52 protein-coding genes and 1 pseudogene (1 of these 53 running past the window's edge) are annotated in these 55,456 nt (G+C 71.2%); 16 read left to right on the top strand and 37 right to left on the bottom strand.

Features of this window, described 5'->3' with window-relative positions; all coding sequences use genetic code 11:
- On the bottom strand, positions 1-1,149 hold the 5' portion of the coding sequence (locus tag ABZ725_RS32875; RefSeq protein ID WP_351909863.1) for a hypothetical protein. Its footprint begins 354 nt before the window's first position; the window shows 1,149 of its 1,503 coding nt (coding positions 1-1,149); its start codon is at positions 1,147-1,149; the stop codon falls past the left edge of the window.
- Between the two features lie 232 nt (positions 1,150-1,381).
- Here ABZ725_RS32875 and ABZ725_RS32870 point away from each other — a divergent pair, with 232 nt between their 5' ends.
- Positions 1,382-2,521 (top strand): aminoglycoside phosphotransferase family protein, encoded by a 1,140-nt coding sequence (locus ABZ725_RS32870; RefSeq protein WP_351909865.1) that lies wholly within the window; start codon positions 1,382-1,384, stop codon positions 2,519-2,521.
- Positions 2,522-2,699: 178 nt separating this feature from the next.
- The gene (locus tag ABZ725_RS32865) at positions 2,700-4,667 is read left to right on the top strand and encodes an N-acetylmuramoyl-L-alanine amidase (RefSeq protein ID WP_358806127.1); all 1,968 of its coding nucleotides are present in this window, start codon (positions 2,700-2,702) and stop codon (positions 4,665-4,667) included.
- A 7-nt stretch (positions 4,668-4,674) separates the two neighbouring features.
- On the opposite strand, the gene ABZ725_RS32860 is transcribed toward ABZ725_RS32865, so the two are convergent.
- From ABZ725_RS32860 to ABZ725_RS32830, 7 genes are all read right to left on the bottom strand, one after another.
- Complete coding sequence (locus ABZ725_RS32860) at positions 4,675-5,172, bottom strand: hypothetical protein (RefSeq protein ID WP_351909869.1); 498 nt, start codon at positions 5,170-5,172, stop codon at positions 4,675-4,677.
- Between the two features lie 324 nt (positions 5,173-5,496).
- On the bottom strand, positions 5,497-6,396 hold the full coding sequence (locus ABZ725_RS32855) for a universal stress protein (RefSeq protein WP_358806126.1): 900 nt from the start codon (positions 6,394-6,396) through the stop codon (positions 5,497-5,499).
- 126 nt (positions 6,397-6,522) lie between these two features.
- Positions 6,523-6,765, bottom strand: coding sequence for a DUF397 domain-containing protein (locus tag ABZ725_RS32850; RefSeq protein WP_079657699.1), 243 nt, complete (start codon positions 6,763-6,765; stop codon positions 6,523-6,525).
- Between the two features lie 83 nt (positions 6,766-6,848).
- Complete coding sequence (locus ABZ725_RS32845; RefSeq protein WP_358806125.1) at positions 6,849-8,015, bottom strand: thiolase domain-containing protein; 1,167 nt, start codon at positions 8,013-8,015, stop codon at positions 6,849-6,851.
- The gene (locus ABZ725_RS32840) at positions 8,012-9,082 is read right to left on the bottom strand and encodes a thiolase domain-containing protein (RefSeq protein ID WP_358806124.1); all 1,071 of its coding nucleotides are present in this window, start codon (positions 9,080-9,082) and stop codon (positions 8,012-8,014) included. The genes ABZ725_RS32845 and ABZ725_RS32840 overlap by 4 nt, the downstream gene beginning before the upstream one ends.
- Entirely contained in the window at positions 9,079-10,026 is a 948-nt protein-coding gene (locus ABZ725_RS32835) for an OB-fold domain-containing protein (RefSeq protein ID WP_358806123.1), read from the bottom strand. The genes ABZ725_RS32840 and ABZ725_RS32835 overlap by 4 nt, the downstream gene beginning before the upstream one ends.
- A gap of 111 nt (positions 10,027-10,137) precedes the next feature.
- A complete protein-coding gene (locus ABZ725_RS32830; RefSeq protein WP_358806122.1) occupies positions 10,138-10,938 on the bottom strand; it encodes a crotonase/enoyl-CoA hydratase family protein in 801 nt (266 codons plus the stop codon).
- Positions 10,939-11,114: 176 nt separating this feature from the next.
- Here ABZ725_RS32830 and ABZ725_RS32825 point away from each other — a divergent pair, with 176 nt between their 5' ends.
- The gene (locus ABZ725_RS32825; protein ID WP_358806121.1) at positions 11,115-12,719 is read left to right on the top strand and encodes an acyl-CoA synthetase; all 1,605 of its coding nucleotides are present in this window, start codon (positions 11,115-11,117) and stop codon (positions 12,717-12,719) included.
- On the opposite strand, the gene ABZ725_RS32820 is transcribed toward ABZ725_RS32825, so the two are convergent.
- Positions 12,677-13,558 (bottom strand): alpha/beta hydrolase, encoded by an 882-nt coding sequence (locus ABZ725_RS32820; RefSeq protein ID WP_358806120.1) that lies wholly within the window; start codon positions 13,556-13,558, stop codon positions 12,677-12,679. The genes ABZ725_RS32825 and ABZ725_RS32820 overlap by 43 nt on opposite strands.
- Positions 13,559-13,709: 151 nt before the next feature.
- Between ABZ725_RS32820 and paaK the strand changes: the two genes are divergently transcribed.
- Positions 13,710-15,008, top strand: a complete 1,299-nt coding sequence (gene paaK / locus ABZ725_RS32815; protein WP_358806119.1) for a phenylacetate--CoA ligase PaaK — start codon at positions 13,710-13,712, stop codon at positions 15,006-15,008.
- 33 nt (positions 15,009-15,041) lie between these two features.
- Here the strand turns inward: paaK and ABZ725_RS32810 are convergent, their stop codons facing one another.
- Positions 15,042-16,541 carry an acyl-CoA synthetase gene (locus ABZ725_RS32810; protein ID WP_358806118.1) on the bottom strand — a complete coding sequence of 500 codons (1,500 nt, stop codon included), beginning with the start codon at positions 16,539-16,541 and terminating at the stop codon, positions 15,042-15,044.
- Positions 16,542-16,600: 59 nt separating this feature from the next.
- Entirely contained in the window at positions 16,601-16,984 is a 384-nt protein-coding gene (locus tag ABZ725_RS32805; protein WP_358806117.1) for a hypothetical protein, read from the bottom strand.
- Positions 16,985-17,103: 119 nt separating this feature from the next.
- On the opposite strand from ABZ725_RS32805, the gene ABZ725_RS32800 reads away from it, so the two are divergent.
- Positions 17,104-17,568 carry a MarR family transcriptional regulator gene (locus ABZ725_RS32800; RefSeq protein WP_358806222.1) on the top strand — a complete coding sequence of 155 codons (465 nt, stop codon included), beginning with the start codon at positions 17,104-17,106 and terminating at the stop codon, positions 17,566-17,568.
- Here the strand turns inward: ABZ725_RS32800 and ABZ725_RS32795 are convergent.
- From ABZ725_RS32795 to ABZ725_RS32770, 6 genes are all read right to left on the bottom strand, one after another.
- On the bottom strand, positions 17,535-18,464 hold the full coding sequence (locus ABZ725_RS32795) for a hypothetical protein (RefSeq protein WP_358806116.1): 930 nt from the start codon (positions 18,462-18,464) through the stop codon (positions 17,535-17,537). The genes ABZ725_RS32800 and ABZ725_RS32795 overlap by 34 nt on opposite strands.
- Before the next feature lie 118 nt (positions 18,465-18,582).
- Positions 18,583-19,242, bottom strand: a complete 660-nt coding sequence (locus ABZ725_RS32790; protein WP_358806115.1) for a response regulator transcription factor — start codon at positions 19,240-19,242, stop codon at positions 18,583-18,585.
- Entirely contained in the window at positions 19,239-20,453 is a 1,215-nt protein-coding gene (locus ABZ725_RS32785; RefSeq protein WP_358806114.1) for a histidine kinase, read from the bottom strand. Before ABZ725_RS32785 ends, ABZ725_RS32790 begins: the two co-directional genes overlap by 4 nt.
- Positions 20,454-20,504: 51 nt before the next feature.
- The gene (locus tag ABZ725_RS32780; RefSeq protein ID WP_358806113.1) at positions 20,505-22,064 is read right to left on the bottom strand and encodes an acyl-CoA synthetase; all 1,560 of its coding nucleotides are present in this window, start codon (positions 22,062-22,064) and stop codon (positions 20,505-20,507) included.
- Positions 22,061-23,170: a nitronate monooxygenase gene (locus ABZ725_RS32775; protein WP_358806112.1), complete on the bottom strand. Its 1,110-nt coding sequence runs from the start codon at positions 23,168-23,170 to the stop codon at positions 22,061-22,063. The genes ABZ725_RS32780 and ABZ725_RS32775 overlap by 4 nt, the downstream gene beginning before the upstream one ends.
- A gap of 54 nt (positions 23,171-23,224) precedes the next feature.
- The gene (locus ABZ725_RS32770; RefSeq protein ID WP_358806111.1) at positions 23,225-24,100 is read right to left on the bottom strand and encodes a helix-turn-helix transcriptional regulator; all 876 of its coding nucleotides are present in this window, start codon (positions 24,098-24,100) and stop codon (positions 23,225-23,227) included.
- Between the two features lie 87 nt (positions 24,101-24,187).
- Here ABZ725_RS32770 and ABZ725_RS32765 point away from each other — a divergent pair, with 87 nt between their 5' ends.
- Positions 24,188-24,970 carry a glucose 1-dehydrogenase gene (locus ABZ725_RS32765; RefSeq protein WP_358806110.1) on the top strand — a complete coding sequence of 261 codons (783 nt, stop codon included), beginning with the start codon at positions 24,188-24,190 and terminating at the stop codon, positions 24,968-24,970.
- 26 nt (positions 24,971-24,996) lie between these two features.
- Here ABZ725_RS32765 and ABZ725_RS32760 read toward each other — a convergent pair whose 3' ends face one another.
- Positions 24,997-26,583 carry an NAD(P)/FAD-dependent oxidoreductase gene (locus ABZ725_RS32760; RefSeq protein WP_358806109.1) on the bottom strand — a complete coding sequence of 529 codons (1,587 nt, stop codon included), beginning with the start codon at positions 26,581-26,583 and terminating at the stop codon, positions 24,997-24,999.
- 123 nt (positions 26,584-26,706) lie between these two features.
- Here ABZ725_RS32760 and ABZ725_RS32755 point away from each other — a divergent pair, with 123 nt between their 5' ends.
- Positions 26,707-27,582: an NUDIX domain-containing protein gene (locus tag ABZ725_RS32755; protein WP_358806108.1), complete on the top strand. Its 876-nt coding sequence runs from the start codon at positions 26,707-26,709 to the stop codon at positions 27,580-27,582.
- Between the two features lie 19 nt (positions 27,583-27,601).
- On the opposite strand, the gene ABZ725_RS32750 is transcribed toward ABZ725_RS32755, so the two are convergent.
- From ABZ725_RS32750 to ABZ725_RS32695, 12 genes are all read right to left on the bottom strand, one after another.
- Complete coding sequence (locus tag ABZ725_RS32750) at positions 27,602-29,836, bottom strand: serine/threonine-protein kinase (RefSeq protein ID WP_358806107.1); 2,235 nt, start codon at positions 29,834-29,836, stop codon at positions 27,602-27,604.
- Positions 29,837-29,895: 59 nt separating this feature from the next.
- Positions 29,896-30,741, bottom strand: coding sequence for an oxygenase MpaB family protein (locus tag ABZ725_RS32745; protein ID WP_358806106.1), 846 nt, complete (start codon positions 30,739-30,741; stop codon positions 29,896-29,898).
- The gene (locus ABZ725_RS32740; RefSeq protein ID WP_358806105.1) at positions 30,738-31,028 is read right to left on the bottom strand and encodes a hypothetical protein; all 291 of its coding nucleotides are present in this window, start codon (positions 31,026-31,028) and stop codon (positions 30,738-30,740) included. Before ABZ725_RS32740 ends, ABZ725_RS32745 begins: the two co-directional genes overlap by 4 nt.
- Before the next feature lie 41 nt (positions 31,029-31,069).
- Entirely contained in the window at positions 31,070-32,005 is a 936-nt protein-coding gene (locus ABZ725_RS32735) for a hydroxymethylglutaryl-CoA lyase (RefSeq protein WP_358806104.1), read from the bottom strand.
- 23 nt (positions 32,006-32,028) lie between these two features.
- Positions 32,029-33,282, bottom strand: a complete 1,254-nt coding sequence (locus ABZ725_RS32730) for a CaiB/BaiF CoA-transferase family protein (protein ID WP_358806103.1) — start codon at positions 33,280-33,282, stop codon at positions 32,029-32,031.
- Between the two features lie 112 nt (positions 33,283-33,394).
- A complete protein-coding gene (locus tag ABZ725_RS32725) occupies positions 33,395-33,805 on the bottom strand; it encodes a heme-binding protein (protein ID WP_358806102.1) in 411 nt (136 codons plus the stop codon).
- A gap of 64 nt (positions 33,806-33,869) precedes the next feature.
- Positions 33,870-35,576, bottom strand: a complete 1,707-nt coding sequence (locus ABZ725_RS32720; protein WP_358806101.1) for an AMP-binding protein — start codon at positions 35,574-35,576, stop codon at positions 33,870-33,872.
- Positions 35,573-36,856, bottom strand: a complete 1,284-nt coding sequence (locus tag ABZ725_RS32715; protein ID WP_358806100.1) for a hypothetical protein — start codon at positions 36,854-36,856, stop codon at positions 35,573-35,575. The genes ABZ725_RS32720 and ABZ725_RS32715 overlap by 4 nt, the downstream gene beginning before the upstream one ends.
- Positions 36,853-37,701, bottom strand: a complete 849-nt coding sequence (locus tag ABZ725_RS32710) for a VOC family protein (RefSeq protein WP_358806099.1) — start codon at positions 37,699-37,701, stop codon at positions 36,853-36,855. The genes ABZ725_RS32715 and ABZ725_RS32710 overlap by 4 nt, the downstream gene beginning before the upstream one ends.
- A gap of 8 nt (positions 37,702-37,709) precedes the next feature.
- Complete coding sequence (locus ABZ725_RS32705; protein WP_358806098.1) at positions 37,710-38,204, bottom strand: thioesterase family protein; 495 nt, start codon at positions 38,202-38,204, stop codon at positions 37,710-37,712.
- The gene (locus ABZ725_RS32700) at positions 38,201-39,754 is read right to left on the bottom strand and encodes an FAD-dependent monooxygenase (protein ID WP_358806097.1); all 1,554 of its coding nucleotides are present in this window, start codon (positions 39,752-39,754) and stop codon (positions 38,201-38,203) included. Before ABZ725_RS32700 ends, ABZ725_RS32705 begins: the two co-directional genes overlap by 4 nt.
- Positions 39,755-39,900: 146 nt before the next feature.
- Entirely contained in the window at positions 39,901-42,246 is a 2,346-nt protein-coding gene (locus ABZ725_RS32695) for a pyruvate dehydrogenase (RefSeq protein ID WP_358806096.1), read from the bottom strand.
- Positions 42,247-42,629: 383 nt separating this feature from the next.
- Between ABZ725_RS32695 and ABZ725_RS32690 the strand changes: the two genes are divergently transcribed.
- The 3 genes from ABZ725_RS32690 to ABZ725_RS32680 all read left to right on the top strand — a co-directional run bounded on the left by ABZ725_RS32690 (position 42,630) and on the right by ABZ725_RS32680 (position 44,679).
- Complete coding sequence (locus ABZ725_RS32690) at positions 42,630-43,625, top strand: fumarylacetoacetate hydrolase family protein (protein ID WP_358806095.1); 996 nt, start codon at positions 42,630-42,632, stop codon at positions 43,623-43,625.
- A 45-nt stretch (positions 43,626-43,670) separates the two neighbouring features.
- The gene (locus tag ABZ725_RS32685) at positions 43,671-44,186 is read left to right on the top strand and encodes a chromate resistance protein ChrB domain-containing protein (protein ID WP_358806094.1); all 516 of its coding nucleotides are present in this window, start codon (positions 43,671-43,673) and stop codon (positions 44,184-44,186) included.
- A 280-nt stretch (positions 44,187-44,466) separates the two neighbouring features.
- Positions 44,467-44,679 carry a hypothetical protein gene (locus tag ABZ725_RS32680; RefSeq protein ID WP_358806093.1) on the top strand — a complete coding sequence of 71 codons (213 nt, stop codon included), beginning with the start codon at positions 44,467-44,469 and terminating at the stop codon, positions 44,677-44,679.
- Positions 44,680-44,697: 18 nt separating this feature from the next.
- On the opposite strand, the gene ABZ725_RS32675 is transcribed toward ABZ725_RS32680, so the two are convergent.
- The 3 genes from ABZ725_RS32675 to ABZ725_RS32665 are packed head-to-tail and all read right to left on the bottom strand — an operon-like array spanning position 44,698 to position 46,834.
- Complete coding sequence (locus tag ABZ725_RS32675; RefSeq protein WP_358806092.1) at positions 44,698-45,894, bottom strand: FAD-dependent oxidoreductase; 1,197 nt, start codon at positions 45,892-45,894, stop codon at positions 44,698-44,700.
- Between the two features lie 13 nt (positions 45,895-45,907).
- Positions 45,908-46,477 carry a VOC family protein gene (locus tag ABZ725_RS32670; RefSeq protein ID WP_358806091.1) on the bottom strand — a complete coding sequence of 190 codons (570 nt, stop codon included), beginning with the start codon at positions 46,475-46,477 and terminating at the stop codon, positions 45,908-45,910.
- Positions 46,478-46,525: 48 nt separating this feature from the next.
- A complete protein-coding gene (locus ABZ725_RS32665) occupies positions 46,526-46,834 on the bottom strand; it encodes a 2Fe-2S iron-sulfur cluster-binding protein (protein ID WP_358806090.1) in 309 nt (102 codons plus the stop codon).
- 279 nt (positions 46,835-47,113) lie between these two features.
- Here ABZ725_RS32665 and ABZ725_RS32660 point away from each other — a divergent pair, with 279 nt between their 5' ends.
- Together ABZ725_RS32660 and ABZ725_RS32655 are read left to right on the top strand one after the other, a co-directional pair.
- Positions 47,114-47,863 carry an SDR family NAD(P)-dependent oxidoreductase gene (locus ABZ725_RS32660; RefSeq protein ID WP_358806089.1) on the top strand — a complete coding sequence of 250 codons (750 nt, stop codon included), beginning with the start codon at positions 47,114-47,116 and terminating at the stop codon, positions 47,861-47,863.
- Positions 47,864-47,897: 34 nt separating this feature from the next.
- A complete protein-coding gene (locus ABZ725_RS32655) occupies positions 47,898-48,275 on the top strand; it encodes a nuclear transport factor 2 family protein (protein ID WP_358806088.1) in 378 nt (125 codons plus the stop codon).
- A gap of 490 nt (positions 48,276-48,765) precedes the next feature.
- Here ABZ725_RS32655 and ABZ725_RS32650 read toward each other — a convergent pair whose 3' ends face one another.
- Both ABZ725_RS32650 and ABZ725_RS32645 read right to left on the bottom strand, forming a co-directional pair.
- Entirely contained in the window at positions 48,766-49,623 is an 858-nt protein-coding gene (locus ABZ725_RS32650) for an alpha/beta hydrolase family protein (protein ID WP_358806087.1), read from the bottom strand.
- A gap of 1 nt (position 49,624) precedes the next feature.
- Positions 49,625-50,326 (bottom strand): alpha/beta hydrolase, encoded by a 702-nt coding sequence (locus ABZ725_RS32645; RefSeq protein ID WP_358806086.1) that lies wholly within the window; start codon positions 50,324-50,326, stop codon positions 49,625-49,627.
- Between the two features lie 176 nt (positions 50,327-50,502).
- On the opposite strand from ABZ725_RS32645, the gene ABZ725_RS32640 reads away from it, so the two are divergent.
- Together ABZ725_RS32640 and ABZ725_RS32635 are read left to right on the top strand one after the other, a co-directional pair.
- The gene (locus tag ABZ725_RS32640) at positions 50,503-51,342 is read left to right on the top strand and encodes a helix-turn-helix transcriptional regulator (RefSeq protein ID WP_358806085.1); all 840 of its coding nucleotides are present in this window, start codon (positions 50,503-50,505) and stop codon (positions 51,340-51,342) included.
- 141 nt (positions 51,343-51,483) lie between these two features.
- A complete protein-coding gene (locus ABZ725_RS32635; protein ID WP_358806084.1) occupies positions 51,484-52,083 on the top strand; it encodes a helix-turn-helix domain-containing protein in 600 nt (199 codons plus the stop codon).
- 78 nt (positions 52,084-52,161) lie between these two features.
- Here ABZ725_RS32635 and ABZ725_RS32630 read toward each other — a convergent pair.
- Positions 52,162-52,281, bottom strand: a pseudogene (locus tag ABZ725_RS32630) (winged helix-turn-helix transcriptional regulator); the annotation flags it as partial.
- A 22-nt stretch (positions 52,282-52,303) separates the two neighbouring features.
- Complete coding sequence (locus ABZ725_RS32625; RefSeq protein WP_358806083.1) at positions 52,304-53,452, bottom strand: acetyl-CoA C-acyltransferase; 1,149 nt, start codon at positions 53,450-53,452, stop codon at positions 52,304-52,306.
- A 109-nt stretch (positions 53,453-53,561) separates the two neighbouring features.
- On the opposite strand from ABZ725_RS32625, the gene ABZ725_RS32620 reads away from it, so the two are divergent.
- Complete coding sequence (locus ABZ725_RS32620; RefSeq protein ID WP_358806082.1) at positions 53,562-53,705, top strand: hypothetical protein; 144 nt, start codon at positions 53,562-53,564, stop codon at positions 53,703-53,705.
- 246 nt (positions 53,706-53,951) lie between these two features.
- A complete protein-coding gene (locus ABZ725_RS32615) occupies positions 53,952-55,370 on the top strand; it encodes an FAD-binding oxidoreductase (protein WP_358806081.1) in 1,419 nt (472 codons plus the stop codon).
- The last annotated feature ends 86 nt before the right edge of the window (positions 55,371-55,456 follow it).

Here is a 55,456-nt window from a genome sequence, read left to right as displayed (position 1 = left end):
GTAGGCCAGGGCCTGCATGCCGTACAGATCCTCGTCCCGGAAGGTCTGCATCCAGGACGGCGGTGTCACATCGCCCTTGTCGGAGACGAAGAGGTCCTCCGCCCGGCCGAGGGTGCGGCGCATGGCCTGTCCCTTGCCCATCGACGCCTGCGCCCAGGCCTCGATGGTGTGGAACATCGCCCGGGTGCGCGGCAGCACCTCGCCGCCGGCCCCGGACTGGGCCAGATTCATCAGGTCGAGGGCGTCGTCCGGCCGGCCGAGGTGGACCATCTGACGGGCCGCCCGGGAGAGCGCCTCGCCGGCCCGCGGCCGGTCACCGCCCTCGCGCGCGGCGTGGGCGGCGATGACGAAGTACTTCTGGGCCGTGGGCTCCAGACCGATGTCGTGCGACATCCAGCCCGCGAGAACGGCGAGGTTGGCCGCGACGCCCCACAGGCGCCGCTGGAGATGGGTGGGGTGGTGGTAGGCGAGGATGCCGCCCACCTCGTTGAGCTGTCCCACGACGGCCTTGCGTTGCAGCCCGCCCCCGCGGGCCGCGTCCCAGGCTCGGAACACCTCGACCGAGCGCTCGAGTTCGTCGACCTCCTCCGTTCCGATGGGGGCCGCCTCGTAGCGGTCGAACCCAGCGGGGTCGGCATGGTGGAGGTGGGGATGGTCGATGACGGTAGCGTCGGCGGAGAGGGTGGGGTCGGTGTGGAGCCACTCGTACATGGCACTGCTGAGAGCTGATCCCGCGGCGAGCGCTGCACCCGCGCCCACCAAGCCGCGTCGGTTGAGCATGAGGTCCATTCCCGTGAATTCGGTGAGGACCGCAGCAGTCCGTTCGGGCGCCCACGGCACACCGTCGGGATGTTCGACACTCCCGCCGCCGGGCCGTTTCCCTGTACGCCCGTGCCGGACCAGACCGAGGTCCTCGATGGTCACGACACGGCCGAGACGCTCGGTGAACAGAGCCGCCAGCACCCGCGGCACCGGATCGCGCGGGATCTCTCCCGTGTCGATCCACCGCCGCACCCGGGAGGTGTCGGTCGACAGTTGGGGGTGGCCCATGGCCGCCGCCTGCCGGTTGACCAGCCTCGCGAGTTCACCCTTGGACCAGCCGGCCAGGCCGAACAGATCCGAGAGACGGGTGTTGGGTTGTCCGCTCACGTCAAGCCCCCAGGTTCTCGGCTGAGTTGACAGTAGCCCCGGGAAAGTTGCCGGGCGACTATTCGCCAGGGTTCGCCAGGGTTCGCCAGATGGTGTGCCACTGGGCGACGGGTGTCAGGTAGGAAAGCGCCACCCCGACCCGGTCGCCGAGGGACACTCCCCAGGGTGCACCCGGGTGGACCGGTCGGGGCAGCGTTCTGACGTCCGGCACACGAAGGGATCTGTTTCTCCCATGTACGCAGCATCGTCCTCCGTGTCCGCCCCGCCCCGGTCGCTGCACTCCCGCCCGGGCGGCGGCGGCCCCTACCTCGACCCTGCGCGGTCGGCGGGCCCCGCGCTCGGCGCGGGTCTGACCCGGCGCCCCGCGGGGATCGGCACGCAACCGCTCAGCGGAAGACTCGACCTGTCCGGCCCTCAGGGCGCCCAGCTGCGCACGGCGATCGCGTCGGTGCACCGGATCTGCCCGGAGTTCGCCCCGGTCCAGGTGCTGCGCCGCAGCGGCCGCTCGGTGCTCCTGGTCGGCACGACAGGACGCAGTACGGCCGTCGCCAAGTGTTTACTGGACCACTCCCCCGTGTGGGCGGAGCGGATCCGACACGAAATAGCCGCGTACCGCACGTTCGTCCGGCACCGCCCCCCGGTGCGGGCGCCGAGACTGATCGCGGCGGACCCGGACAACTGCACACTGGTGATCGAGCGGATGCCGGGGCGCGTGGCGGCACTTCAGCGGCATCCCACCGAGGCCCCACCGCGGGCGGACGTGCGGGCGGCGCTCGGCGCGATCTGCCGGCTCAACGCCTGGCGGCCGCCGGCGGGGACGTTCGACGCACCGCTCGACTACGCCGCCCGGATCTCCCGCTACCACGAACTGGGTCTGCTCACCGACCGGGACCTGGGCGACCTCCAGAAGCTGCTGCACGGCATCGCGGCCACCGCGGGCCGGCAGGGCATGGGCCAGTTCTGTCACGGCGACGCCCTCCTGTCGAACATCCTTCTCTCACCGGCCGGTCCAGTGCTGGTGGATTGGGAGCACGCAGGCTGGTATCTGCCGGGCTACGACCTGGCGACACTGTGGTCGGCGCTGGGCGACGCACCGGTGGCGCGCCGTCAGATCAGTCAGATCGCCCAGTCGGCGGGCCCGGCCTCGCGGGACGCCTTCCTGGTGAACCTGATGCTGGTCCTCACCCGCGAGATCCGTACCTACGAGACGGCCGTGCAGCGTTCGATGCACGACACGACCCCGACGGCCCCGGGGGCGGCCCACCCGGGTGCCGCGCCGTCCGGCGAGGAACAGCGCCTGCTGCTGCGGCGGCTGCACGACGACTGCCAGCTCGCCCGACGGGCGGTGCGCGCGGCGGTCGGCACTCGCTGAGGGGCGAAGGTCCGCGGTTCGTCCGAACAGGGCGTACCGCGGACCTTCGTATGTGCGGACCTTCGTATGTTCGAAGGTTTCATATGTTCGTAAGAGGTGTCTTGACGAGGTAAATCGCCCGTATATGAGCATGATTGACGGGTTATCGTTCCCCGTCGGCTCGTCCCAGGAGACCGTCTTGCGAAAACCCGTCATTCCCCCCGGACCCCCCGGACGTGTCCGTAGAGCCGCAGGCGCCCTGGCGTCGGCGGCTCTGCTGCTCCCGCTGCTCGGTGCGGCGTCGCCGGCCGACGCGACCGAGTCCACTGCCCCGGCGACCGGCCTGCAGCGGGCCTTCGCCGCCGCGGCCGCCGAGTACCACGTGCCGCAGAGCGTGCTCCTGGGCGTCTCCTACCTCCAGTCCCGCTGGGACACGCACGGCGGAGCGCCGAGCGTGATCGGCGGCTACGGCCCGATGCACCTCACCGACGCCCGGACCGCGCTGACCGGCGCCGCGCACCACAGCAAGGGCGCGCAGAACGCCCGAGGCGGCTCCGCGCGCCCGGCCCCGCATCCACCCGCGGGCCTCGGACCTCCGTCCAGCGACAAGCTCCCGGCCCGCCTCAGGACCCTGCCGCGTGCGGCGGAACTGACCGGCCTGAGCGCCGCCGACCTGCGCACGGACCCCGCCGCCAACATCGCGGGCGGCGCCGCGCTCCTCGCCGCCGCCCAGCAGCAGCTGGGCGAGCCCCTGAGCGCCGACCCGGCGGACTGGTACGGCGCGGTCGCCGACTTCCCGGGCGCGGACGACAGCGCGACGGCCGCCGCCTACGCCGACGACGTCTTCGAGGTGCTCCGCACCGGCGAGCGGCGCACCACGGACTCCGGTGAGACGGTCGCCCTGGCCGCGCAGCCGGACCTGGTGCCGCGCCGCGCCCAGCTGCGCAAGGCCGGTCTGCGCACGGTCTCCGCGGCGGGCACCGAGTGCCCGACGACGGTGTCCTGCGAGTGGATCGCGGCGCCGTACGAGGAGTTCGGCGACAACGACTACGGCAACCACGACGTCGCCGACCGGCCGACCTCGCCGGGCATCAAGTACATCGTCGTCCACGACACCGAGGGCGGCTGGGCCGGGGTGCTCAACATGGTCCAGGACCCCACCTACGTGTCCTGGAACTACTCGCTGCGCTCCACCGACGGCCATGTCGCCCAGCATGTGAAGGCGAAGGACGTGGCGTGGCACTCCGGCAACTGGTATGTCAACTCCAAGTCGATCGGCCTGGAGCACGAGGGGTTCCTCGCCTCCCCGGACTCCTGGTACACGGAGGCGATGTACCGGTCGTCGGCGCGCCTGGTGACGTACCTGGCCGAGAAGTACGCCGTTCCGCTGGACCGGCAGCACATCCTGGGCCATGACAACGTGCCCGGCCCGACGGCCGCGTCCGTGTCCGGGATGCACACCGACCCGGGCCCGTACTGGGACTGGCGGCACTACTTCGAGCTGATGGAACGCCCCTTCACGGCCGCGGCCGACAGCAGCGGCGGTCTGGTGACGATCCGGCCGGACTACACCGCCAACAAGCCGGTGTACACCGACTGCGGCGGGAAGGGACTGCCGTGCGCGGCGCACGGTTCCGGCGCGGTGCGGCTGTACTCCGACCACGACGAGAAGTCCGCGCTGGTCAAGGACGTCGGCCAGGGCTCGGGCCCGACCGCGGGGGTGAACGACATCTCCGCGCGGGCTTCGACCGGCCAGCAGTACGCGGTCGCCGACCAGTGGGGGGAGTGGACGGCGATCTGGTACCTCGGCCAGAAGGCCTGGTTCAAGAACCCGGCGGCGCAGCCGGCGGCCGTCCCGGCGACCGGTCGGACGGTGACCCCGAAGGACGGCCGCGACAGCGTTCCGGTGTACGGCCGCGCCTACCCCGAGGCGGGGGCCTACCCGGCGGGGGTGCCGGTCCAGGCGGTCTCGGCGCTGCAGTACACCCTGCCGAAGGGCCAGAAGTACGTGGTCGGGGACAAGGTGCCGGGCGAGTACTACTACGCGACCACCTTCGCCACCGGATCGCACCGGGTCGTCGTCGGCAAGGACATGTACTACGAGATCCAGTACGGCCACCGGGTGGCGTTCGTGCGGGCCGCGGACGTCGAGCTGACGGCGTCCTAGCGGGACTTCAGCCCTGCTGGAACAGCTCCGCCGGGAGCGGCTTCAGCAGGGCGTACAGGTCGTCGGTGATGGGGCGGTCCCAGGCGGCGATGGTCACCAGGACGTTGTCGCTGCGGTCGAACTGCACGCAGGAGATCCGCCCCTCGGAGAGCTTCAGCCGGCGCACGATCAGCAGGTTGTCGCCCTGCATCACGGGCATGTCCTCGGTGCCGACGACGGTCACCTCCTCGTCGTTCTCCAGCGCGAGCAGCAGCTGGGCGACCTCGAAGGGGACCTCGCCCTCGTCCACCTCGCGGGCCGGGGAGCCCTCGGGCAGATTGCCGATGATCATCGCGGGGCCGCGACCGCCGAAGAGGTCGTAGCGCAGGAAGACGCCCTGGCAGCTGCCGTCCGGCGCGGGCAGCAGGCCGGCGCCCAGATTGCCGGGCCAGTCGCCCGGGTCCATGGCCAGTACGTCGAAGTCGGGCCCGGCGGGCGTGGCGCTGCGGCGGCGGAGGAACGACATGCGGCAATGGTACGTGCTGCCGTTCGGCGATGTTCTCGGGTGACGGGTGCGGGTCCGTCCGGACCGGTCGCGCAGTTCCCCGCGTTGTCACTGGCCGTGCGGTGCAGCTCGGGTGCCGGGTGCGGGTCCGTCCGGGCCGGTCGCGCAGTTCCCCGCGCCCCTTGGTGGGACAGGTCGGCGTCCGTGATCAGTGGGCGTCGAGCTCGTGCGCAGTTCCCCGCGCCCCTGAGGTGGGGCGGGTGGGCGGCCGTGACTCGTGGACGTCAGTGTCGGAGTCGTGCGCGGTTCCTCGCGCCCCTGGGGTGGGACACCTGAGCGTTCGTGTCAGTGGGGGTCTGTCGGGGGGACTACTGCTACTGGGCTTGCCGCGTGCAGGAGGACTGCGTGGGTGACCGAGCCGAGCATGCGGGCGGGGGTCAGGAGGCGGCGGCGGTGGCGGCCCACCACGACCAGGTCGGCGTCCTTGGAGGCGGCGACGAGGAGGGCCGCCGCGTCGCCGGGGGCGGGGAGCGGGTCCGCGTGGACGCCGGGATGGCGCTCGCGGTGCGGGGCGAGGAAGCCGTCCATGAGGGCGGCCGTCTCGTGCTCGACGGCGTCCTGGTCGTAGAGCGGGGCGGGCAGGTCGCCGGGGGCGGTCCAGGTCTGGATCGGCCAGGGGTAGGCGGCGATCACCTGGAGGCGCGCGCCGAGCAGGGCGGCCTCGGTGAAGGCCAGGTCGAGGGTCGTGTCGTCGGGGCCGTCCACCTTGAGGCCCACGACCACCCGGGGGCCGGGCTCGGCCGGCAGTACGACGTCGACCGTTCGGCCCGGTCGGGGCACGACCACGACCGGGCACTCGGCGTCCCGGGCCGCCGTCAGGCTGTTGGAGCCGAGCAGCAGGCCGGCGAAGCCGCCGCGGCCCCGGGAGCCGAGCACCAACAGCTGGGCCTCGGCGCCCAGTTCGGGCAGCAGCGCACCGGGCGCGCCGTCGAGGCCCACGTACTCCGGGCGCGGCCCGCCCTCGGCCGCGGTCGGCCGGGCGCGGGCCTCGGCGAGCACCGGGTCGTCCTCCGGAGCAGGCGGTACGACCGCGGGGGCGCCGGGCGGCGTCCAGACGGCGTGGTGGCGTACGTGCGCCACGCGCAGCGGCGCTCCGCGGCGGCGGGCGGCGTCGCGGGCCCAGTCGAGGGCGCGCCAGCCGTCCTCGGAACCGTCGACCGCCGCGACGACCGGCAGCGTGCTCATGGTCCTCACCTCCCGGAACTCGACCTTCGTCCTGCTGGAGCCAGCCTTGCCCAGGCGGGGCCCCAGGAGGGGGTACGAGGTCGCGTGTCCGGAAAACGAGGAGGAACACCCCCGGTTCGGCGGGTCTCAGGTCAGGTCGAACTCCCCTTCCCGTGCCCCCGACACGAACGCTCCCCATTCGGCGGGCGTGAAGATCAGGGAAGGGCTCTGGGGGCGGCCGCTGTTGCGCATCGCGATGAATCCCTCGACGAAGGCGATCTGGACATCCCCCCGACCCTGGCTGCTGGACTGCCACTCGGCGTTGCTGAGGTCCAGCTCCGGCTTGTCCCAGCCCGTGAGCGGCTGCTGCTGGATGGTGCTCTCGGCCACGTCCGTGCTCCTCCCGGTCGGTCGTCCGCGGGTCAGCCTAGCGATCGGTTCCGGACGCGGACAGAGCACGTGAGAAGGACCTTTCAGGACTCCGGGGCCGCCGCTCCGACGAGCCACATGGAGAAGAACTGCGAGCCGCCGCCGTAGGCGTGCCCGAGGACCTTGCGGGCCCGCTCCACCTGGTGTTCCCCGGCCTGTCCGCGCACCTGGAGCGCGGCCTCGGCGAAGCGGATCATGCCGGAGGCGCCGATGGGGTTGGTGGACAGGACGCCTCCCGACATGTTGACGGGGAGGTCGCCGTCGAGCTCCGTGACCCCGGCCTCGGTGAGCTTCCAGCCCTCGCCCTCGTCGGCGAAGCCGAGGTTCTCCAGCCACATGGGCTCGTACCAGGAGAACGGCACGTACATCTCGACGGCGTCGATGTCCCGGCGCGGGTCGGTGACGCCGGCCTGACGGTAGACGTCGGCGGCGCAGTCCTGGCCGGCCCGCGGCGACACGGCGTCCTTGCCGGCGAAGAGGGTCGGTTCGCTGCGCATCGCGCCGCCGAGCATCCAGGCGGGAGGGCGGGGCGCGCGGGCGGCGCCGGCCCGGTCGGTGAGGACCATCGCGCAGGCCCCGTCGGAGGACGGGCAGGTCTCCGAGTAGCGGATCGGGTCCCACAGCATGGGCGAGGCCTGGACCTTCTCCAGTGTGATGTCGTGCTCGTGGAGGTGCGCGTAGGGGTTCTTCAGCGCGTTGCGCCGGTCCTTGTACGCCACCAGGGAGCCGACGGTGTCGGGCGCGCCGCTGCGCCGCATGTACGCGCGCACGTGCGGTGCGAAGAACCCGCCGGCCCCGGCGAGCAGCGGCTGCTGGAAGGGGATCGGCAGGGACAGTCCCCACATGGCGTTGGACTCGGACTGCTTCTCGAAGGCGAGGGTCAGCACGGTGCCGTGCACCCGGGCCGCGACGAGGTTCGCGGCGACGAGCGCGGTGGAGCCGCCGACCGAGCCCGCCGTGTGCACGCGCAGCATCGGCTTGCCGACCGCGCCGAGCGCGTCGGCGAGGTACAGCTCGGGCATCATGACGCCCTCGAAGAAGTCGGGGGCCTTGCCGATGACGACGGCGTCGACGTCGGCCCAGGTCAGCTCGGCGTCGTCGAGGGCGCGCCGGGCGGCCTCCCGGACCAGACCGGCGATCGAGACGTCCCGTCGGGCCGCGACGTGTTTGGTCTGGCCGATCCCGACGACGGCCACGGGCTCCTTGCTCATCGCGGTTCCCCTTCGAGTACGGCGACCAGGTTCTGCTGGAGACACGGGCCGGAGGTGGCGTGGGCGAGGGCGCGGTCGGACTCGCCCCGGTGGATGCGGGCGGCGGCCTCGCCGATGCGGATGAGGCCGGCGGCCATCATCGGGTTGGCGGCGAGGGCGCCGCCGGACAGGTTCACCCGGACGCTGTCGTCCAGCCGCAGCGCCTTGCGCAGGACGACCTCCTGTGCGGTGAACGGCGCGTGCAGCTCGGCGGTGTCGACGGGCCGTTCGAACGCGCCCGCCTTCTCGGCGGCGAGGCGGGTGGAGGGCGAGTCGGTGAGGTCGCGCACGCCGAGCGAGTGGGCCTCGATGCGGTGGTCGATGCCTCGGATCCAGGCGGGCCTGGAGCACAGTTCGCGGGCTCGTTCCCCGGCCGCGAGGATCACGGCGGCGGCGCCGTCGCCGACGGGCGGGCAGTCGCCGGTGCGCAGCGGTCGTACGGCGTAGTCGCCCTGGGGCAGCGAACCGCGCAGCTGGGCGTGGGAGTTGAGGGTGGCGACGCGTCGGCTGCGCGCCCCGATGGCGGCGAGGGCGCTCTCGTCGGTGTCGCCGGCGTCGATCAGGGCCTGTGCCTGGAGCGCGGCGAGGGCGACGGAGTCCGGCCACAGGGGGGCGACGTAGTACGGGTCCAGCTGGCGGGTGAGGACGTCGCGTACGGAGCCGGGCGAGGACTTGCCGTAGGAGTAGACGAGCGCGGTGTCGGCGTCGCCCGTGAGCAGCTTGGTCCAGGCCTCGTACAGCGCCCAGGCGCCGTCCATCTCCACATGGGACTCGGAGATGGGCGGCCAGGCGCCGACGCCGTCGAGGGCGAGGGTGAAGGAGAAGGCGCGGCCGGCGAGGTAGTCGCTGGAGCCGGAGCAGGTGAAGTCGATGTCGGCGGTCTTCAGGCCGGTCCGGTCGAGGACGCTGTGCAGGACCGGCATGAGCATCTCGACCTCGGAGAGCTCGTCGGTGGTGCGCAGGACGTCGGTCTGTGCGAAGGCCACCACCGCGATGTCGCGGAAGCCTGAGGGTTCCTCGCGGGTCACAGCAGCTCCTTGTAGACGTCGTAGTCGGCGTCGGGTTCGCCGGTGGGCCGGTAGTGGTCGGGGTAGCGGGCGCCCTGCGTCCACACGGGTTCGACGCGCAGGCCCATGCGTACCTGGTCGTAGGGGATGCCGCCGATGCGTCCGTGCAGCGCGAGGTCGGCGCCGTCGAGGGCGATGTGGGCGTAGACGTACGGCACTTCGATGTCGAGGTTCTTCGCCTTGATGTTGACGATGCAGAAGGTGGTGACCGTGCCGCGCGGCCCGACCTCGACCTGCTCGGCGGTCGGGACGCCGCAGGTGGGGCAGGCGCCGCGCGGCGGCACGTACACCTTGCGGCAGGACGGGCAGCGTTCGCCGACCGTGCGCTGGGTGGCGAGCGCGGCGATGTGGGCGGACTGGGCGCGGCCGGGCGAGTAGGTGTAGTCGAGGCGGGCGGGGGCGACGATCCCGGAGACGCGCTCGCCTTCGAACTCCCCCGGGTGGCTGCCGGACGGCTGGTCCGGTTCGCCTGCGTACGGCTCGAAGCAGGCGATGTCGGTGATGGCGCCGGTGCGTTCCTCGGCCCAGCGGATCCGGACGCGCATTCCGGTGTGGACGGCGTCGGGGCCGGGGGCGTCGAGGGCGTGCAGCAGGGCGGTGTCGGCGCCGTCGAGGCGGACCAGGACCCAGGCGAAGGGGGTGCCGAGGGGCTGGCCGCGACGGGGGGCGTGGTTCCAGGCCCAGGTGGTGACCGTGCCGGTGGCGGCGACCTCGACGAGATCGTGGATCTCCTCGGCGGTGACGGGGTCGTACTCGACGGGCGGGACGAGGGTGCGGCCGTCGGTCGCCTTCACCCCGAGGACGACCCGCTCCCGCAGACCGGTGAGAAACGCGCTCTGCACGGGCCCGAGAGACCGGGTGAACGGAAACTCGACGACAAGCGGCGCTTTGAGCACTTCGGGCATAGGGGCTGCCTCCTTCGGACATCGGCGTGAGGAGCGCGCCCCTCAGGGGCGCGGGGAACTGCGCGACCAGCCACAACGGGCCCGCAGCAGGCGAACGGCGAGAACCCACCCCTACTCCCGGCGGTAAACAGGCGCCCGTTTCTCCGCGAAGGCCCGGGCCCCTTCCTTCGCGTCGGCCGTGTCGAACACCGGCCACCCCCGCACGAGTTCGGCGGCGAGCCCCTCCGTCTCGGTCAGCTCGGCCGTCTCGTACACCGAGGCCTTGACCGCCTCCACGGCCAGTGGCCCGCACGCGTTGACCCGTTCGGCGATCTCCAGGGCCTTCTCCAGGGCCGTGCCGTCGGGGACGACATGTCCGATCAGGCCGATGTCCGCGGCCTCCCGTGCGCTGTACGGCCGTCCGGTGAGCAACATCTCCAGGGCGTGGGTGCGCGGGATCTGGCGTGGCAGCCGGACCGTGGAGCCGCCGATCGGGAACAGCCCGCGCTTGACCTCGAAGAGGCCGAAGGTGGCGGATTCGCCCGCGACGCGGATGTCGGTGCCCTGGAGCATCTCGGTGCCGCCCGCCACGCAGTACCCCTCGACGGCGGCGATCACCGGTTTGCGGGGGCGGTGGTGGCGCAGCATCGCCTTCCAGTGCAGATCGGGGTCGGCCTTGAGCCGGTCGCGGTACTGCTGTCCCTCCATGTCCTTGCCGGCGAGGGCCTTGAGGTCCATGCCGGCGCAGAAGGAGCCGCCCGCGCCGGTGAACACGATGGAGCGGACGGATTCGTCCTCGTCGGCTTCGAGCCAGCCGTCGTACAGGCCGACGAGCATGGCGATCGAGAGCGCGTTCTTGGCCTCCGGCCTGTTGAGCGTGAGCACGAGTGTGGCGCCTTCGCGCTGCACGGTGAGGTGTTCGGTTCCGCCCATGGCACATCTCCCCTCGGAAAGAACGAGAACAGGTTGCAGGAGGCGTGATGGCAGTTCAAGGGTTTTCTGACAGTCAGTCAGATTTCTTGACGGGAACCCTTCCCAGTTGCCGCGCCCTTTGCTCTGATGACCGACGAACCGTTCTGGAACGCGCCCGCCCTAGGTCAGGAGGAGCGGTGGAGTACAACATTGCCGACCTGTTCGAGTCGGTCGTCGACGTGGCGGCGGACCGAGAGGCGCTCGTCTACGTCGACCATCCCGGCACGGGCGCGGAACGCCGCCTGACGTACGCGCAGTTGGACGCGGCCGCCAATCGGATCGGCCACCATCTGCTCGACAGCGGGATCCGCCCCGGCGAGCATCTCGGCCTGCATCTGTACAACGGGGTCGAGTACCTCCAGACGGTGCTGGGCTGTCTGAAGGCGCGGATCGTGCCGGTCAACGTCAACTACCGGTATGTGGAAGAGGAGTTGGTCTACCTCTACCGGGACGCCGATCTCGTCGCGCTCGCCTTCGACGCGGAGTTCACGGACCGGGTGGCCGCCGCACTGCCGCAGACGCCCGCCCTGCGCCATCTGATCCGGGTCGGCCCGGCCGGCGAGGGCATCGTCTCGTTCGCCGAGGCCGAGGCCGGCGGCTCCCCAGAGCGCGGCTTCCCGGCCCGCTCGGGCGACGACCAGTTCATCATCTACACCGGTGGCACGACCGGTATGCCCAAGGGCGTGATGTGGCGTCAGGAGGACTTGTTCTTCTCGGGGTTGGGCGGCGGCTCGCCGACCGGGGAGCCGGTGAGGAAGCCGGAGGAGATCGCCGAGCGGGTCGCGGCAGGCGGTACGGGGATCACCTTCTTCCCCACTCCCCCGCTGATGCACGGCACGTCGACCCTCACCGCGTTCATCGGCTTCAACTTCGGCCAACGCGTCGTGATCCACCGCAAGTTCGTGCCGGAGGAAGTGCTGCGGACGATCGAGAAGGAGAAGGTCACCAGCATCTCCCTGGTGGGCGACGCGATGCTGCGGCCCCTGATCGACGCTCTCGAAGGTCCGATGAAGGGCACGGACTGCTCGTCGGTGTTCAGCGTGTCCTCGTCCGGGGCGATCATGTCGGACACGGTTCGCCGTCAGTTCCGGGCGCTGCTGCCGAACGCGATGCTGCTGAACAACTTCGGCTCCTCGGAGTCCGGCTTCAACGGCACGGCGACGGAGGACTCGGGGCCCGAGCGCGGCTTCCGCGTCCGGGTCAACTCCCGTACCCAGGTGGTCGATCCGGCGACGTACGAGCCGATCGCGCCGGGCGAGGTCGGGCGCGTCGCCCAGCACGGCCATGTGCCCCTCGGCTACTACAACGACCCGGTGAAGACCGCCGAGACCTTCTTCGAGAAGGACGGCGAGCGCTGGGTGCTGCTCGGCGACATGGCGACCGTCGACGAGGACGGCGTGGTCGTCGTCCTCGGTCGGGGCTCGCAGTGCATCAACACCGGGGGCGAGAAGGTGTACCCCGAGGAGGTCGAGCAGGCGCTGAAGTCGCATCCGGACGTGTACGACGCCCTGGTCGCGGGGGTGCCGGATCCGACCTGGGGCAACCATGTGGCGGCGGTGGTGCAGATGCGTCGGGGCGCCCCGCTGCCGTCCCTGGAGGAGATCCAGACGCACTGTCGCACCCGGCTCGCCGGCTACAAGATCCCACGTCAGCTGGTGCTCGCGGAGTCCATCCGCCGCTCGCCGAGCGGGAAGGCGGACTACCGGTGGGCGCGGGAGGTGGCGGTTGCCGAGAACGGCTGACCCGCCGCCAGGAAGGCGACGACACGACGGACGAACCATTCCGGGTCGTCCAGCCACGGATAGTGGCCGGCGCCGGGCTGCACGGCGAGTTCGGCGTTCGGGAAGGCGTCGGCGACGAGCCGGGCGACCTCGGGCCGGGGCCCGCCGTCCACCTCTCCGGCGAGCACGAGGACCGGGGCGGTGACCTCGGCGAGGGCGCTGCGCAGGGCCGGCGGGTCGAAGGCGTCCGGGTCCAGGAAGACTCCCTCCGCCTCGGCGTTGGTCTGTTCGTCCGCGGCGGCGTCGTGGGAGCGTGCGGTGTCGTCCCAGCGGCCGTAGAAGAAGGCGGCGACCGCCGTCCAGTCGGGTTCGCCCTCGCCCGCCAGCCAGGCCTCGAACGCCGGGAACGCCGTCGCGAACCACGGCTCGTCCACGCGCAGCCGGGCCGCCTCCAGGCGTTCCTCGGGCGTGGCGGGCCGGCCCAGGGCCCACGGGTTCGCAGCGATCAGCGCGAGCCGGGACACCCGGTGCGGGTACCGGGCCGCGTACAGCAGGGCGAGGCTGCCGCCCGCCGAGTGCGCGAGGAGGTCGATCCGCTCCAGCCCGAGCCGGACGCGCAGCGCCTCGACGTCCTCGACCTGCCGGTCGCAGCGGTACGTCGCCGGGTCCGCGGGGACCGCGGAGGCTCCCGTCCCGCGCAGATCGAGGAGGACCAGTCGGCGGTGGGCGGTGAGCCCGCCCAGGTCGCCGAGGTAGGCGGAGGCCCGCATGGGGCCGCCGGGCAGGACCACGAGGGGGTCGCCCTCGCCCCGGACGCGGTAGGCGAGCTCGACGCCGTCGGGCGCGGTGAAGGTCGGCATGGCCCGATCCTCGCCTCCGGGCCCGCCGGGCCGCAACGGAAATCCTGACCGCCCTCTTGCCCGACGCCCCTCGGCCTGGATTACGATCACGCACACCTCGACCGAATGATCGGTCGCCCGGTTTGGTGAGGTTCTGGCGAGGGAGCAGCTCATGACGGACGCGCGGGACCTGCTGGACGAGGGCGAGCGCCTCGACGAGGACGCGCTGCGCGCACTGCAGCTGGAGCGACTGCGGGCCTCGCTGCGTCACGCGTACGCGCGCGTGCCCTTCTACCGGGACTCCTTCGACAAGGCGGGGGTCCACCCCGACGACTGCCGCAGCCTCTCCGATCTGTCCCGATTCCCCTTCACCGTCAAGGCTGACCTGCGCGCGCACTACCCGTACGGGATGTTCGCCGTCCCCCGGGACCGCATCCGCCGGGTCCACGCCTCCAGCGGCACCACCGGTCGGCCGACGGTCGTCGGCTACACGGACGCCGATCTGTCCATGTGGGCGGACATGGTGGCCCGTTCGATCCGCGCCGCGGGCGGCCGGCCCGGCGACACGGTCCATGTGGCGTACGGCTACGGCCTGTTCACCGGCGGCCTCGGCGCCCACTACGGCGCCGAACGCCTCGGCTGTACGGTGATCCCCGCGTCCGGCGGCATGACGTCCCGTCAGGTCCAGCTGATCCAGGACCTCCAGCCCCGGATCATCATGGTGACCCCGTCCTACATGCTCACCCTGCTCGACGAGTTCGAGCGGCAGGGCGTCGACCCGCGCGCCACCTCGCTGCGGGTGGGGATCTTCGGTGCCGAGCCGTGGACGGAGCGGATGCGCCAGGAGATCGAGGAGCGGTTCGCGATCGACGCCGTCGACATCTACGGGTTGTCGGAGGTGATCGGCCCGGGGGTCGCGCAGGAGTGCGTGGAGACGAAGGACGGGTTGCACATCTGGGAGGACCACTTCTATCCGGAGGTGGTCGACCCGATCACCGGCGAGGTCCTGCCGGAGGGCGCGGAGGGCGAGTTGGTCTTCACCTCGCTCACCAAGGAGGCCATGCCGGTCGTCCGCTATCGCACCCGCGACCTGACCCGGCTGCTGCCGGGCACGGCACGCGTCTTCCGGCGGATGCGGAAGGTGACCGGCCGCAGCGACGACATGGTCATCCTGCGCGGGGTGAACCTCTTCCCCACCCAGATCGAGGAGATCGTGCTGCGCACCCCGGCCGTGGCGCCCCACTTCCAGCTCCGGCTGACCCGCGAAGGCCGCCTCGACGCCCTCACGGTGCGCGCGGAGGCCCGGGCCGACGCCACCCCCGCGGACCGGGAGGCGGCGGCGCTGGCCGTCGCGGCGGCCGTGAAGGACGGCATCGGCGTGTCGGTCGACGTCGAGATCGTCGACCCGGAGTCGCTGGAGCGGTCGGTGGGCAAGATCAGGCGGATCGTGGATCTGCGTCCGCGGGACTGACCGGGCGGGTCAGGAGACGCGTCATGAGGCGTGTCACGAACCGAACCGGTCCCGCAGCTCCCGCTTCAGGATCTTGCCGCTGGCGTTGCGCGGGAGTTCGTCCACGAAGAGCACCCGCTTCGGGGCCTGGAAGGGGGTGAGCCGCTCGCGGGTGTGGGCGATGAGCTCGTCCTCGGTGACCTCGCCGCGAGGGACGACGACCGCCGTGACCGCCTCGATCCACTTCTCGTCGGGCAGACCGATCACCGCGGCCTCGGCGACGCCCTCGTGGGTGTAGAGGGCGTCCTCGACCTGGCGTGAAGCGATCACCACGCCACCGGAGTTGATGACGTCCTTCACCCGGTCGACGATGGTGAAGTAGCCGTGGGCGTCGCGGACGGCGAGGTCGCCGGAGTGGAACCAGCCGTCGCGGAAGGCCTCGGCGGTCTCCTCGGGCTTGTCCCAGTAGCCCTCGCACAACTGCGGGGAGCGGTAGACGATCTCACCGGGTGTCCCGTCGGGGACGTCCTGTCCGTTCTCGTCGACGACGCGGGCGTCCACGAAGAGGACCGTGCGGCCGCAGGAGTCCAGGCGACCCTTGTGCTCGTCGGGGGCGAGGACGGTGGCGAGCGGGCCGATCTCGCTCTGGCCGAAGCAGTTGTAGAAACCGAGCTTGGGGAGGCGTTCGCGCAGGCGCTCCAGAATCGGCACCGGCATGATCGACGCCCCGTAGTACGCCTTGCGCAGCCCGCTCAGGTCACGGGTGGCGAAGTCGGGGCGGTTGGCCAGGGCGATCCAGACGGTCGGCGGGGCGAAGAGACTGTCGACCCGGTCCGCCTCGATGAGGTCGAAGAGCTGCGCCCCGTCGGGTGCGTCGAGGATGAGGTTCGTCGCGCCGACCGCGAGGTACGGCAGCAGGAACACGTGCAGCTGCGCCGAGTGGTAGAGCGGGAGCGAGTGCGCGGGACGGTCGCCGGCGCTCAGATCGAGGGCGGCGATCGCGCTCAGGTACTCGTGCACCAGCGCGCGGTGGGTCATCATCGCGCCCTTGGGCAGGGCCGTCGTGCCGGAGGTGTAGAGCAGCTGCACCAGATCCTCGGTGCGCGGCTCGGGGCCGTCGTACGGCTCGGCATCCGCCAGTCGGGCGAGGAGCGAGTCGTCGGCGTCGCGCAGGGGCACCGTGCGTACGTCGTCGGGGAGTCGCGCGGTGAGATCCGGGTCGGCGAGGACGAGCGCGCTGCCCGACTGGCCGACGATGTAGGCCAGGTCGTCGCCGGTGAGGTTCTGGTTGACGGGGACATGGACCAGGCCCGCGCGGGCGCAGGCGAGGAACGCGACGAGGTAGGCGTCGGAGTTGTGGCCGTAGGCGCCCACCCGGTCGCCGGGGGCGAGCCCCTGGCCGAGCAGGACGCTCGCCGCGCGCGAGACGGCCTCGTCGAGTTCCTCGTAGGTCCAGGTGCGGTCGCGGTACTCGACCGCGACGCGTGCCGGGGTGCGGCGGGCGCTGCGCCGCAGCACCCCGTCGACGGTGGTACTGCCGTGTGCGGGCGTCATGACTCATGATCCTCGGGCGGCGGCCGGGGCGGGTCAAGTCGCCTGCGCGGACGCCGGGATCACGCCACCTCACCGGCCACTCCGGTGCGCCCTTCCTGGACTCCGACGATGCTGACGATCGTCTCCGCGCGGATGCCCTCGCCGAGCACCGAGGCCACCGCGTCGGCCGTGGCGGCGATCAGGCGGGCGGGGGCGTCGAGGATCTCGGGGAGGTGGTAGGCGGCCTCGCGCATGCTGAGGGTGAGCTGGGGCGCGATCCGGGTGGTGGGCAGGCCGCCGATGCCCCGTCGGTGGCTCGGGATGCCGATGAGGTCGACGCCGACCAGAGTGCGCAGCCGCTCCCCGTAGACGGACCCGACCGCGTCGGCCAGCGCGCCGATCAGCCGGGGCTCGACCGTCCCGTCGAGGGCCTCTTCGCCGATGTGCACGGTGTAGTGCGGCATGACGGATCTCCGTTCGCGTCGGTGCGTAGCATGGCGACTCGGCCGGTTGACCAAGTCGAACAAAATAGCTTTGACTGCAAAGGTAATACGAGGAGTGTCGGATGTCCATGCCCGTGCCCATGCCCGCCGCCGGTGGGGACGAGGGCGTCGACGCGACCGTTCGTGAGCTGTTGCTGCTCATGCCGCGGCTGGTGGGGAGGGCGAAGCGGATTCCGGTGCCGGAGGCGCTGCGGTCCTTCTCCCTGGCCCCGCGCCACCTCTCCCTGTTGGCGTATCTGCTCCTCGACGGACCGATGACCGTCAACGAGCTGGCCGCGCGCCTCGAGGTCGCCCCCACCACCGTGAGCCTGCTGATCGGCGACCTCAGCCGGAAGGGGATCCTGGAGCGGCGGGAGGACGACCGGGACCGGCGTCGGCGGATCGTCGCCATCGCGGACGTCCACGAGCCGGCGATCGCCGGCTGGCTGGCCCCGGGCGCGGCGGCCTGGCGCACCGCCCTGGCTCCGCTGACGGCGGATCAGCGACGGCTGTTCGTCGACACGTTGCTCGCCTACGAGGCGGGCGTGGACGCGGAGAGGGACTGAGCCGGACGCTTCGGGACCGCCTGCGCGACCGCGACGAGTGTGGCCGCCGCGATGGTCAGGAGCCCGGCTGCCAGCAGCACCCCCATGACGGCGGTGGGGTGGAGGGGCGCGCGCCCGGCGTAGGCCGTCGCGGTGATCGCGCCGAACGCGGCCGCGTAGCCGAGGGCCGCCACGCCCACCACCGTGGCCGCCGCACGGGCGCTCAGCCGGCCCGCCTCGCACAGGACGGCCAGCAGGGCGAGGGCCTGGAGGCCGTGCAGACCGACGGCGTGGGCGAGTTTGGCACTGCCCGCGGCCCCGAAGAGCACCTCGTACGGCACATGTCCCGTGTCGTCGAACGCCTTCTCGCCGATGGCGGCCATCTTCTGTCCGATGGCTCCGGCCGCCAGCACGGCGGTCAGTCCCACGAGCACGGCGACCCGGGACGCGGCGCCGCCGTCGAACCGTACGAGCGCGGCCACGAGCAGCAGGACCACGCCGAGGATCAGCGGCAGGGTGAGCGTGCCGATCACCGACCAGACCGCCGAGTCGGTGTCGGTGGCCTGGTTGAAGTGGGAGGCGGTCCCGCGCCAGCGCTGCGCCGTGATGAGCACGGCCTCGGCGAGCGAGCTGAAGACGACCAGGCCCGCCGGTATCCGCGCCCACCAGCGGGCGGGCAGCTGTCGCATGATCCAGACCACGGCCCACACCATCAGGCCGAAGGAGACGCCGAACACGACGGGCTTGCGCCAGGAGACCGGCCCCCACCAGGGCGCGAAGTCGATCACGGCGACCACGCCGTGCACGACCCCGGAGGTCACCAGCGCGGTGCCGCACCACCACAGCAGCCGCTGGTAGCGGTCCACGGGCCGCACCGCACGCCACACCTCGCCGGCGAACCCACCCAGAACGCTCATGCGCACGCACCCCCGCCTTCGTCTCGCACTCCGCGTGCCGACGGTAGGGCGGGGCCCGGCGTGGGGCGTCCCTCCGGTGGGGTGGGCCGCCGTACCCCCACGGGGGTACGGCCGGTTGTCAGGCGAGTCCGCTGCGGAAGGCGATCACCACGGCGCCCGCCCGGTCCCGGGCGCCGATCTTGTGCAGGATCCGCTTGACGTGGGTCTTCACCGTCGACTCGGCGATGCCCAGCCGCCCGGCGAGTTCGGCGTTCGACAGGCCTTCGGCGACCAGGCTCAGGATCTGCCGTTCCCGGGAGGTCAGATGGCGCAGCCGGTCCCGGTCCGGCGCCCCGGCCGGGTGGCGCGGCGGACGCTCGTCGGTGACCAGGCGGTCCACGAGGGGCCGGGTGACCGCCGGGTCCAGCAGGCTCTCCCCGCCGGCCACCGTGCGGACGGCGTCCACGAGCCGCTCGGGTGAGGCGCGCTTGAGCAGGAAGCCGTGCGCGCCCGCGCGCAGGGCCCGCCACACGTACTCGTCGTCGGGGAACGTGGTCAGGACGAGCACCCGGGTCGGCAGACCTGCCTCCACGATCCGGCCGGTGGCCTCGATGCCGTCGTAGCCGGGCATCCGCACGTCCATCAGGACGATGTCCGGGACGAGCGCCCGGCACAGTTCCACGGCCCGCACCCCGTCGCCCGCCTCCCCGACGACCTCCATCCCGGCCGCGCCGAGCACCACCCCGACCCCCACCCTGAGCAGGGGGTCGTCGTCGGCCAGCACCACGCGTACGGTCATCGCAGCCGCAGCGCGACGCTGAGGGCGAATCCGCCGCCGGCGGCGGTGCCGTGCTCCACGTGCCCGCCGAGGGCGTCGGCCCGTTCGCCGATCCCGCGCAGCCCACGGCCCGGCCGGTAGTGCGGGGCCGGTCCGTCGCCCTCGTCGACGACGCGGACGAGCAGGCTCCGCCCGTCGGCGTCGTCCTGTCGGCGGACGGTGACCTCGGCGCTGCGGGCCCGGCCGTGCCGCAGCGCGTTCGTCAGCGCCTCCTGCACGATCCGGTGGACGGACGACCGCACGTCCGGCGGCAGGTCGCGGAGGTCGGGTGCGACGCTGAGCCGGACCGCCAGACCCGCGTCGGCCATCGGCCGCACCAGCCGGCCCAGACCGGCCGAGTCCTCGGCGTCGGCCTCGCCGCCGCCGTCGGCCGGGTCCTCGGCCGGGTCCTCGGCGCGCAGGACGCCGAGCAGCCGGTCGAGTTCGGCGAGGGCGTCGCGGCCGGTCCGCTCGACGCCGAGCAGCAGCTCACGGGTGCGCTCCGGCTCGGTGGCGAGCACGATCCGTCCGGCGCCCGCCTGGACCAGCATGGCGTTGACGGAGTGGCCGACGATGTCGTGCAGTTCGCGCGCGATCCGCACCCGTTCGCCGAGGACGGCCTCCCGGCGGGCCAGGGCCCGCCGCTGCTCCGTCTCCTGATGCCTGCGGGCCGTGGCGTATCCCACCGCCCACACCAGCAGCCACACGAAGACGACGGCGACCGGGACGGCCGCGCTCGCGTCCTCGGACGCGAAGTGGGCCAGCACACCGGGCGGCACGAGCAGGGTGCCGAGCACGGCCCTGCCGGGGGTCGCGTAGAGACCGAGGGAGTACACGCCGAAGAGGTTCGCGAACGCGGTCAGCGAGCCGGATCCCAGCCACAGCGCCTCGACGGCGAGCCCCGCCGTCCCGACCGCGTACGCCGTCGACGGCCATCGGCGGCGCACGGCCAGGCTTGCGGCGATCACGACGGCCGGCGCCAGGGCGACCGGCAGCGGGCCGCGGAGGTCCGGCGCGGATCCGAGACGGACCGCCACCATGGCCGCCAGGACGACGACGGCCGGCAGGACGTCGACCGCTGCCGGCGGCAGCCGTGCGGCCCATGCCCAGGCCCGCTCCCCCGTCCCCTGTGCGCCGGTCGCCCTCACCTGGCCCGCCCCCGCCCCGTCCCCGAATGCCTGACGTGACGTCAAATCGCCACGGTTTCACCAGGTTAGCGAAAGAGCGCGGCGGGGGCCCTCCGGTCACACCGGTCGGGTCCGGCCCTCCCAGTACGGCTCGCGCAACCGCCGCTTGTACAGCTTGCCGTTGGGGTCGCGGGGCATCTCGGCGATGAAGTCGATGCTCTTGGGGCGCTTGTACCCGGCGAGCCGGTCGGCGCAGTGGGCGAGGAGCACGGCGGCGAGATCGGGACCCGGCTCATGGCCCGGGGCCGGTTCGACGACGGCCTTGACCTGCTCGCCCCAGTCGTCGTGCGGGATGCCGAAGGCCGCGGCGTCGGCGACCGCGGGGTGGGCCAGCAGCTCGGACTCGATCTCCGCGGGGTAGATGTTGACGCCGCCCGAGATGATCAGGTCGATCTTGCGGTCGCGGAGGAACAGGTAGCCGTCCTCGTCGAGCACACCGAGGTCGCCGACGGTGAAGAAGTCGCCGATGCGGTTCTTCTTCGTCTTGTCCTCGTCCTTGTGGTAGGCGAAGCCGCCGGTCGTCATCTTCATGTACACGGTGCCGAGTTCGCCGGGCGGCAGCCGCTCGCCGTCGTCGTCGAAGATCGCCAACTCGCTGATGGGCCAGGCCTTTCCGACCGTGCCGGGCTTCTTGAGCCAGTCCTCCGCCGTGGCGAACGCGCCGCCGCCCTCGCTGGCCGCGTAGTACTCCTCCACGCACGTGCCCCACCAGTCGATCATCGCCCGCTTCACATGGTCGGGGCAGGGCGCGGCGCCGTGGATGGCGTGCCGCATGGACGACACGTCGTACGCCTGCCGGGTGGCCTCGGGGAGGGCGAGCAGCCGGTGGAACTGGGTCGGGACCATATGGGTGTGCGTGCACTTCTCCCGGTCGATCAGCCGGAGCATCTCCTCGGGCGTCCACTTGTCCATGAGGACCAGCCGGTGGCCGATGTGCAGGGACGCGCCCGCGAACTGGAGCACGGCCGTGTGGTAGAGCGGTGAGCAGACCAGATGGACGTTGTCGTCGAACGGCCGGACGCCGAAGATGCCGAGGAAGCCGCCCAGGTACGCCTCCTCCGGCAGCTTGCCGGGCAGCGGGCGGCGGATGCCGCGCGGGCGGCCCGTCGTGCCCGAGGTGTAGTTCATGACCCAGCCGAGGGTGCGGTCGGCGGGCGCCGACTCCGGTTGTCCGTCGAGGAGTTCGGCGTACGGCCGGAAGCCCTCGACCTCGCCGACGGCGTACCGGTCGGCGGCGGGCAGGCCGGCCTCGTCGGCGGCCCGGCGGGCCTGTTCGGCGAACCGCTCGTGGGCCAGGAGGACCTTGGCGCCGGAGTCGGAGACGATCCAGGCGATCTCGGGTCCGACCAGGTGGTGGTTGACGGGGACGAGGTAGAACCCGGCCTGGGTGGCGGCGAGATGGGCGGTGAAGAACTCCGCCGAGTTGGGCAGGACGACGGCGAAGGCGTCGCCGCGTTCCAGACCGGCGGCGCGCAGACCGTGCACGAGTCGGTTGGCGGCGGCGTGCAGCCGCCCTGCCGTCCACTCCTCGCCGTCGGGGGCGACCAGGACCGTACGGTCGGGGTCGGCGGCAGCCTGGGCCCAGAAGCCTGCGGGGGGTGTGCTCGCGGTGGTCACTGGCCGCTCCTTCCGGCGATGCGGTTGATGCGGTCCACGGCCTCTTCGAAGCCGCGGGTGAGGTCGTCGAAGACCGCCTGGACGGTCCGGACCTCGTTCATCCGGCCGACGATCTGCCCGACGGGCGTCCCGAGCAGGGGGTCGACCTCGTACTTCTGGATGCGCGAGACGGCCTCGGCGACCAGCAGGCCCTGCAGGGGCATGGGGAGGGTGCCGGGTCCATCGACGGCGTCCCAGGCGTCGGTCCATTCGGTGCGCAGCTGGCGGGCGGGCTTCCCGGTGAGGGCCCGGGAGCGGACCGTGTCGCCGGAGCCGGCCGCGAGGAGTTTGCGGGTGAGGGCGGACGAGTGCAGGTCGGCCTCGGCGACGGTCAGCCAGAGGGAACCGAGCCAGACGCCCTGGGCGCCGAGCGCGAGGGCCGCGGCGATCTGCCGTCCGCTGCCGATGCCGCCGGCCGCGAGGACGGGCAGGGGGGCGACCGCGTCGACGGCCTCGGGTGTGAGGACCATGGAGGCGATCTCACCGGTGTGTCCGCCGGCCTCGTAGCCCTGCGCCACCACGATGTCGATGCCCGCCTCCTGGTGCTTACGGGCGTGCCGGGCGCTCCCCGCGAGCGCGGCGACGAGGACGTCCCTGTCGTGGGCGCGGGCGACGACGTCGGCGGGCGGCGAGCCCAGCGCGTTGGCCAGCAGCCGGATCGGATAGTCGAAGGCCACGTCGAGCTGGCTGCGGGCCACCTGTTCCATCCATCCGGTGATCCGCCACCCGGAGGCCTCGCCCTCGGCCAGCTCGGGCACCCCGTACTTGGCGAGGGTGTCCCGTACGAACTGCCGGTGCCCCTCGGGGATCATCGCCTCGACGTCGGCCTCGGTGACGCCTTCGACCTTCTTGGCGGGCATGACGACGTCGAGCCCGTACGGCTTGCCGTCGACATGGGCCTCGATCCAGTCGAGGTCGCGTTTGAGGTCGTCGGGGGCGGTGTAACGGACCGCGCCGAGCACGCCGAAGCCGCCTGCGCGGCTGATGGCCGCGGCGACGGCGGGGAACGGCGTGAAGCCGAAGACGGCGTGCTCGACTCCCAGTTGTGTGCTCAGCTCCGTCTGCATGGGCGCAGGATGCCGCAGCCGGTGCGACGACGGAAGCCCTTTTCTGATACACCGTCAGATTCTTGTGTCCTTGAGGACGCCGAGGCCGCTGTCGAGTCGTCGGGCGCCGACGACGGAGAGCAGCCGCAAGGCCTGTTCGGAGGGCGAGCCGGGTGCCGCGGTGTAGATGACGACCCGCTGGTCGCGGTCGGCGATGTCGAGAACGTCGCAGTTGACGGTGACCGGGCCGACGACCGGGTGGTCGAAGGTCTTGCACAGGGTGGGGCGCGCTGCGACGTCGTGCGCGGCCCACAGCGCGGCGAACTCCGGGCTCCCGGCGATGAGTTCGGCCACCAGAGCGGTGAGCTCGGGGTCGTCGGGGTAGCGGGCCGCGGCAGCGCGCAGTTGCAGCGCGGTGGCGTGGGCGAACTCTTCGACGTCGTCCACACCGTAGAGCGGGGAGCCGCCCCCGTCCCGGTCCAGGAAGGCGCGGCGTGCGAGGTTGCGGTCGCGGCGCGGGAGAGCGGAGAAGTCCTCCATGAGCGCTGCGGCGAGGTCGTTCCAGGCGATCACCTCGTGGGCGGCCGAGACGACGATCGCGGCCGCCTGCGGCAGCCGGTGCAGCAGGTCGACGATGCTCTGCCGCACCTCGCGTGAGGGACCGGCGGGCAGCCCCTGCGGGGTGCCCGCGAGGTGGTGGAGGTGGTCGCGCTCGGCCTCCGACAGACGCAGGGCGCGAGCGATCTGGGCGAGCACCTCGCGCGACGGTCTCGGGGCGCGGGCCTGTTCCAGGCGGGTGTAGTACTCCGTGGAGATGTACGCCAGCTGCGCCACCTCCTCGCGGCGCAGTCCCGGCGTGCGGCGTCGCCGTCCGGCGGGGAGCCCCACCTCGGCGGGGGCGATGCGCTCGCGCCGACTGCGCAGGAACTCGGCCAGTTGTCGTCGGTCCACGCCTCCAGTGTGCGGCGGTGGGCGTTCCCGCAGCCAGGTACAGCCGGTGCCTGGCTGGGCCCGGCGGAGCGGCACAGGCTCTACGGCATGAACAACACACCTCTCACCACCGCAGGTCTGCTCGCCGACAAGGTCGCCTTCGTCACCGGCGCCGGCCGGGGCATCGGCGCGGCGGCCGCCCGGCTGTTCGCCCGGGAGGGCGCCCGGGTGGTCCTCGCGGCCCGTACCGAAGCCGAGCTGAAAACCGTGACGGAGGAGATCCGCACGGCGGGCGGCACGGCCGAGTACGTCGTGTGCGACCTGGCCGACCCGGAGAGCGTCCGCGCCGCCGTGGACCGTGCCGTCGAGCTGTACGGCAGGCTCGACGTCGCCTTCAACAACGGGGCGACGATCCAGCAGCCCGGTCCGATGGACGCGATGCCGGAGTCCGAGTTCGACCATGTCCTCGCGGTCAACCTCAAGGGGCCCTGGCTGGCCATGAACGCCGAGATCGCGGCGATCCGGGCCACCGCGGGCACTGGGGCGATCGTGAACAACTCAAGCGTCGGCAGCCTGATGGGCAACCCCGCACTGCCCGTGTACGGCGCGGCGAAGCGGGCGGTGAACAGCCTCACCGCGTCGGCGGCGATGTCGTACGGCACCGAAGGCATTCGGGTGAACGCCGTCGCGCCCGGCGGAACGCGCACCCGGATGATCGACGAGTGGGAGGCGCAGTCCCCCGGCATCGTCGCCCACCTGACCGCGCAGATCCCGCTGGGCCGCACCGCCGCCCCCGAGGAGATCGCCGAGGCGGCGGCCTGGCTGCTGAGCGACCGCGCCTCGTACGTCACGGGCGTGGTGCTGCGGGTGGACGGCGGAGCGCGCTCCTGACTCTCCAGAACCTGACCTGACCTGTCCTAGTCCACCGGGGCCTCCAGGACCGCCATCGCCGCGTTGTGCCCCGGCACCCCGCTGACTCCTCCTCCCCGCACCGCGCCCGCCCCGCACAGCAGGACGTTCGCGTGCCGGGTCTCCACGCCCCAGCGGCCGGTGCCGTCGTCCGCGTACGGCCAGGCGAGGTCGCGGTGGAAGATGTTGCCGCCGGGCAGCCCGAGGTCGCGTTCGAGGTCGAGCGGGGTGCGCGCCTCGATGCAGGGGCGGCCGTCGGCGTCGACGGCCAGGCAGTCGGCGAGGGGTTCGGCGAGGTGGGCGTCGAGCTGGGCGAGGGTGGCCTCGAGGAGTTCCTCGCGTACGGCGTCGTTGTCCCGTTCGAAGAGCCGGGCGGGCGTGTGCAGGCCGAACAGGGTCAGTGTCTGGTAGCCCTGTTCGACGAGGTCCGGGCCGAGGATGGTCGGGTCGGTCAGGGAGTGGCAGTAGATCTCGGAGGGCGGGGCGGCGGGCAGTTCACCGGCGGCCGCCTGGGCGTGCGCGGTGGCGAGCTGCTCGTAGCCCTCGGCGATGTGGAAGGTACCGGCGAAGGCCTCGCGCGGGTCGACGGAGGTGTCCCGCAGCCTGGGCAGCCGTTTGAGCAGCATGTTCACCTTGAGCTGGGCGCCCTCGGCGGGGGTGGGCGGCTCGTCGCCGGTGAGCGCGGCGAGGGCTTGCGGGGAGGCGTTCACCAGGACGTGCCGGGCGGCGGCGACGCCTTCGCCGTCGGCGGTGCGGTAGGCGACCTCCGCGGTACGGCCGTCCGTGTCGATCCGCAGGGCCTCGTGCCCGGTGGCGAGGACGGCGCCCGCGTCCCGGGCCGCGGCGGCGAGGGCGTCGGTGAGCGCCCCCATGCCGCCGACGGGGACGTCCCAGGCGCCGGTGCCGCCGCCGATCACGTGGTAGAGGAAGCAGCGGTTCTGCTTGCGGGAGGGGTCGTGGGCGTCGGCGAAGGTGCCGATGAGCGCATCGGTCAGGACCACGCCCCGCACCAGGTCGTCCGCGAAGCGCTCCTCGACGGCGACGCCGATCGGCTCCTCGAACAGGGTCCGCCAGGCCTCCTCGTCGTCGACGCGGCGGCGCAGTTCCTCCCGGGTGGGCAGCGGTTCGGTGAGCGTGGGGAAGACCCGCTGGGCGACGCGCCCGGTCATGGCGTAGAACCGCTCCCAGGCCGCGTACTCGCGCTCGCCGCCCGTCAGCCGTGCGAACGCCTCCCGGGTGCGTTCCTCGCCGCCGCCCACGAGCAGTCCGGTGGGCCGCCCGCCGCGCTCCACGGGGGTGTAGGAGGAGATGGTGCGGCCCTGGACGCGGAAGTGCAGCCCCAGGTCCCGCACGATCTTCTGCGGGAGCAGGCTGACCAGGTACGAGTAGCGGGACAGCCTGGCGTCCACCCCGGCGAACGGGCGGGTGGAGACGGCGGCGCCCCCGGTGTGGTCCAGCCGTTCCAGCACCAGCACGGACCGGCCGGCCCGGGCCAGATAGGCGGCGGCGACCAGCCCGTTGTGTCCGCCGCCGACGATGACGACGTCATAGGCGCGGCGATTGTCGTGTCCGTCGTTTCCCTCGTGTGCAGCCATGTCTCTTCGTAACACGAGCCGATCAAGGTCGGCCAGAGGAGGTCCGGGGCGGCGGATCCGCACGGCCGGGCCGAGCCGCTCAAGTACGGTGAACGGCACGCGCATTGGACCCGAAAGGAACCTGTGGCCGCCGATCAGGAACTTCAGCCCGAACCCCGGAACACTGCCGCGCTGCTGCTCAACCGGCGCGGTCAGTACCTGCTCCATCTGCGCGACGCGCACAAGCCGATCTGCGATGCGGGCGCCTGGTCGTTGCCCGGCGGCGCCTGCGAGGGGGACGAGACGCCCGAGGAGGCCGTGGCGCGCGAGCTGCTGGAGGAGACGGGGCTCGTCCTGGACGGGCTGACCCGGTACACGGTCGTCGACGGCATCCAGGTGTTCATCGGCGGTTGGGACGGCGACCCCTCGCGACTCCCCGTCACCGAGGGCATCATGTTCGCCTTCTTCGACGCGGCGACCACCGCTCACCTGACGATGGCGCCGGGGGCCGCCGAGGTCCTCGCCCGGCACCGGGCCGCGCCGGTCGTTCCCGCGCCGCAGCCGTCCGCCCGGCAGAGTGTCCTCAACGTGGTCGGCGTCCATCTCTACCTGGAGCGGGACGGCAAGATCCTCCTCGGTCTGCGGCACCCCGACTCGCCCTTCGCTCCCCGGCATCACCACTTCCTTGCCGGTCACTGCGAGCAGGAGTCCGCCGTGGCCTGTCTCGTCCGCGAGGCCCGGGAGGAGGCCGGCCTGGAGATGGAGGCACAGGACGTCGAGCTGGCGCACGTCGTGCATGTCGTGGACGCGCCCGGCACACAGCCCAGGCTTCAGCTCGTCTTCCGCGCCCGGCGCCTGCGGGGCGAGCCGCAGCTCCTGGAGCCGGACAAATGCCTCGGCTGGCACTGGTGGCCGCTGGACGCCCTCCCGGAGCCGATGGTGCCGTACGCGCGGGCGGCGATCACCGGGATCCAGGAGGGACGGCTGTACACGGAGCTCGGCTGGGATTTCCGGGACTAGGGCCGATTCCCGGCTGGGGCTACGCCCCGCCCGCCGCTCGGCGCTGCCGTAGCGCCGCCACCCTTCGGTACAGCTCGACGGCCTCCTGGCCCCGGCCGAGCTGTTCCAGGCAGTGGGCCTCGTCGTTGCGGCTGGCCAACGTGTCGGGGTGGTCGGCGCCCAGGACACGTTCACGGGCCGAGGCCACCCGCCGGTACTCGGTCAGCGCGTCGGCCCAGCGGCCCAGCCAGCCGAGGCCGACGGCGACCTCACGTCGGCTGACCAGGGTGTCGGGATGGTCGGCGCCCAGGACACGTTCACGGATCGCGCACACGTCCCGGGACTCGGCCAGCGCTTCCTCCCAGCGGGCCAGGCGGCCGAGGTTGACGCCGAGGCCGTGGCGGGCGCGCAGGGTCTCGGGATGCGTCGGGCCGTGGACGCGGGTGCGGTCGTCGACGAGGTCGCGGTAGAGCTGGAGCGCCTCCGTGCTGCGGCCGAGGCGGCCGAGGCTGATGCCGGTCTCGTAGCGGGCGGCGAGGGTGTCGGGGTGGTCCGGGCCGAGGGCGTGCGCGCGGGCCGCGGCGACCTCGCGGTAGGTCTGCAGCGCTTCCGGCCAGCGGCCCAACTGGCCCAGGGCGTAGGCGACCTCGTAGCGGGTGACGAGCGTGTCCGGGTGGGTGGGGCCCAGCACCCGGGTACGTGCGACGGCCACCTCGCTCGCCATCCGGTACGACTCCTCCAGCCGGCCGAGTCTGCTGAGGTTGAAGGCGAGGTTGTGCCGGCAGCGCAGGGTGTCGGGGTGGTCGGGGCCCGCCGTGCGCACCCGGGCCGCGAGCACCGAGGTGTACACCTGGTGGGCGTCGAAGTGGCGGCCCAGCCGGCCGAGCACATAGGCCATCTCCTGGCGGGTGGCGAGCGTGTCGGCGTGGTCGGCGCCGAGCACCCGGGTGCGGGCGGCGGTCACCTGCTGGTACTCGCGCAGCGCGTCGGCGGCGCGGCCGGTGCGGCTGAGGGTGAAGGCGACCTCGTAGCGGCTGGCGAGGGTCTCGGGGTGGTCCGGGCCCAGGAGGTGGGCGCGTTCGGCCGCGACGGCGCGGTGCACCTCCCCGGCCTCGGCCCAGCGGCCGAGCCGGCCCAGGCTGAGGCCGGCGCTGTGCCGTCCGGCGAGCGCGGTGAGCGCCTGCGGGGACGGTGTGTCCGGCGCGGGCGGCGTGGGGACGGCGCCGAGGGCCGGCCGGGGGATCCACTCGCCGGTCAGGGCCGCGCCGGGGTCCGGGGGCGGGACCGGCAGTCCGGCGCCGGTGGCCTTGTGGCCGGTGGTCATGCCCTGGGTCCAGGCGGGCAGCCGGGGCTCGCGGCCGGCGGGCTCGGGCGGCCGCGGTTCGGGGCGGGGCGTCACCAGGGTCGGCACATACCCCGGCGCGGTGCGGGCCGCGGCGAGGCGCCGGACGATCTCGCGGGCGTCGTGGGGGCGCTGTTCGGGCCGCTTCCCCAGCAGGTCGAGGATGATCCGGTCGAGGTGTTCGGGCAGGTCGGCGCGGAGTTCGCGGGGCGGCCGGGGCGGGGTGTCCCGGTGGGCGACGAGGATGGCCCAGGGGTCCTCCAGGTCGAACGGCGGGGCCCCGGTGGCGATCTCGTAGAGCACGCACCCCAGCGAGTACAGGTCGCTGCGCTGGTCGACCTCTTCCCCGCCGATCTGCTCCGGTGACATGTAGTGCGGGGTGCCCATGGCGATGCCGGTGCCGGTGAGCCGGGAGGTGAAGCCGATGTCATGGCCGAGGCGGGCGATGCCGAAGTCGCAGATCTTCACCGTGCCGTCGGCGAGCCGCACGATGTTCGCCGGCTTCAGATCGCGGTGCACGATGCCCTGCCGGTGGGTGTAGGCGAGGGCCGCCGCGACCTGGTCGGCTATGTCCACGACGTCGGGGACGGGCAGCGGCCGGCGCTCGCTGTCGTCGAGCAGCTGGCAGAGGTTGCTGCCGTCCAGGAGTTCCATGACGAGGAAGAGGACGCCGTCGCTGTCGCCGAAGTCGTGGACGACCGTCACCCCGCGGTGCTGGAGCGAGGCGGCGACGCGGCCCTCGCGTCGGAACCGCTCGCGCAGGACGCGTCCGAAGGACGGGTCGTGGTGCGGGCCGATCGGCTTGAGGCACTTCACGGCGACCTGTCGCCCGAGGGACTCGTCGCGGGCCCGCCACACCTCGCCCATGCCACCGCGCCCGATCAGGTCCAGCAGCCGGTACCGGCCCTGGATCAGCCTGCTCTCCTCCGCCATAGCGCGCCGCCGCCCCCGTAACTTTCCGGCCCTCCCCCTGGCTGGTTCAGTATGGCGGCCTATCGCCCGACTTTGTACGGGGCAGGCCGGGCTTGTGGGCCGAGCCGCTCCATGGCCCGCAGGATGTGTTTGGGCGGGAGTTGCCAACGCAGACGTGCGGGAACGCAGCGCAGCAGGGTGCCGGTGGCACGCAACTCACGGGTGACGACAGCGGGTTTCGGGGCCCGTCTGCCGTACAACTCGTGGGCGTACGGCGGCAGCGAGGCGTACGCGAGGTGCGCCACACGCCGCCAGAGCAGAGCGCGCGCCGGGACGAGCAGCGGGTGGGTCGGCGGCCGGAGCAGGAAGTCGTCCACCTCATGGGCGTCGGCTCCGGCGGCGAGCTCGGGGCGGATCTTCTCGAAGTAGGCGGCCAGCTCCGCCCGGTCGGCGGGCACGGCCTCGGGGTCGAGGCCCGCCAGGCGGGCGCTGACGCGCTGTTCGGATATGTAGCGGTCGGCGGTCCGGTCGGTGAGGGGGTATCCGGAGCGGCGCAGGACGTGCAGGTAGGAGTCGATCTCGGCGCAGTGCACCCACAGCAGCAGCTCGGGCTCGTCCACGCCGTACCGTTCGCCGGTCTCCGGGTCGTTCGCGGACAGCATGCGGTGGATCTTGCGGACCCGGGCGCCGGCCTTCTCGGCGGCCTCGGCGGTGCCGTACGTCATGGTGTCGACGAAGTTCGCGGTGCGCATGAGCCGGCCCCAGGCGTCCTGCCGGAAGTCGGAGTTCTGCATGACTCCGCGGACGGCACGTGGGTGCAGTGCCTGGAGGTAGAGCGCGCGGATCCCGGCGACCCACATCATCGGATCGTCATGGACCTGCCATGTCACGCTCTTCGGACCGAACAGCCCCGGGTCGGCAGTCATACCCGCAGTGTGCCCAGGCTTGACAGCTGACACAAGGCAACGCTCGTGACCTGCACTGATACCGCGGCGACGGTCATCTCCATTCGGGCGACCGCCTGGCCGGGGCAGACAGGCGGGTGCAGACGCAGCGCCTCCTCCACGGCCGCCGGGATGAGGTCGGGATCCGCGATGAGCCTGTCGCGTACCTCCGGTCGGCGCAGCACCTCGCAGAGGAGACCGATTCTACTCTCGCGTCGATTTTTCGATGCCAGAATCGAAAAATCGCCCACCCAACGACCGTCGACCACGTCGACCTCCGGGACACCCCGCCAAAGGGAAGCCGCCCTCTTCAGCGCCCAGGCACCGGGCTCAGGGCTCCGCGCCTGCCGCCCGCCTTGAGCACGCCGCTCGGCAGCTCCCGGCCGACGGCCCGCTGGGCAGAGCCCGCAGCTTCGACCAGGGCGTCCAGATCGCACCCGGTGGCCACGCCCATCTCCTCGCAGAGATAGACGAGTTCCTCGGTGGGCACGTTGCCGCTGGCCCCCGGCGCGAAGGGGCAGCCGCCCAGTCCGCCGATGGACGCGTCGATGTCGACGACGCCGATCTGCAGGGCCGCCAGGATGCACGCGAGTCCGGCGCCGCGCGTGTTGTGCATGTGCAGGCCCACGGGGATGCGCGGGGCGATCTCCTGTACGGCGCCGATCAGTTGGACGACCCGGAGGGGTGTGGCGGTCCCGATGGTGTCGCCCAGGCACAGGGCGTCGGCTCCTTGGGACACCGCTTCCCGCGCGATGTGCAGGACGCGGCCGTCCGCGGTCGGGCCGTCGAAGGGGCAGTCCCAGGCGGTGGCGACGATCACTTCGCAGGTGCCGCCCGCGTCGTGCACCAGGGCGGCGATCCTGCCGACCCCGGCGAGCGCCTCGGCGGTCGGGCGCTTGACGTTGGCGTGGCTGTGGCCGTCCGCAGCGGACACGACGTACTCGATGTTACGGATCCCCGCCTCCAGGGCACGGTGGGCTCCGCCTTCGCTCGCCACCAGCGCGGACCACTGGACGTCCGGCCACTGGTGCAGCGCCGCCGCGACCTCGCGGGCGTCCGCCATCGCGGGTACGGCACGCGGGGAGACGAAGGCGGTGGCCTCGATGCGCTTCAGGCCGCTGCGTACGAGCAACTCCAGCAGCCGAAGTTTCTCGGCGGTGGGGATCGGGCGCTCGATCTGCAGACCGTCGCGCGGGCCTACTTCCCGTAGGTTGACTGCGGTCGGCAGCGGCAGCGTGGTCGTCACGGGGGTTCCTTCGTTCCGGCGGTTCATACGACACCCTCGCGCCGCAGCTCCGCGATCTCGTCCGGTCCCAGGGCGAGGAGTTGGCCGTAGACCTCTTCGTTGTGCCACCCGGGTTCCGGCGGGCCCGCCCAGCGCACCGCGCCGGGAGTCCCGGACAGTCGCGGTACGACGCCGGGGCCGAGGACGTCCTCGCCGAGGCGTTCGTCGTGATGGGGAACGAGCATGTCCCGGGCCTGGAACTGGGGGTCGGCGACGATGTCCGCGGCCGTGTACACCGGGCCGGCGACGACGTCCGCCTCCTCCAGCCGGGACAGCGTCTCGGCGGCGGTCCGTTCGGACACCCAGTCCGCGACGATCGACTCGATCAGGTCCTGGTGCTCCCCGCGGGCGACATGGGTGGCGAAGCGCGGGTCGACGGCCAGTTCGGGGCGTTCCATCGCGGCGCACAGCCGCCGGAAGACCGTGTCCTGGTTGGCCGCCACGATCAGCCACTTCTCGTCCTTGGTGCGGAAGAGGTTCGAGGGGGCGATGCCGTCCAGCCGCGTCCCCGAGGGCTGACGGACCTTGCCGAGCCGGTCGTACTCCGGGATCACCGACTCCAGCAGGGCGAGCGACGACTCGGTCAGGGCCACGTCGACCACCTGCCCCTGGCCCGTGCGCTGCTGGTGGAGCAGGGCGGCGAGCACACCCTGTACGGCGAACATCCCGGCGAGCGAGTCCCCGAGGGACACCGCCATCCGGGGCGGGGCCTGGCCGGGGAACCCGTTGATCGCCCGCAACCCGCCCATGGCCTCCGCCACCGAGGCGTATCCCGGACGGTGGCGATAGGGGCCCGTCTGGCCGAACCCGGACACCCGGGCGAGGACGACACCGCGGTTGGCCGCGCTCAGCCGGTCGTACCCGAGGTTCCAGCGCTCCAGCGTGCCCGGACGGAAGTTCTCGATCACGACGTCGGCCTGTCGTACGAGGTCGAGGAACAGGCTCTGTCCGCGTTCCGAGCGCAGGTCGAGGGTGACGCACCTCTTGTTGCGCGCGTGGATCGTCCACCACAGCCGGTGCCCGCGGTAGGCGTGCTGTCCCCAGTCCCGCAGCGGGTCCGGACGGCCGGGTGCCTCGATCTTGATGACGTCGGCGCCGTGGTCCGCGAGCAGCCGGCCGGCGAAGGGGCCCGCGACGATGGAGCCGATCTCCAGCACCCGTACGCCCGTCAGGGCACCGCCGGCCGTCTCGTGCTGTGCGGCCTCGGCGGCGTCTTCGGCTTCCGCACGCACCGGCATGACGCTCCTTCGATCAGGTGTCCGCCTCGGTGTGGGGGGCGGAGGGAGGGATGACCCCGCAGGACAGCTGAAGAGTCGTCAGGGCCGCTGTCCTGCGGGCGATTCGGGGCCGTCAGGTCAGGTCGAGCGCGGCGATGCCCGCCTCCGCCACGAGAATGTCGGTCTTGGGGTCACTGCCTCCGACGCCGATGGCGCCGATCACCTTGCCGTCCTTGATCACCGGCAGTCCGCCCGGGAGGTTGACGAAGTCGGCGGCTGCAAGGCTCAGGGCGGTGGCCGGCTCGGGCGGGATGTCACCGGTCGGCTGCCCCATGTACGCCGCTGTCCGCGCCTTCTTCAGCACGACATCGTGCACGAGCCTCGGGGCACCGTCCATCAGCGCCCAGGACCGCAGATGACCGCCCGCGTCGACGATTCCCACACCGACCGGCGCGCCGAGTTCACGGGCCTTCTCGACCGCGAACTTCAGCATTTTAAGAACGCCCCGCTCGCCGAGCTGTTCGGTGATCACTATTTCGGACATGCCGTTGCCTTCCCGAGGTGGGCCAAGACGTCTGGTTCGACTGGGGAGTTGGGGAGTTACGGAATTACTGAGGGCGTTCGGTGGCGAGGATGTCCGTGATCCTGGCTCGCAGAACGCGCTTGTCGACCTTGGAGATGTTGGTCAAGGGGAACTCGTCGATCGGCTCGATGCGCTCGGGCCACTTGAACTTGGCGACGCCGATCCCGTCGAGGTACTGCTGGACCTCGCCGAGGTCGGGGGCCTGCGCGCCGGGCTTGGGCACGATGAAGGCGCAGGCGCGTTCCCCGAGTCGTTCGTCGGGCATGGCGACCAGGGCCGCGCGCTCCACGGCGGGGTGACGGACGAGGAGATGCTCGACCTCCGCGGCGTTGACCTTTTCGCCGCCCCGGTTGATCAGGTCCTTGATGCGGTCTTCGAGCCGGTAGAAGCTGCGGCCGCCGTCCGGGACCTCGACGACGATGTCGCCGGTGCGGTAGAAGCCGTCGGAGGTGAACGCCTCGGCGTTGCGCTCCGGTGCCCGGAAGTAACCCCGGATGGTGTACGGGCCACGGGCGCACAGCTCGCCCGGCGTGCCCGGCGGCACGACGTCCTCGGTTCCCGGCGCGTACACACGGGCCTCGTCGAGCGGGCTGACCGGTGTGCCCACCGTGCGGTGCCTGATCTCGGGGGGCGACGAGGTCGGTGTGACCATGCACAGTCCCTCGCCCATGCCGAACATCTGGATGATCCGGCGCGACGGTGTCTCGAAGGTCGCCACGATGTCGGCCGACAAGGGGCCGTTCACCCACACGAGCAAGCGCAGGCCGTCCAGTGCGTCGAACAGCTCCGGATCCTGCGTCACCAGGGCCGCCAGCGCCGGCGACAGCATGGTGTGGGTGATGTGCGGGGCGATCGCCTTGAACTGGGCGGCGTCCGGCGCGGCGATGGCGACACAGCCGCCGACCGAGTGCGCGGCGTGCACGGCGCAGACGATCCCCGCGTTGTGCACCATGGGCAGGAGGTGGGCCACAGTGCCGGTGGAGTCGAGGTCGATGCCCTCGGCGTAGGACCGCGCGTTGTACCAGTACTCGGTGTGCAGCCGGGGGATCAGCTTGGGGATGTTCGTCGTGCCGCCGGAGAGCTGGAGTACGGCCAGGGAGTCGGCGGGGATGGTGTTCTGGATGGCCTCGACGGCGGCGCGGGCGACCGCGGGATCCTCCGCGCGCCCCGTCGACTCCAGCGCCTCCAGGGCGATCGCGCCGGCGGGCGGCGCGGCGCTGCCGAGGGTGAGCAGTCGGCGCAGCGTCGGCTGCTCCTTCGCCACTTCCGCGGCCAGGGCGACCAGGTCGTGGCCGTGGAAACCGGGCTCGATGAGATGCGCCGCCGGTTCGGACTGGCGGGCGATCTCAAGGATCTCGTGCCGGCGGTGCAGGGCCAGGGTGGCGATGGGCACCAGCCCGGCCTTGAGGATTCCGTACCAGGCCAGCGCGGACCAGACGTGGTTCGTCATCTGCAACAGCACCCGGTCCCCGGCCCGCAGCCCGAGGTCCCGCAACCCGAGGGCGATCCGGTCGGTGCGGCGGTCCAGTTCGGCATAGGTGAGGCGGGCGTCGGGGGTGACCACCGCGAGATGGTCGGGGTGGGTGTCCGCCACCGCGCGGAACTCCTGCGCCAGCGTGCGGTCGGACCAGAAGCCGGCGGCACGGTAGCGGCGTACCGCCTCCTCGGGAAAGGCCACGATGTCGGGGAGTTCGGGTTCCGAAGTCGGCGCTGACTCGGAGGTGGTCGTCATCGGCTCATCCGCTCCTCTGTCCAGGGAACCAGTTCGCGTACTGCCGCCGCGGTCCCGGACTCGTCGCCCTCGGCGAGTGGCCTGCCGAAGTGATCGGCCCGGATACGCAGATGGGTGGCATCGTCCGCCTTCAGGGCCGCCAACGCGTCCTGGACATCGCCGGGGAACACCGAGCAGTCGCCGGTGTACTCGATGACCAGGGTGGGGATCGTCACCCCGCCCAGGGACCGGACCAGCGACGCGTTCGACGAGACGCCGGACCACGTCGACAGCCATGCCTCCGGGGTGGTCAGCCGTCCGAAGCCGGTGACGCCGTAGTTCGACACCGACGGCCGTGCGCTGATCACCGAACCGTAGGGCCGGTCGGACGGGTCCAGGCGGAGGTCGGTGCAGCGCGGGTCGGCGTCCGTCCGGTAGGTGGTGATGATCGGCGTGAGGACACTGCGTCGCCGGTCCGCCGCGTCGCCCGAGCCGCTCTTGAACCTCTTGCGGGCCGCGAGTTGGTCGGCGATGAGTTCGCGCGCCCGCTCGTCGATCCGTGCGACCCGGGCCCACTGGGCCGCTCCGTAGCGGTCGAGGAATCCGGCGGAGTAGTTCGATCCTTCGGGCGCCTCGCCGAAGCCGTTCGCCGGGTTGTACGGGTCGAGGTCGGGGTCCACCGAGAACGGGTCCTCCTCGTCCGTCACCGAGGCGTCGATCATGGAGAGGAGCAGCCGTCCCTGGCCGGGGTGCGGCGCGACGAGAACGAGCCCGTCCGGCGCCGGCATCGGCGCCTCCCCCAGCTTGACCGGTGCCCCGCCCGGAGTCCTCGTGATGCGGTCCGAGGGCGCCGTCAGTGCCTGCTCGGCGTAGAAGGAGTAGAGCCCGGCGCCCCCGGAGTGGCCGATCGGCACGATGTGCTCGAAGCCGCGCTCGCGCAGGAACTCCATGCCCGCGGCGACGTCCAGCAGCGCGGTCTCGTGGATCAACCGCAGGTCGTTGCCCACTTCGCGGCCGGCCTGGGCCCAGACGGAGTGTCCCGCCGCGAGCAGACCGGGGATCAGCGGGTGTCGCTGCAGATCCTGGCGCGGGTGCATGAGACAGAACACCGTCCGGCTCGCCGCGGCGGGCTCGTACAGGGTCCCCCGGGACACCTCGCCGTCGTACGAGATCAGGGTGTGCAGGCTGATGGCGGTCTTGTCGGGCAGGGGCGCCGGATGCCAGTCCGTCGCCAGGGTCGCCCTGCCGCGGCCCGAGGGGGCCCGGGCGGGCGTGGTGCCGATCGTCGTGGTTTCGGTCATGCCTCCACCCTCAGTACGTCGCGGTCGAACCGTGTGATCCGGCCTTCCAGGCCACCCGCGGGCAGTGTGAACCACACGGCCAGGTGCAGCCCGGACTCCTTGCGGTCGATCTCGAACGGGCTGTCGCTGTGGATGACGACATAGCCGTCGCGCTGAACAACCGGGATTCCGGACCGGCGGGCGTACTCCACCGCGCCGCTCCACTCCGGCTGGTCGACCACATGGATCGCGGGGCCGCCGACCGGGGAGTTGACCTGCGCCTTCGCTCGCCAGACGTCCTGGACGGACGTGCCGCCCGACTCGATCGCCGTGGCCAGCCCGGCCATGGTCCGCTGCGCGTCGTCGGCGTCGAGCCGGGTCAGTTCCCTCAGCGGCCGGGTGAACTCGAAGAAGATCCCGTTCGGGTCGTCCACGTAGATCGACTCGATGGTCTCGTGCTCCACCGTCATGACCTTGTACCCGGCGGCCTTGAGCTTGTCGCGGTACGCCATCAGGCTCGCCTCGTCGGGCACCTCGACGGCGATGTGGTTGGACTGGCGCAGCACCTGGTGGACGGGTTCCGGTCGCGGCCAGCCGAAGTAGTAGAAGAACGCGAGGGTGTCCCCGTTACCGATGTCGAAGAAGAAGTGGACCATGTCGGGGTTGTCGTCCTTGCCCCAGCCGAGGGCCGGAACGGCGTGGACGAGCGGGAATCCGAGGAGCTCCCCGTAGAAGCGGACCGTCTCGACCGGGTCCCAGCACGGGAAGGCGGTGTGATTCGCCCCGAGAGTTCCGACCTTGTTGGCCTCACCCTTGCCGGTGGAGGCCTTCTGGAGAAGCACGGCAGTTCCCTTCACCGATTCCATGTTTTCCATCATGGCGATTTTTCAACGCGAGTGTCAATAGGTGGAGTGGGCAACGATCCCTCGCCGACCCCCCGCAGATGTGCGACCAGCTCGTCGGGCAGGGGAATGGACTCCAGCGTCTCCCCCGAGGTTCGCGCGTACACCTGGGTGAGCCGCATCTGCACCGCCGGCTCCGGGGCGCCCACGAGTGCGAAGTCGCTGCGGAACGTGAGTGAGCGCTTCGAGAGCTTGTCCAGCCACAGGGTGGCGTCCAGCTCGTCGTCCAGCCGGAGAGGGCTGCGGTAGGAGAGTTCGGCGTGCACGGCAGGCAGGCCGAAGCCGGTGGCCAGCATCTGCGATGTCGCGAACCCCGCATCCGCCAGCCACTCGCTCGACATGCTCTCGGCCCACCTGGTGGGCGCGGCGAAGTAGATCACCTGGGCAGCGTCCGTATCACCCATCGCGACCCGGAATCTGCGGCGCAGGAGCGGTCCCGAGCTGCTCCCGCATGGATCCGTACTCATGAACCCTCCATGACGTGGACGAGATCCGTACGCCCGGCGACCACTCCGTCGACGGCGTGATGCAGATGGCGAGGGCCTGCCGCGACGTCGACGAGGACGGGGAGTTCGGCTCTGATCCGTTCTCCGACGGCCAGGCGGTCGAGCAGGGCGCCCTGGGAGTCCTCACCGGTCAGCCGGATGACGGCGGCGCCTCGGCGCATGAGCTCCTGCGCCCGTTCGATCAGTTCGGTTCCGTCCGGCCCCCAGGCGTCGCCGCCGTCCACCTGGACGGTCGCGGTGGTTCGGCCGGGACTTTCGTGGAGTCGGCGGGGGTATTGGTGATGCGGCGTGCTGACGGGCTGCTCCAGCACCCAGTCCGTGAGCCCCGAGTCGGGCACCTCGTCCGGCCCGACACCGGCGAACTCCGCCAGGGCCTGGGCCGCGAGGTCCCGGTCGGAGACCAGCACGTCGTCCAGCGACACGGCCCCTGCCCTGCTGAGGTAGGCCATGGCCATCCGGGCGGGGCTGAGGTACTGGCGCGCCTCGAACGACTCCCACCACAGCTGGCTCCGGGTGGCGCGTTCCTGCAGCCGTTCGACCTGGGGATGCCGGATCTGCTCGAAACGCTCCAGGGCGGCTGCGACCGGTTCGTCCTCCAGAGACGTCAACGCGTCGGCCAGCGCTATGGCGCTCTCCATCGCGATCTTCGTCCCGGAGCCCAGCGAAGGGTGTGCGGTAGCTGCGGCATCCCCGAGCAGTACGACCTTGCCGTGGTGCCAGCGGGTGCACCGTACGGTGTTGAACCAGCCCCAGCGCGACCGGTTGCCCGAGAAGGATCCACCGCCCAGCTGATCGGAGAACGCCCTGGACAGGTACTCCAGCGCCGCGTCGTCCGACTCGCCCTCGTCGGAGAACTGCCGGTCGCCGAACCCGGCCCGGCTCACGGTCTCGGCGGACGCCTCGATCACGAACGTGGAGCGTTTCTCGCCGTACGGGTAGGCGTGGGCGACGAACAGCCCGTCCTGGGTCTTCACCGGGATGAACACCCCGCCGTCGAGCGGCGCATCGGCTCCGCACCAGATGAACCGGCCCCGGCCCGGGGTGACTTCGGCTCCGAACTCCTCCCGGTAGCGGCTTCGGGTGGCGCTGGCGGCCCCGTCGGCGGCGATCACCAGGTCGGCGTCGTCGAGCACGTCGGAGACGTCGCACGAGTGGCTCTCCACCTGTACGCCCGCGCCGGTCGCCCCCTCCAGCAGGATCCGCAGCAGCCGCGCGCGACCGATCGCACCGCTGTGGAACCGGCCGAGGCTCGCATCCCCCTGCGGCAGCCGGAAACCGCTCGACGAGAACGTGTACGCCGCTCCGGTGATCTCCCGGTACAGGTCCGGGTCGGCCTGCCGCAGTGCCTTGAGGAGGCCCCCGGTGAGGCCCACCCCGAAACCGAACGTCTCCTCGGGAGGGTTCCGCTCATGCAGTGACACGAGCCAGTCGGGGTGCCGAAGGGCCAGTAGCCGGGCCACGAAGAGCCCTGCGGGTCCGCCCCCGAGTACGTGAACACGTCGAACTGTCATGCTCTACGAATACCCCGAGTTCGACTGTCTAGTCAATGATTTTTCATTAGTGTCAAATTCGCTTGGGCGAGGAACCGCCGGCCGACTGTCGGGCAGGACAGGGCTCGGCCGGCGGTTGATCCCTGGCGGCGCCGCTCGGGCGGCCCTCAGTCGACGAGGTCCAGGGCAGCCCGTACGACGCTGTCGGCGTCGATGCCGTGGTAGCGGTACACGTCGTCCAGCGCTCCGGACTGGCCGAACCGGCTCACGCCGAGCGTCGTCACGGGCACGTTGTTCACCGTGGCGAGGAAGGCCAGGGTGTGCGGGTGGCCGTCGACCAGCGTCACGAGGGGTGCGGCCCGCTCGGCCGGGAAGACCTGGTCCAGGATCCAGCCGGGGGCATCGTCCTGGCCCCGCCGGGCCTGCAGGGCGCGGAAGAGCAGGTCGGGGCTGGTCACGCAGATGACGTCGGCCGCGTGGCCGAGGGCGGCGAGGCGCTCGGCGGCGGCCAGGGCCTCGGGGACCATGGCACCCATGACGGCGATCGTGACGGTGGGCGCGTCGGCACGTCTGATCACATAGGCCCCGGCGACCGTCTGGCGCCGACGACGCTCCCTGGCCGCGGGGTCGGCCGGTACGGCGGCCAGACTCTGGTCCACCGGTCGGGTGGACAGCCGTAGATACGCCGAACTGCCGTCGGGCTTACCGAGGTTGGACAGTGACGCCAGCAGGCACCACTCCGTGTCGATACCGAACGCGGGCTCGTACGAGACGCATCCGGGCTGCTCGATGCCCAGCGACGGGGTGGTGATCGACTGGTGGGCGCCGCCTTCCGAGGCGAGGGTGACGCCGGAGGGGGTGCCGACCAGGATGGACTGGCCGCCGGCATAGATGCCGAACGACCAGGGTTCCAGGGCCCGGTTGACGAACGGGTCGTAGACCACGCCGATGGGCAGCAGGGGTTGCCCCCAGCGGCTCCAGGTGGCGCCCAGCTCGCCGAGCACCCCCACCAGGTTCGTCTCCGCGATGCCCAGCTCCACGTGCTGGCCGGACGGCTTCTCCCGCCAGTGCAGGATGGTCTCGGCGTCGTCGGCGAACCAGTCGGTGCGCTCGGCCGGCGACCAGACCCCGACCTTGTTGAGCCAGCCGCCCAGATTGGTGGACGAGCTGACGTCCGGGCTGACCGTCACGATCCGGCCCGCCGCGTCCGGAGCCTTGCGGGTCAGGTCCAACAGCACGCGCCCGAGGGCCTGTTGGGTGTTGCCGGTGCCGCCGGGGGCGGGCCGGCCGAGGTCGGCGGGGATCGCGGGCGGGCTCAGTGACTCCTGGTGCGGCCTGCGGAGCCGTTCAGCCGCCGAAACACACAGCGCCGCCTCCGCGGAGCCGTCGGCGAAGTCCCGCCAGGGAGCGTCGAGATCCTCGCCCAGGCGGGTTGCCAGCTCCGCCATCTGGTCACCTGTCAGGAGGGAGGAGTGGTTCTGCGGATGCCCCTCGGTCGGCAGACCGTGCCCCTTGACGGTGTAGGCGAAGATCACGGTCGGGCGGGAGTCGTCGATCTCGTCGTACGCGTCCAACAGGGCTCCGAGGTCGTGGCCGCCGAGGTTGCGGACCGCGCCGTGCAGCGTGTCGTCGTCGACGTCCGCGACCAGCCGGGCGATGGGCCCCGAGCCCGAGCCGGTGCCGGGCAGCCGGTCGCGCAACTGCTGCGGTGTGCAGCGCAGCAGGCGCTGGTACTCGGGGTTCTCCATGGTGTCCAGGCGCAGCCGCAGTTCGTCGCCGCCAGGACGGGCGAACAGGTCCTCCAGGAGCTGCCCGTACTTGAGGGTCAGGACCTGCCAGCCGGCCGCGGTGAACATGCCGCGCACCCGTTCCGCCGCAGCTCCGGGCACCACACGGTCCAGAGACTGCCGATTGAGGTCGACGACCCAGACGATCTCACCGAGACCGGCCACGGTGGGATCCTGCACCGCCTCCCAGATCGCGCCCTCGTCCAGTTCCGCGTCGCCCAGCAGCGAGTACTGCCGGCCGGCCCCGGCACCGCCGAACCGCCCCTCGACATAGCGGCGCGCGAGGGCTCCCCAGACGGGCGCAGTCGCCCCGATGCCCACCGATCCCGTCGAGTAGTCGACCGGATCGGGGTCCTTGGAACGGCTGGGGTAGCTCTGCAGACCACCGAAGGACCTCAGCTCGGTGAGGTGGGACGGGTCGAGCTCGCCGAGCAGGTAGTTGATGGCGTGCAGCACGGGAGAGGCGTGCGGCTTGACCGACACCCGGTCGTCCCGGGTGAGTTCGTGGAACCACAGGGCCGTCATGATGGAGGTCATCGACGCGCTCGACGCCTGATGACCGCCGACCTTCAGACCCGAGGGGTTGGGCCGCACCCGGTTCGCATGATCGACGATCGCGGTGGCGAGCCACAGCACACGCCTCTCGACGCTGCCGAGAACCCGTAGCAGTTCCCGCCGGGAATCGTCCCGTATCTCCGGACCCGCCGAAGCGACACCAACGACCATGACTTGCCTCTCTGAACTCCCCGGCGACCGGTGTGAACAGCGCCGCGGTCGGATTTCAATGAATGTCGGATTTCAATGAATCAGGACGCGTAGGAGGGGCCGGCCGCATACGCCCCGCCACCGGGTGCCCGGCGGGCGATCAACTGCGGTACGCGTCCAGCCACCCCTTCTCCACGTAGACGTGGCACGTCCCGCAGGCGGCGTTGCCGTTGCGAGATTCGACCATCACATATGTCAACTATCTTACGTTAGCGTCAACCCTCGTCAAGTGTGACCGCGCAGCCGATCCCCGATTGTTGACATGTTCGTCCAATAACCATCAGACTTGTTGACGCAGCTGGTGAAGCACATCGGGCTTGTTCCTCAACAGGGAAGAGAACGTCATGAAGCTTGTGCGCATCCATGGCGCGGGCACCGGCCTGGTGGCCGGCCCCGCGGGCGGCGAGGTCGTCGTGGACATCGCGCGCGGCCTGGATGAACTCCGACGGCACGAGCGAACACTGGTGGAGACCCTGGAGCCGTACTTCCCCCAGGGCGGCGGAAGCTGGCTTCCGCTGATCGAGCGGTGGCAGGAAGTCGGAGACCACCTGCGCGTTCTGGTGGATGTCCTGGGGAGCGGACAGCACACGCCCTCGGCCGTCCAGCCGTTGACGGCGGTGCGGTTGGATCCGCCCCTGCCCGACCCGGGCGTCCGTATCTTCGCCCTCGGCGGCAACTTCCCCCTGCACGTCTCCGGGATGGACGGAGGCGGAGCCATGGAGCTCCCGGACTCGGTGCGGCAGGGGGCCGCGGGTGGCGTTCCGCCGTGGGGGTTCTACGTCATCCCCGGCACCGTCGTAGGCCAGGACGCGGCGGTCACCCCGCCGCCCGGCACCCAGAAGCTCGACTACGAGGCCGAGGTGGCGGTCGTACTCGGGGGCGGTGACCACGAGCCGGGCAGTGACCGGATCGACGTCTGGGGCTTCACCGCCTGGAACGACTTCAGCATCAGGGACGCGGCGCTCGGTCTGTCGAAGACCGACCACGGTCCGCTGACGTGGTCACTGACCAAGAACTTCCGTACCGGCAACAGCTGCGGTCCGTTCATGGTGGTCGACGAGCCGATCCCCGAGGACGGCCTCGGGATCATGTGCAAGGTCAACGGGGAGGTACGCCAGGACGGTTCGACCTCGGGCATGCAGTACTCCTTCGGGGCCACCGCGGCCCATATCTCGGAGTACGCGCCCCTCGCCGGCGGCGACATGATCCTTTCCGGAACCCCGGGCGGCACCGCGATGGAACAGGGCCTCGACGGCCCGTACCTGAAGGACGGGGACCTCGTCGAGGTCCTGATCGAGGGGGCCGGAACGCTGCGCAACCGCGTGGCGCTGAAGGGCTGAAGGACTGAAGGGCTGACCGAATCCCGAGAACCTGAGAAGAGACACATGCGCTGGGTCACAAGAGCCGATGTCCATCTCGACCGGGTGGCCTCACCCTGGCTCATCCTCCGCTTCATCGACCCCGAGGCCGAGTTCGTGTTCATCGACCCCGACGGGCCCTGGCCCACCGATGCCGTCTCCTTCGCCATGCCGGGTGCGGAGATCGGGATACACGACGAGGACGGCACCACCTTCGACAAGCTCCTCGCCCGCTACGAACTGACGGACCCGGTACTGCTCGACATCGCCGACGGGGTCCGCGCCGGCGTCCACCAGGTGCTGGGGGGCGAGCTCGGAGACCTGTCGGCGGAGTCCGTCTCGCTCGGGTTCGGCCTGCTCGCGCTCGCCGAGGGGATCATGTTGCGGCACCCCTCCGACCAGCGGAACCTGGAGCATTCGATGGAGATCTACGACGCGCTCTACGCCTACTTCTGGGGCCGGCACCGCGATCCCCGGACCGGCGCGGCCACGTTCTGGGACCGGATCGCCGAACTGCGATCGGCGTGGCCGGACAGAAATTGACGAACTCGTCGAACAGAACAATCCACCGTGCGAAAGGTCTCCTGATGGGCGTCGTGATCGCAGGCGCCGCCGGAGCAGCGGCCGGAGCCTGATCGCCGCCCTGCGGTCGCGCGACGTCGAGGTCGTCGCGCTCAGCCACAGCGACGCGGGTGAGCGACGACTGAGTGACACGGGGGCGGTCGTGGTCCGCGCCGACCTCACTGCCCCGGCACAGTTGCGCGAGCCGTTCGCCGGTGCTCAGGCCGTGCATGTGATCCCCCCGTCGCGCACCCCCTTGAGGATGCCCTGGTCCGGAACGCCGTACAGGCGGCCGTGGCCGCCGGCGTGCCGCGCCTCGTCCATCACTCCGTGGGCCACCGGCTCCGGCTATCCCTTCTTCGCCAAGCACGACCTCGCCGGTGCCCTGGCGGACGCACGCGGGGAGAACGGACGGGTCGCGGTGAGCGACACGCTGCGGGTCAAGGGCCAGAGCAGCGTGTTCTCCTGCAAGTAAGCGTGCAGGCGCTGTTGATCAGGTGTCCCGGCCTACTGCCTCCGACCAGGAGGCGCCGCCCGCGACCAGGCGTCGGGCCCTGTTGAACTGCCGGGGATTGCCTCCGAATCCCACCGCGCCCACGACCGTGTCACCGTCGCCGAGCACAGCCAGATAGCTCTCCTCCTCCGGGCCTCCGTCGAGGAAGTGGACATGCTCCGCGCGGGCCCTTCCGGCGAGCTGAATGCGCCGGCCGAACTGGTCGGACCACACATAGGGCACCCCGGTGTACGGTTCCGCGGCCCCTGGGTCGAGCAGGTTCAGCGCCGCCCGTCTCGCCTGTTCCCGGGCGTTGGTCCAGTGCTCGACCCGGATGGTCTCGGAGGTTCCCGGGCGCGGCCACCGGGCCGCGTCCCCGACGGCGTGGACACCCGGGGCGGAGGTCCGCAGTGTCGCGTCGGTGATGACACCGTCGTCGACGGCCAGCCCCGAGTCGGCCAGCCACCCGGTCGCCGGCACCGCGCCGATCCCGACGACCACGAGATCCGCGTCCAGTACGGTGCCGTCCGTCAGCTCGACCTTGTCGACCCGGTCGGCCCCCAGGAGCCTGGCCACCCCGACCCCGCAGGTCACCCGTACTCCGTTGGCACGGTGAAGACGGACGACGGGTTCTGCCAGGTCCGGGCGCACCGCCCGCTGGAGTGCGGAGGGCGCGGCTTCGACGAGTGTGACGTCCAGGCCGAAGTGACGTGCGGCCGCGGCGATTTCGCAGCCGATGAAGCCGGCTCCGACCACCACCACGGACGGACTGCCCGAGCTCATGGCCTCCTTGATGCGCCGGGCGTCGTCGAGGGTGCGCAGGGTGTGCACTCCGTCGAGGTCGAACCAGCCTCGCGGGCGTACGGCCTGGGATCCGGTGGCGATGATCAGCCCGTCGTACGGAATGCGCGACGTGCCCACGCGCAGCGTGCGCGACGTCAGGTCGAGGGACTGCGCGGGGGTCCCGAGGTGCAGGTCCACCCGCAGGTCCGCGAGTTCCCCCTCGGTGATGAGACGGACCTCGTCCTCATCCATCTCGCCGATGAGGAGTTCCTTCGACAACGGCGTCGGGTTGTAGGGGAGTTCCGGGTCGGCGCCGACGAGGGTCAGCCGGCCGTCGTAGCCGGCGGCGCGCAGCGTCTCCAGCGCCTGCACGCCCGCGACGCTGCCGCCGACCACGACGATGTTGCTCAGCATGTCCGCGCTGCCCTCAGTCCTTCGCGGCCCGGTCGCGCTTGGCGACGAGCTCCCCCACGAACTCGTCGTCGAAGGAGTGGTCCATGCGCTCGGGGTCGATGTCGTCCCGCTGGGTCATGTCACGGTTGGGGTCGTCGTAGGCGAAGGTGTATCCGTGGCCGCGGCCGGCGAGGATCTCCCACCAGTTGCCGTCCATGTCCTGGAAGTAGAACGAGTACGCGCCGTGCTGCTCCTGCGGCTTGTGGATGCGCCCCAGGCCGTACTCCTCCTTGAGGCTCAGCAACGTGGCGTGTGCCTCGTTGACGGCCTCGTTGCTCTCCAGGTCCAGGCCGTTGTGGTCCACAAGGCGCATGGGACTCTTCTGCCCGTCCTCGATGACGACGTAGACATGCTCTGATCCCAGCCGGATCAGCAGGCCCACGGGGGCGTGCTGGATCACCTCGAAGCCGAGGACCTCCTCGTAGAAGCGGCGCGACTTCTGGATGTCGACCACCGACAGGGTGCCGTGAGAGATCATCTCGATCTTGATCAGCGGCTTCTTCGTGCGGTGACTCTTGGTGATCTTCGGCTTGATTTCGGCCATGACGCGTTCACTCCTTTGTGCGCGGTGTACGGCGGTTCTGCCAAGTGGTCAGCTGCGGGGCGCGACCGTCATTTCGAGACCGTCGAGGTCGGGGCCGTACTCGATCTGGCAGGAGAGCCGGGAGTTCTCCCGGCGCTCGGCGACCTCTTCGAGCATCTCCGCCTCGTACTCGTCCGGCTCCGGCAACCGGTCCAGCCACTCCTTCTCCACGTAGACGTGACACGTCCCGCAGGCGGCGTTGCCGTTGCACAGGCCGATGATTCCGACCTTCATCGGCCGGAGCTGGAGCAGAAGGGCCTTCTTGTCGTGGGGTTCGAGCTCGTGACGGACGTCATCGCGGTCATGAATGATGATCATTTGGCGGCTCCTCGGGCGTCGGGCGTGCTCCACATCCAGATTTCCGTCACGCCCGTCAACTATCTTACGTAGGCGTTGAGGGCCGTCAAGATGGGGGACGCGATTTCCATTCGGACGCCTCTTCGCCGGCCATGCCCCGCGCGAGGCATGGCCGGCCCCCACCAGACAGGGACCGCTGATCCATGGATAAACCTTCCTCTCCCGCCCCCGCGCAGGTGCTCCTACGGTCGAGGCTGCGGGCGCTCACCGGCCCGCCGTAACGAAGGAGAGAGACCCCCCATGAAGTTGACTGGCAACACGATCCTGGTCACCGGCGGCACTTCCGGTATCGGCCTCGGCCTGGCCGTACGCCTGCACGAGGCCGGCAACAAGGTGATCGTCGCCGGCCGGCGCAAGGAACTCCTCGACGAGATCGCTGCCGAGCACCCGGGCATCGACGGGCTCGTCCTCGACGTCGCCGACCCCGAGTCGATCGCCCGGACCCGTGAGAGCGTGGCGGCGAGCTACCCGGAGCTGAACGTCCTGGTCAACAACGCCGGCATCATGCTGCGGGAGAACCTCCTCGACCCGGCCGAGCTCCCGATCGCCGAGGACCACGTCACGGTCAACCTGCTCGGCACGATCCGGATGACGTACGCGTTCCTCCCCCTCCTGATCGGCAAGGGCGACGCGGCCGTCATGAACGTCACCTCCGCGCTGGCGTTCGTCCCCCTGCCGATCACCCCCACCTACAACGCGACCAAGGCCGCGCTGCACTCCTTCTCCGAGAGCCTGCGCGTCCAACTCGACGGCGCCGACGCCGGCGTCCAGGTCATCGAGGTGGCCCCGCCCGGCGTACGCACGACCCTGCTCGGCCAGCAGGACGACCCGAACTCCATGCCGCTGGACGAGTTCCTCGACGAGACCCTCGCAATCCTGCGCGACAAGCCCGACGCCAAGGAACTCGTCGTCGAGCGCGCCAAGTTCGTCCGCGACGCCGAGCGCAACGGCGCCTACGACCAGGTCCTCGCCATGCTCAGCGGCGTCTGAACCTGCTCGTGACACACAGAGGGGAAGCGACGACGTGAAACCCACGAACGAGGACGCCGTCGAAATCGCACGGGTGCTGGCCCTCTGGGGCCACATCATGGACGACCGCCGGCTGGACCGCCTCGGCGAAGTCCTCACCGAGGACGCGGTATGGGACGCCAGCGCCTTCGGCCTCGAACCGGCCGTGGGACTGGAAGCGGTCACCGCCGTCCTGGGTGCCGAGGGGCACGCACGCGCTCATCACACGACGAACATCGTGGTGTCGGAGGGCCCGGGCGACGCGGCTCGTGTCCTGTCCAAGGGCCTGGGCGTCGTGGACGGCGGCACCGTCATCAGCGCCGTGTACACGGACGAACTGCGCCACACCGCCGACGGCTGGCGCATCTCCAAGCGGGCCATACGCGTGAGCTGACCATCGGGGTCGTCCGCTGCGGCTCCGATCCGAAAGCCCTGGCTGCTTGTCCGCGCAGGCCAACGGCGCGTATGACGATGGCCTGGCCATCCTCGGCGACGTCGTCCGAGCGGGTCCTGGTGGCCTCATTCCAGCCGCCCCGGTGGCGGCGGACGCCCGTCCCACCCGCCCTGCCGGCCACGCAGGGCGGGTCCATGGTGGGCACGACACCCGGACCCATGCCGCAGAGCCACACCCCGAGGCGCTGCAAGGCGTCCGCCCGCCCGGGCGTAATCGGCCACAGCCGGATCGGGAGCAGGCGCGGATCGGGATCAGGCGTCGTCCGCGAAGACGGAAGCGGCGCTCGCACAAGGCCCGGGACCACTCACTCTGTGGTCCCGGGCCCTTGCTGCCGTGGGCGAACAACGCGCTGCGTTCCGGCTCGGCGCAGCCGCGCCCGGCCGTGGTCAGACGCCGTCGACGGCTGCGCGATGCCGGTTCCCGGCAGTCGCTACCGAGCCGGGGAGAGCAGCCCCTTCGCGAAGTCGAGCTGTTCCTTGTGGAAGGTCGCGCCGACGTGGTGGTGATCGATGTTGTGGCCACCGCCCAGGATGCGCCGAGCAGTGACCGAAGGCGCAGCGGTGAACGAGTCCCTGAAGGCGGCGACCGATTCGTCGCTGCTGTGCCAGAACCCTTCATGCTCGGCCAGCCCGTAGTGGACGGGCACCTCGATCCTCGCGGCGACGTCTGCGAAGTCCGTGCACCACTGGCCCGCCACCTCCACCAACTCCGCTATGGGAACAGCCGATTCGGCGTGCTTCGCGATGTCGAGGACACCCGGGTCGTACGTGCCCTCAGGTCCGTACATGAACCGCAGGAGGTGCTCACGGCTGAACTCGAGCGAGCTGGTCGGCGACTCGGACTTCAACGCCTCGTTCGACCGCTGCGACTCGTGGTGGATTCCGCTGACGGAGACACCGAGGAGCGGCCAGGTGCGGTCGCCGGCCGCCAGATGCAGCGCGATCGCACCGCCTATCGAGTGTCCGACGAGGACGATCCCGGGGGCGTTCGAGAGATTCCGGTGCCAGAGTTCGGCGACGGCCTCCTGGAGCACCTCGGCATTCCGGCGGAACGAGACCTCCCCCTTCAGCGCGGTGCTGCCGCCGTAGCCCGGACGATCGAGGGACACCACCGGAAATCCCTCGCGCCGCGCGGCGTCCACCAGCGAATAGCCGGCCACGTCGAAGTACGACGCGTTGTAACCACCTCCGGGAAGGCAGACCAGCAGCGGCATTCCGGGACGGCCCGGTTCCTCTATGCCGGTGATCCGGATGTCCCCCAGGTCGAGAGTGATGCGGTGCGCAGTCATTCTAGTAGCCGTTCTCCGGAAGAAACTTTTGCAGAAGCTCTTTGTATTCCTGCGGGAAAGTCCGGTGAACCATGTGCCCGGCGCCCTCGATCGTCTCCAGGCGGCCCGCGGGGAGGAGTCGAGCGGCCTCGGCCAGCCCCTCCTGGGGGGTGTAGCTGGTGGACCCTCCGCCGATGATGAGCGTCGGGGCGGTGATCCTGGGGAGGTCGTTCCACCAGGACGGATCAGGGTTGTGGATCTGGTGCACCAGTGAGGTGGCCGCGGAGAAATCGATGGGAACCCCACCAGGAACTTCATCGGAACCTTCCGGGAAGTCCACGTCGATGGGAGCGGTGTCCTCCCAGACCATCCGCTCGATCCGCTCGGGCCATTTCTCCGCGAAGATGCACCCGACCCGTGCTCCCATCGAATGGCCGATCAACGTGAAGCGGTCCACAGAAAGCGCGTCGGTGAACGCTTCGAGATCGCCGCACCCCAGCTCGAAGGAATACGTTCCGGGCCACACGCTTTCGCCATGGCCGCGTTGCGTGAGGGCCAGGACGTGGTAGCGCTCGGCAAGGAAACTCGCGATCTCGTCCCAGTCCCGCGCGTCGTACATGAGACCATGCAGCAGAATGACCGGTGGCGCATCCGGATCGCCCGCCTCGCGATAGTGGAAATCCAATTGCGAAAGCTCGATGCGGTGATCGCTGAAAACGGTCATCTGTTCTTCCGTTCGCTCGGAGGGAGGCTGGTCGACAGCGGCGTGATGTGGCTCGTCTCGCTGTGAGCGCCCTCGGTGCCGACCGTATGAGGGCCTCCGCGCGGGCGGGAGAGGACCACTCATCCAGGGATTGGCGGTCTCTGGATAGCCGGGCGGGATGCGGCAAGGATGGAAGCATGGACAAGAAGGAACTGGCGGAATTTCTGCGCCATCGGCGTGAGACGCTGCGCCCCCGCGATGTCGGAATGGTCGAGGGGCCGCGCAGGCGCACCCAGGGGCTGCGCCGCGAGGAGGTCGCGCAGCTGGCCGGCATGTCCACCGACTACTACGCCCGCCTGGAACAGCAGCGTGCCCCGCAGCCCTCCGTCCAGATCACCACCGCCCTCGCCCGGGCGCTGCGCCTGACCCAGGACGAACGCGACCATCTCTTCGTCCTCATCGGCCACAACGCCCCGGCCCGCCTCCAGCGCTCCGAGCACGTCAGCCCGACGCTGATGCGGGTCCTGGACCGCCTGGACGACTCCCCCGCCTTGGTACTGACCGACATGGCCGACACCCTCGCGATGAACCCGCTGGCCATCGCCCTGCTCGGCGACCAGACCCGCCACACCGGCCTGGCCCGCAGTGCCTACTACCGCTGGTTCATGGACCCCGCCGAGCGCCTGGTCTACCCCGAGGAGGACCATGAGCACCACAGCCGCACCCAGGCAGCTCGCCTGCGCGTCGCGCTGACCGCCGGCAGCGACACCCCCAGAGCCGCCCGCATCCTCGCCGAACTCCAGGAACACAGCCCCGAGTTCGTCCGCGCGTGGGAACTCCAGGAAGTCGCCCAGCGCTACGACGAGAGCAAGACCATCGTCCATCCCCAGCTCGGCCGTATCGACGTCGACGGCCAGGTCCTCTTCACCGACAACCGCGCCCAGACCCTCGTGGTGCTGACCACCCGCCCCGGCACGGAAAGCCACAGCAAGCTGGAACTCCTCTCCGTCATAGGGCACCAGCAGCTCACTTCGTGACGTCCTGGCTCGACCCGTGTCGTCGGCCTCGACGACCGGCCACGCTCACCTGTGCCGCTCCGGGCCGGACGCCGTCGAGCGCCGGACGAACGCCTTCCGCCTTGGCCTGCGCACCGGCAACGAAATGACGGGAACACCCTGATGGACGCACCGGACGACACGGCCGCCGAGCGGGCCGACGCCGCCCGCAACCGTGCCCGGCTGCTGGAGGCGGCGGCCGGGCTGGTGGCCGAGCGTGGCGCCGCGCACGTGACGATGCACGAGGTCGCGGAGGCAGCCGGGGTGGGGAAGGGCACGCTCTTCCGCCGGTTCGGCGACCGCGACGGGCTCCTGCTCGCCCTCCTCGGTGAGGCCGAGGCCGAGTTCCGGGCGGCCTGCATCGAGGGTCCCCCGCCGCTGGGCCCGGGAGCACCTGCGCGGGACCGGCTGGAGGCGTTCGGCTGTGCGCTGATCGAGCGCATCGCCGCCGACGCGGACCTGGGCGCCGCGCTGGGACGCCAGGTGCTGCACGAGCGTCGCCACGCCTCCGACACCGGCCGCGCGTTCCACCGGCACGTCGCAACTCTCCTGCGAGAGAGCGGAGTCGACGGGGACCACGACATGCTCGCCCACGCCCTGCTCGCCTTCGCGAACTTCGAGACGACGGACTACCTGCACGCCGGGTGCGGGTTCCCCGTCGAACGCCTCCAGGCCACATGGGTGGATCTCGTACGGCGGGTGGTCCGGGCCGACGGAGTGTGAATCGGGAAGGTCCGCATCGTCGAGAACCCGTCCGCCGACCCGCGAGCCGCAGAGCGATCCCGCACGTGCGGCGGCTGCTCAGCAGGCGGTCGGGGCTGCGCCGCGGTCCGCTTCCGGGAGGTGCCTCTCCGCCCAGGCGGCCAGTTCCGTGAGAGCCGGTTCAAGCGCCCGGCCCGCTTCCGTCAAGCGGTACCACTCTCCCGCCGGGGCATGACCTTGTTCATACGATCAGCTCCAGGATGGTGGCGTTGGCCAGCCCGCCGCCCTCGCACATGGTCTGCAGTCCGTAGCGGATCTTGTTGTCCACCATGTGGTGGATCAGGCGGGTCATCAGGATCGCGCCCGAGCCGCCGAGGGGGTGGCCGACGGCTATCGCTCCGCCGAGCGGGTTCACCAGTGCCGGATCGGCGCCGGTCTCGGCCAGCCACGCCAGGACGACCGGGGCGAACGCCTCATTGCATTCGAACGCCCCGATGTCGCCGATCGACAGCCCGGACCGCGCAAGGGCCTTGGCGGTCGCCGGGATGGGCGCGGTCAGGACCATCACCGGGTCGTCCCCGGCAAGCGCGAACGTGTGCAGCCGTACCAGAGGCTTGAACCCCAGTTCCCGGGCCCGCTCGGACGTCATGATCAGCAGGGCGCCGGAGCCATCGGACATCTGCGACGCGTTCCCCGCGTGGACGACGCCGTCCTCCTTGAAGACCGGCTTCAGCTTCGACAGGCTTTCCACGCTCGTCCCGCGCCGCACGCCCTCGTCGGCGGTCAGCCCGGTCCCCGGTACGAAGGTGTACTGCTTGTCCAGGGCTCCGGAGTCGATGGCCGCCGCCGCCCTCGCGTGGGAGAGGGCCGCGTACTCGTCCAGTTGCTGCCGCGACAGCCCCCACTTCTCGGCGATCAGCTCGGCGCCGAGCCCCTGGTGGATCCGTTGCCCGGCATACCGGGCAGCGGCCATCGGGCCCATCGGCCTCTCGAGGTCCCCGCCGGAGGCGGTCCCCATCGGCACCCGCGTCATCGACTCGACACCGCCGGCCACGGCGATGTCGTACTGCCCCGAGATCACTCCCGCGGCGGCGAAGTGCACCGCCTGCTGCGACGATCCGCACTGCCGGTCCACCGTGACGGCCGGGACCGACTCCGGCCAGTCGGCCGCCAGTACGGCGCTCCGGCCCAGGTTGAACGCCTGCTCACCGACCTGTTCGACGACGCCCCACACGACGTCGTCCACCAGCGCCGGGTCGAGGCCGGACCGGTGGGTCAGCGCGTCGAGCACATGCGCCGACAGGTCCACCGGATGGACGTCCGCGTACGCGCCTTTGCGCTTACCGATCGGCGTCCGCACCGCTTCCACGACCACTGCGTCACGGGGCATGGCGTGCCACCCTTCACCTGGTTCAAACGCTGTTTGAACAGACGCTAACCCCGTCACGCCATCACCATCAACACTCTCGTCATTTAATTATCGATCACGTCAAATCCAGGTGACCGCCCTCGCGGGCGAGGCCGACGAGGAGCTCGTGACCGCGCCGGGTGCGGCCCGCTTCGCGGTGCGCGGGAGTGCGTCGACCCCGCACGACGCCGTCCTGGACGCGGCGGTCGTCGGCGCCGCGGCACTGCTGCCGTGAACGCGGGCTCGAACGGCATGTCAACGCGTCGTTAAATTCGCCGTCCCGCAGCCTTGACGCCCATCGACACAACGGTTAGATAATTGACGCGGTCGACACATTGGACGCCGGCGAGCACTCTCCGGACCCGGGGGCACAGGGGGTTCGGGACCCGAGTCGAAGATCATCCGGAGCTGCGTTAGCCTCGTCCCGTAAACGGAAATTGAGTTTCCGTTTAGCTTGAAGTGATCCAGCCTGGAGGCATTCATGAGCACGGCCCCTACCTCGAACCTGCACCTCGACTTCCCGGCCGACTTCCGCGGTGCCGTCTTCCGCCCCGGTGACGACGGCTACGACGAGGCCAGGGCCGTGTACAACGGCCGTGCCGCCGACTCCGGGCCCGCGTTGATCGCGCGATGCGTGGACGAGGAGGACGTCGTCACCGTCCTGCGGTACGCGTCCGCGGGGGACATCCCGGTCGCCGTACGGGGTGGTGGCCACATGTCGGACGGCCTGGCGATGCCCGGCGGCGCCCTGGTCGTCGACCTGTCCGGCATGCGGGAGATCAGTGTCGACCCGCAGACGCGTGTGGTGCGGGCACAGCCCGGTGTACTGCTCGGGCAACTGGACGCCGCCACACAGCAGCACGGTCTCGTGGTGCCGGCCGGGACGGTCAGCACCACCGGCGTCGCCGGACTCACTCTCGGAGGCGGCATCGGGCACCTCATGCGCCGCTTCGGAGCGACCGTCGACAATCTGCTGGCCTGCGAGATGGTCACCGTCGACGGTCGCAAGGTCCGCGCGGACGAGAAGGAGAACCCCGAGCTGTTCTGGGCGCTGCGCGGTGGCGGCGGCAACTTCGGAGTCGTCACCGCGTTCGAGTTCCAGGCCCACCGGGTGGGCCCGGACGTCGTCAGCGGGCAGATCATCTTCCCCGGGGACCAGGCCGCCTCGATCCTCGCCAAGATCCCCGGTCACATGGCGGACGCCCCTCGTGAGCTCGGGCTGCTGATCGCGATCACCGACGCGCCCCCGCTGCCGGCTCTGCCCAAGGAGGCGCACGGCCGGCCGGTGCTGGTCCTCGTCCCGGTGTACACCGGGGACCCGGAAACGGCGGACAAGGTGATCGAGCCCCTCGCCGCCCTCGGCCACCCCGTGGCCAATCTGGTCGCCAGGACCCCGTGGGTACAGGCCAACTCGATGCTCGACGCCATCGCCCCCTACGGCGTTCGGATGACCCTGCGCGGGGGATACCTCCCTGCTCTCACCGACGACGTCATCGACGTCCTGCTGGAACGTGCCGCCGCGGCACCGCGCCACCCCGACGCGAGCACGACGTTCAACGTGTGGTGCCTGGGCGGCGCGTTCTCCGAGGACGTCGACGAGGACTCCGTCGCCTTCTCCCGCGAGGGCGCCGCCTTCCTGTGGGAGGCCGTCACCATGTGGCAGGCGCCGGAGCACGACGCGCGGTACGACGAGTGGGCCGAGGCCACGCTCGAGGCGGTCCGTCCGCACGCGTTGGCGAACGGCTACACCAACCTCACCGACGACCAGGGCGAGGAGTGGCGCCGCGGTGTCCACGGCAGCCCGGAGAAGTTCCGCCGTCTGACCGAGGTCAAGACGGCCTGGGATCCGCGCAACCTGCTCCGCCACAACAAGAACATCACCCCGGCCGACGCCGGGTGATCCATGGCGGCGGGGCGGGGCCCGGGGGGGCCGCCCCCCCCCGGACCCCCCCGACCCAAAAGACGACCGCCCCGCCGACCCGACCG

Origin of the sequence: Streptomyces sp. NPDC006872 (assembly GCF_040635845.1) — a bacterium.
Lineage (GTDB): Bacteria > Actinomycetota > Actinomycetes > Streptomycetales > Streptomycetaceae > Streptomyces.
Note: the sequence above shows the minus strand (reverse complement) of the source record. Positions and strands in the feature narration are given on the sequence as shown.

Excerpts from the sequence above, each read along its gene's own strand:
- ABZ725_RS32870 (WP_351909865.1), top strand. The coding sequence starts at position 1,382 with ATGTACGCAGCATCGTCCTCCGTGTCCGCCCCGCCCCGGTCGCTGCAC.
- ABZ725_RS32860 (WP_351909869.1), bottom strand. The coding sequence starts at position 5,172 with ATGTCGTTCCTCCGCCGCCGCAGCGCCACGCCCGCCGGGCCCGACTTC.
- ABZ725_RS32855 (WP_358806126.1), bottom strand. The coding sequence starts at position 6,396 with ATGAGCACGCTGCCGGTCGTCGCGGCGGTCGACGGTTCCGAGGACGGC.
- ABZ725_RS32845 (WP_358806125.1), bottom strand. The coding sequence starts at position 8,015 with ATGAGCAAGGAGCCCGTGGCCGTCGTCGGGATCGGCCAGACCAAACAC.
- ABZ725_RS32835 (WP_358806123.1), bottom strand. The coding sequence starts at position 10,026 with ATGCCCGAAGTGCTCAAAGCGCCGCTTGTCGTCGAGTTTCCGTTCACC.
- ABZ725_RS32830 (WP_358806122.1), bottom strand. The coding sequence starts at position 10,938 with ATGGGCGGAACCGAACACCTCACCGTGCAGCGCGAAGGCGCCACACTC.
- ABZ725_RS32820 (WP_358806120.1), bottom strand. The coding sequence starts at position 13,558 with ATGCCGACCTTCACCGCGCCCGACGGCGTCGAGCTCGCCTACCGCGTC.
- paaK (WP_358806119.1), top strand. The coding sequence starts at position 13,710 with ATGACGGACGCGCGGGACCTGCTGGACGAGGGCGAGCGCCTCGACGAG.
- ABZ725_RS32810 (WP_358806118.1), bottom strand. The coding sequence starts at position 16,541 with ATGACGCCCGCACACGGCAGTACCACCGTCGACGGGGTGCTGCGGCGC.
- ABZ725_RS32805 (WP_358806117.1), bottom strand. The coding sequence starts at position 16,984 with ATGCCGCACTACACCGTGCACATCGGCGAAGAGGCCCTCGACGGGACG.
- ABZ725_RS32800 (WP_358806222.1), top strand. The coding sequence starts at position 17,104 with ATGCCCGCCGCCGGTGGGGACGAGGGCGTCGACGCGACCGTTCGTGAG.
- ABZ725_RS32795 (WP_358806116.1), bottom strand. The coding sequence starts at position 18,464 with ATGAGCGTTCTGGGTGGGTTCGCCGGCGAGGTGTGGCGTGCGGTGCGG.
- ABZ725_RS32790 (WP_358806115.1), bottom strand. The coding sequence starts at position 19,242 with ATGACCGTACGCGTGGTGCTGGCCGACGACGACCCCCTGCTCAGGGTG.
- ABZ725_RS32775 (WP_358806112.1), bottom strand. The coding sequence starts at position 23,170 with ATGCAGACGGAGCTGAGCACACAACTGGGAGTCGAGCACGCCGTCTTC.
- ABZ725_RS32765 (WP_358806110.1), top strand. The coding sequence starts at position 24,188 with ATGAACAACACACCTCTCACCACCGCAGGTCTGCTCGCCGACAAGGTC.
- ABZ725_RS32760 (WP_358806109.1), bottom strand. The coding sequence starts at position 26,583 with ATGGCTGCACACGAGGGAAACGACGGACACGACAATCGCCGCGCCTAT.
- ABZ725_RS32750 (WP_358806107.1), bottom strand. The coding sequence starts at position 29,836 with ATGGCGGAGGAGAGCAGGCTGATCCAGGGCCGGTACCGGCTGCTGGAC.
- ABZ725_RS32745 (WP_358806106.1), bottom strand. The coding sequence starts at position 30,741 with ATGACTGCCGACCCGGGGCTGTTCGGTCCGAAGAGCGTGACATGGCAG.
- ABZ725_RS32730 (WP_358806103.1), bottom strand. The coding sequence starts at position 33,282 with ATGCCGGTGCGTGCGGAAGCCGAAGACGCCGCCGAGGCCGCACAGCAC.
- ABZ725_RS32725 (WP_358806102.1), bottom strand. The coding sequence starts at position 33,805 with ATGTCCGAAATAGTGATCACCGAACAGCTCGGCGAGCGGGGCGTTCTT.
- ABZ725_RS32720 (WP_358806101.1), bottom strand. The coding sequence starts at position 35,576 with ATGACGACCACCTCCGAGTCAGCGCCGACTTCGGAACCCGAACTCCCC.
- ABZ725_RS32715 (WP_358806100.1), bottom strand. The coding sequence starts at position 36,856 with ATGACCGAAACCACGACGATCGGCACCACGCCCGCCCGGGCCCCCTCG.
- ABZ725_RS32710 (WP_358806099.1), bottom strand. The coding sequence starts at position 37,701 with ATGGAATCGGTGAAGGGAACTGCCGTGCTTCTCCAGAAGGCCTCCACC.
- ABZ725_RS32705 (WP_358806098.1), bottom strand. The coding sequence starts at position 38,204 with ATGAGTACGGATCCATGCGGGAGCAGCTCGGGACCGCTCCTGCGCCGC.
- ABZ725_RS32700 (WP_358806097.1), bottom strand. The coding sequence starts at position 39,754 with ATGACAGTTCGACGTGTTCACGTACTCGGGGGCGGACCCGCAGGGCTC.
- ABZ725_RS32695 (WP_358806096.1), bottom strand. The coding sequence starts at position 42,246 with ATGGTCGTTGGTGTCGCTTCGGCGGGTCCGGAGATACGGGACGATTCC.
- ABZ725_RS32690 (WP_358806095.1), top strand. The coding sequence starts at position 42,630 with ATGAAGCTTGTGCGCATCCATGGCGCGGGCACCGGCCTGGTGGCCGGC.
- ABZ725_RS32685 (WP_358806094.1), top strand. The coding sequence starts at position 43,671 with ATGCGCTGGGTCACAAGAGCCGATGTCCATCTCGACCGGGTGGCCTCA.
- ABZ725_RS32680 (WP_358806093.1), top strand. The coding sequence starts at position 44,467 with ATGCCCTGGTCCGGAACGCCGTACAGGCGGCCGTGGCCGCCGGCGTGC.
- ABZ725_RS32675 (WP_358806092.1), bottom strand. The coding sequence starts at position 45,894 with ATGCTGAGCAACATCGTCGTGGTCGGCGGCAGCGTCGCGGGCGTGCAG.
- ABZ725_RS32670 (WP_358806091.1), bottom strand. The coding sequence starts at position 46,477 with ATGGCCGAAATCAAGCCGAAGATCACCAAGAGTCACCGCACGAAGAAG.
- ABZ725_RS32665 (WP_358806090.1), bottom strand. The coding sequence starts at position 46,834 with ATGATCATCATTCATGACCGCGATGACGTCCGTCACGAGCTCGAACCC.
- ABZ725_RS32660 (WP_358806089.1), top strand. The coding sequence starts at position 47,114 with ATGAAGTTGACTGGCAACACGATCCTGGTCACCGGCGGCACTTCCGGT.
- ABZ725_RS32650 (WP_358806087.1), bottom strand. The coding sequence starts at position 49,623 with ATGACTGCGCACCGCATCACTCTCGACCTGGGGGACATCCGGATCACC.
- ABZ725_RS32645 (WP_358806086.1), bottom strand. The coding sequence starts at position 50,326 with ATGACCGTTTTCAGCGATCACCGCATCGAGCTTTCGCAATTGGATTTC.
- ABZ725_RS32640 (WP_358806085.1), top strand. The coding sequence starts at position 50,503 with ATGGACAAGAAGGAACTGGCGGAATTTCTGCGCCATCGGCGTGAGACG.
- ABZ725_RS32635 (WP_358806084.1), top strand. The coding sequence starts at position 51,484 with ATGGACGCACCGGACGACACGGCCGCCGAGCGGGCCGACGCCGCCCGC.
- ABZ725_RS32625 (WP_358806083.1), bottom strand. The coding sequence starts at position 53,452 with ATGCCCCGTGACGCAGTGGTCGTGGAAGCGGTGCGGACGCCGATCGGT.
- ABZ725_RS32615 (WP_358806081.1), top strand. The coding sequence starts at position 53,952 with ATGAGCACGGCCCCTACCTCGAACCTGCACCTCGACTTCCCGGCCGAC.